Annotated in this window: 51 protein-coding genes, 1 tRNA gene and 6 pseudogenes (1 of these 58 only partly in view); 29 read left to right on the forward strand and 29 right to left on the reverse strand. The window is 61.9% G+C overall.

Going from position 1 to position 56,583, the window contains the following annotated elements:
- Positions 1–104 (reverse strand): annotated as a pseudogene (locus FJ960_RS23010) (ribonuclease Z); the annotation flags it as partial.
- Between the two features lie 292 nt (positions 105–396).
- Here FJ960_RS23010 and FJ960_RS23015 point away from each other — a divergent pair.
- The 3 genes and pseudogenes from FJ960_RS23015 (at position 397) to FJ960_RS23025 (ending at position 1,692) form a co-directional block, all read left to right on the forward strand.
- Positions 397–870: a YidB family protein gene (locus FJ960_RS23015; protein ID WP_140716989.1), complete on the forward strand. Its 474-nt coding sequence runs from the start codon at positions 397–399 to the stop codon at positions 868–870.
- A 104-nt stretch (positions 871–974) separates the two neighbouring features.
- Positions 975–1,145, forward strand: a complete 171-nt coding sequence (locus tag FJ960_RS23020; protein ID WP_246672910.1) for a DUF4112 domain-containing protein — start codon at positions 975–977, stop codon at positions 1,143–1,145.
- 168 nt (positions 1,146–1,313) lie between these two features.
- Positions 1,314–1,692, forward strand: a pseudogene (locus FJ960_RS23025) (low affinity iron permease family protein).
- 123 nt (positions 1,693–1,815) lie between these two features.
- Here the strand turns inward: FJ960_RS23025 and FJ960_RS23030 are convergent.
- Complete coding sequence (locus tag FJ960_RS23030; RefSeq protein WP_140506169.1) at positions 1,816–2,031, reverse strand: DUF3072 domain-containing protein; 216 nt, start codon at positions 2,029–2,031, stop codon at positions 1,816–1,818.
- An 868-nt stretch (positions 2,032–2,899) separates the two neighbouring features.
- The gene (locus FJ960_RS23040) at positions 2,900–3,199 is read right to left on the reverse strand and encodes a DUF1236 domain-containing protein (RefSeq protein ID WP_140506165.1); all 300 of its coding nucleotides are present in this window, start codon (positions 3,197–3,199) and stop codon (positions 2,900–2,902) included.
- Positions 3,200–3,359: 160 nt separating this feature from the next.
- Between FJ960_RS23040 and FJ960_RS30190 the strand changes: the two genes are divergently transcribed.
- The 5 genes from FJ960_RS30190 to FJ960_RS23060 all read left to right on the forward strand — a co-directional run bounded on the left by FJ960_RS30190 (position 3,360) and on the right by FJ960_RS23060 (position 6,857).
- A complete protein-coding gene (locus tag FJ960_RS30190) occupies positions 3,360–3,494 on the forward strand; it encodes a hypothetical protein (RefSeq protein WP_281405566.1) in 135 nt (44 codons plus the stop codon).
- A gap of 337 nt (positions 3,495–3,831) precedes the next feature.
- A complete protein-coding gene (locus tag FJ960_RS23045) occupies positions 3,832–4,074 on the forward strand; it encodes a hypothetical protein (protein WP_140716991.1) in 243 nt (80 codons plus the stop codon).
- Between the two features lie 147 nt (positions 4,075–4,221).
- Positions 4,222–5,148 carry an NAD(P)/FAD-dependent oxidoreductase gene (locus FJ960_RS23050; protein WP_140716993.1) on the forward strand — a complete coding sequence of 309 codons (927 nt, stop codon included), beginning with the start codon at positions 4,222–4,224 and terminating at the stop codon, positions 5,146–5,148.
- 147 nt (positions 5,149–5,295) lie between these two features.
- The gene (locus tag FJ960_RS23055; RefSeq protein ID WP_246672911.1) at positions 5,296–6,330 is read left to right on the forward strand and encodes an alpha/beta hydrolase; all 1,035 of its coding nucleotides are present in this window, start codon (positions 5,296–5,298) and stop codon (positions 6,328–6,330) included.
- On the forward strand, positions 6,327–6,857 hold the full coding sequence (locus tag FJ960_RS23060; protein WP_140506160.1) for a DUF1003 domain-containing protein: 531 nt from the start codon (positions 6,327–6,329) through the stop codon (positions 6,855–6,857). Before FJ960_RS23055 ends, FJ960_RS23060 begins: the two co-directional genes overlap by 4 nt.
- Positions 6,858–8,106: 1,249 nt before the next feature.
- Here the strand turns inward: FJ960_RS23060 and FJ960_RS23080 are convergent.
- The 4 genes and pseudogenes from FJ960_RS23080 to FJ960_RS29990 all read right to left on the reverse strand — a co-directional run bounded on the left by FJ960_RS23080 (position 8,107) and on the right by FJ960_RS29990 (position 9,696).
- A complete protein-coding gene (locus FJ960_RS23080; protein ID WP_140716999.1) occupies positions 8,107–8,367 on the reverse strand; it encodes a hypothetical protein in 261 nt (86 codons plus the stop codon).
- 68 nt (positions 8,368–8,435) lie between these two features.
- Positions 8,436–8,522, reverse strand: a pseudogene (locus tag FJ960_RS23085) (IS5/IS1182 family transposase); the annotation flags it as partial.
- 510 nt (positions 8,523–9,032) lie between these two features.
- On the reverse strand, positions 9,033–9,269 hold the full coding sequence (locus FJ960_RS23090; protein ID WP_140717001.1) for a hypothetical protein: 237 nt from the start codon (positions 9,267–9,269) through the stop codon (positions 9,033–9,035).
- Between the two features lie 19 nt (positions 9,270–9,288).
- Positions 9,289–9,696, reverse strand: coding sequence for a Crp/Fnr family transcriptional regulator (locus FJ960_RS29990; protein ID WP_348642367.1), 408 nt, complete (start codon positions 9,694–9,696; stop codon positions 9,289–9,291).
- 316 nt (positions 9,697–10,012) lie between these two features.
- Here FJ960_RS29990 and FJ960_RS23100 point away from each other — a divergent pair, with 316 nt between their 5' ends.
- The 4 genes and pseudogenes from FJ960_RS23100 to FJ960_RS23115 all read left to right on the forward strand — a co-directional run bounded on the left by FJ960_RS23100 (position 10,013) and on the right by FJ960_RS23115 (position 15,217).
- The gene (locus FJ960_RS23100; RefSeq protein WP_181174295.1) at positions 10,013–13,354 is read left to right on the forward strand and encodes a DEAD/DEAH box helicase; all 3,342 of its coding nucleotides are present in this window, start codon (positions 10,013–10,015) and stop codon (positions 13,352–13,354) included.
- Between the two features lie 240 nt (positions 13,355–13,594).
- Positions 13,595–13,984, forward strand: a pseudogene (locus FJ960_RS23105) (cupin domain-containing protein); the annotation flags it as partial.
- A pseudogene (locus FJ960_RS23110) lies at positions 13,984–14,181 on the forward strand (SDR family NAD(P)-dependent oxidoreductase); the annotation flags it as partial. The pseudogenes FJ960_RS23105 and FJ960_RS23110, both read left to right, overlap by 1 nt.
- Positions 14,182–14,827: 646 nt before the next feature.
- Positions 14,828–15,217, forward strand: a complete 390-nt coding sequence (locus tag FJ960_RS23115; RefSeq protein WP_140717005.1) for a VOC family protein — start codon at positions 14,828–14,830, stop codon at positions 15,215–15,217.
- 264 nt (positions 15,218–15,481) lie between these two features.
- Here FJ960_RS23115 and FJ960_RS23120 read toward each other — a convergent pair.
- Positions 15,482–15,558: transfer RNA gene (locus FJ960_RS23120), tRNA-Pro, on the reverse strand.
- A 199-nt stretch (positions 15,559–15,757) separates the two neighbouring features.
- Here FJ960_RS23120 and FJ960_RS23125 point away from each other — a divergent pair.
- A complete protein-coding gene (locus FJ960_RS23125) occupies positions 15,758–17,278 on the forward strand; it encodes a phosphomannomutase/phosphoglucomutase (protein ID WP_140717007.1) in 1,521 nt (506 codons plus the stop codon).
- Between the two features lies 1 nt (position 17,279).
- Here FJ960_RS23125 and FJ960_RS23130 read toward each other — a convergent pair whose 3' ends face one another.
- Complete coding sequence (locus FJ960_RS23130; protein WP_140506146.1) at positions 17,280–18,167, reverse strand: NmrA/HSCARG family protein; 888 nt, start codon at positions 18,165–18,167, stop codon at positions 17,280–17,282.
- Between the two features lie 113 nt (positions 18,168–18,280).
- Between FJ960_RS23130 and FJ960_RS23135 the strand changes: the two genes are divergently transcribed.
- Together FJ960_RS23135 and FJ960_RS23140 are read left to right on the forward strand one after the other, a co-directional pair.
- Complete coding sequence (locus FJ960_RS23135; RefSeq protein ID WP_140717009.1) at positions 18,281–19,180, forward strand: LysR family transcriptional regulator; 900 nt, start codon at positions 18,281–18,283, stop codon at positions 19,178–19,180.
- A 51-nt stretch (positions 19,181–19,231) separates the two neighbouring features.
- Positions 19,232–21,466 (forward strand): mannose-1-phosphate guanylyltransferase/mannose-6-phosphate isomerase, encoded by a 2,235-nt coding sequence (locus FJ960_RS23140; protein ID WP_140717011.1) that lies wholly within the window; start codon positions 19,232–19,234, stop codon positions 21,464–21,466.
- Positions 21,467–21,472: 6 nt separating this feature from the next.
- Here the strand turns inward: FJ960_RS23140 and betB are convergent, their stop codons facing one another.
- From betB to betI, 5 genes are all read right to left on the reverse strand, one after another.
- On the reverse strand, positions 21,473–22,936 hold the full coding sequence (betB, locus tag FJ960_RS23145) for a betaine-aldehyde dehydrogenase (RefSeq protein ID WP_140506141.1): 1,464 nt from the start codon (positions 22,934–22,936) through the stop codon (positions 21,473–21,475).
- An 86-nt stretch (positions 22,937–23,022) separates the two neighbouring features.
- Positions 23,023–24,675, reverse strand: a complete 1,653-nt coding sequence (betA, locus tag FJ960_RS23150) for a choline dehydrogenase (RefSeq protein WP_140717013.1) — start codon at positions 24,673–24,675, stop codon at positions 23,023–23,025.
- The gene (locus FJ960_RS23155; RefSeq protein ID WP_181167471.1) at positions 24,668–25,672 is read right to left on the reverse strand and encodes a threonine/serine dehydratase; all 1,005 of its coding nucleotides are present in this window, start codon (positions 25,670–25,672) and stop codon (positions 24,668–24,670) included. Before FJ960_RS23155 ends, betA begins: the two co-directional genes overlap by 8 nt.
- Positions 25,669–27,198, reverse strand: coding sequence for a choline-sulfatase (gene betC / locus FJ960_RS23160; RefSeq protein ID WP_140717017.1), 1,530 nt, complete (start codon positions 27,196–27,198; stop codon positions 25,669–25,671). Before betC ends, FJ960_RS23155 begins: the two co-directional genes overlap by 4 nt.
- A complete protein-coding gene (gene betI, locus FJ960_RS23165; RefSeq protein WP_140717019.1) occupies positions 27,195–27,785 on the reverse strand; it encodes a transcriptional regulator BetI in 591 nt (196 codons plus the stop codon). Before betI ends, betC begins: the two co-directional genes overlap by 4 nt.
- A 189-nt stretch (positions 27,786–27,974) precedes the next feature.
- On the opposite strand from betI, the gene FJ960_RS23170 reads away from it, so the two are divergent.
- From FJ960_RS23170 to greA, 3 genes are all read left to right on the forward strand, one after another.
- Positions 27,975–29,141 (forward strand): acetyl-CoA acetyltransferase, encoded by a 1,167-nt coding sequence (locus tag FJ960_RS23170; protein WP_140717021.1) that lies wholly within the window; start codon positions 27,975–27,977, stop codon positions 29,139–29,141.
- Between the two features lie 78 nt (positions 29,142–29,219).
- Positions 29,220–30,224 (forward strand): asparaginase, encoded by a 1,005-nt coding sequence (locus FJ960_RS23175; protein ID WP_140717023.1) that lies wholly within the window; start codon positions 29,220–29,222, stop codon positions 30,222–30,224.
- A gap of 246 nt (positions 30,225–30,470) precedes the next feature.
- Complete coding sequence (gene greA / locus FJ960_RS23180) at positions 30,471–30,944, forward strand: transcription elongation factor GreA (protein ID WP_140506127.1); 474 nt, start codon at positions 30,471–30,473, stop codon at positions 30,942–30,944.
- On the opposite strand, the gene FJ960_RS23185 is transcribed toward greA, so the two are convergent.
- The 4 genes from FJ960_RS23185 to FJ960_RS23200 form a co-directional block, all read right to left on the reverse strand.
- Positions 30,941–31,330: a type II toxin-antitoxin system death-on-curing family toxin gene (locus FJ960_RS23185; protein WP_140717025.1), complete on the reverse strand. Its 390-nt coding sequence runs from the start codon at positions 31,328–31,330 to the stop codon at positions 30,941–30,943. The genes greA and FJ960_RS23185 overlap by 4 nt on opposite strands.
- Positions 31,327–31,557, reverse strand: a complete 231-nt coding sequence (locus FJ960_RS23190; protein WP_140506122.1) for an AbrB/MazE/SpoVT family DNA-binding domain-containing protein — start codon at positions 31,555–31,557, stop codon at positions 31,327–31,329. The genes FJ960_RS23185 and FJ960_RS23190 overlap by 4 nt, the downstream gene beginning before the upstream one ends.
- A gap of 71 nt (positions 31,558–31,628) precedes the next feature.
- A complete protein-coding gene (gene scpA / locus FJ960_RS23195) occupies positions 31,629–33,752 on the reverse strand; it encodes a methylmalonyl-CoA mutase (RefSeq protein ID WP_140506120.1) in 2,124 nt (707 codons plus the stop codon).
- A complete protein-coding gene (locus FJ960_RS23200) occupies positions 33,749–35,191 on the reverse strand; it encodes a methylmalonyl-CoA mutase subunit beta (RefSeq protein WP_140717027.1) in 1,443 nt (480 codons plus the stop codon). Before FJ960_RS23200 ends, scpA begins: the two co-directional genes overlap by 4 nt.
- Before the next feature lie 360 nt (positions 35,192–35,551).
- On the opposite strand from FJ960_RS23200, the gene FJ960_RS23205 reads away from it, so the two are divergent.
- The gene (locus tag FJ960_RS23205; RefSeq protein ID WP_140717029.1) at positions 35,552–37,099 is read left to right on the forward strand and encodes a helicase HerA-like C-terminal domain-containing protein; all 1,548 of its coding nucleotides are present in this window, start codon (positions 35,552–35,554) and stop codon (positions 37,097–37,099) included.
- 34 nt (positions 37,100–37,133) lie between these two features.
- Here the strand turns inward: FJ960_RS23205 and FJ960_RS23210 are convergent, their stop codons facing one another.
- A complete protein-coding gene (locus tag FJ960_RS23210; RefSeq protein WP_140717031.1) occupies positions 37,134–37,958 on the reverse strand; it encodes a L,D-transpeptidase in 825 nt (274 codons plus the stop codon).
- 171 nt (positions 37,959–38,129) lie between these two features.
- Positions 38,130–38,792 carry a haloacid dehalogenase type II gene (locus FJ960_RS23215; RefSeq protein ID WP_140506112.1) on the reverse strand — a complete coding sequence of 221 codons (663 nt, stop codon included), beginning with the start codon at positions 38,790–38,792 and terminating at the stop codon, positions 38,130–38,132.
- A gap of 155 nt (positions 38,793–38,947) precedes the next feature.
- On the opposite strand from FJ960_RS23215, the gene FJ960_RS23220 reads away from it, so the two are divergent.
- The 5 genes and pseudogenes from FJ960_RS23220 (at position 38,948) to FJ960_RS23240 (ending at position 42,951) form a co-directional block, all read left to right on the forward strand.
- Complete coding sequence (locus FJ960_RS23220) at positions 38,948–39,826, forward strand: branched-chain amino acid aminotransferase (protein ID WP_140717033.1); 879 nt, start codon at positions 38,948–38,950, stop codon at positions 39,824–39,826.
- Positions 39,827–39,996: 170 nt separating this feature from the next.
- Positions 39,997–40,599 (forward strand): superoxide dismutase, encoded by a 603-nt coding sequence (locus tag FJ960_RS23225; RefSeq protein WP_027143971.1) that lies wholly within the window; start codon positions 39,997–39,999, stop codon positions 40,597–40,599.
- A gap of 161 nt (positions 40,600–40,760) precedes the next feature.
- A complete protein-coding gene (locus tag FJ960_RS23230) occupies positions 40,761–41,198 on the forward strand; it encodes a cytochrome c (RefSeq protein WP_140717035.1) in 438 nt (145 codons plus the stop codon).
- A 9-nt stretch (positions 41,199–41,207) separates the two neighbouring features.
- A complete protein-coding gene (locus tag FJ960_RS23235; protein ID WP_140717037.1) occupies positions 41,208–42,158 on the forward strand; it encodes a cytochrome c in 951 nt (316 codons plus the stop codon).
- A gap of 152 nt (positions 42,159–42,310) precedes the next feature.
- Positions 42,311–42,951: pseudogene (locus FJ960_RS23240) on the forward strand (glutathione S-transferase family protein).
- Between the two features lie 142 nt (positions 42,952–43,093).
- On the opposite strand, the gene FJ960_RS23245 reads toward FJ960_RS23240, so the two are convergent.
- The 3 genes from FJ960_RS23245 to FJ960_RS23255 form a co-directional block, all read right to left on the reverse strand.
- Complete coding sequence (locus FJ960_RS23245) at positions 43,094–43,495, reverse strand: SET domain-containing protein-lysine N-methyltransferase (RefSeq protein ID WP_140506104.1); 402 nt, start codon at positions 43,493–43,495, stop codon at positions 43,094–43,096.
- 136 nt (positions 43,496–43,631) lie between these two features.
- Positions 43,632–44,258 carry a LysE family translocator gene (locus FJ960_RS23250; protein ID WP_140717039.1) on the reverse strand — a complete coding sequence of 209 codons (627 nt, stop codon included), beginning with the start codon at positions 44,256–44,258 and terminating at the stop codon, positions 43,632–43,634.
- 19 nt (positions 44,259–44,277) lie between these two features.
- Entirely contained in the window at positions 44,278–46,377 is a 2,100-nt protein-coding gene (locus FJ960_RS23255) for a S9 family peptidase (protein WP_140717041.1), read from the reverse strand.
- A gap of 303 nt (positions 46,378–46,680) precedes the next feature.
- Here FJ960_RS23255 and FJ960_RS30300 point away from each other — a divergent pair, with 303 nt between their 5' ends.
- Both FJ960_RS30300 and FJ960_RS23265 read left to right on the forward strand, forming a co-directional pair.
- Positions 46,681–46,851 carry a hypothetical protein gene (locus FJ960_RS30300; protein ID WP_348642366.1) on the forward strand — a complete coding sequence of 57 codons (171 nt, stop codon included), beginning with the start codon at positions 46,681–46,683 and terminating at the stop codon, positions 46,849–46,851.
- A gap of 410 nt (positions 46,852–47,261) precedes the next feature.
- The gene (locus tag FJ960_RS23265; RefSeq protein ID WP_027143963.1) at positions 47,262–47,687 is read left to right on the forward strand and encodes a MucR family transcriptional regulator; all 426 of its coding nucleotides are present in this window, start codon (positions 47,262–47,264) and stop codon (positions 47,685–47,687) included.
- A 168-nt stretch (positions 47,688–47,855) separates the two neighbouring features.
- On the opposite strand, the gene FJ960_RS23270 is transcribed toward FJ960_RS23265, so the two are convergent.
- Complete coding sequence (locus tag FJ960_RS23270; RefSeq protein ID WP_140717176.1) at positions 47,856–48,284, reverse strand: SufE family protein; 429 nt, start codon at positions 48,282–48,284, stop codon at positions 47,856–47,858.
- A gap of 99 nt (positions 48,285–48,383) precedes the next feature.
- On the reverse strand, positions 48,384–48,734 hold the full coding sequence (locus FJ960_RS23275) for a DUF5330 domain-containing protein (protein WP_140717043.1): 351 nt from the start codon (positions 48,732–48,734) through the stop codon (positions 48,384–48,386).
- Positions 48,735–49,267: 533 nt separating this feature from the next.
- Here FJ960_RS23275 and FJ960_RS23280 point away from each other — a divergent pair.
- The 3 genes from FJ960_RS23280 (at position 49,268) to FJ960_RS23290 (ending at position 52,194) form a co-directional block, all read left to right on the forward strand.
- The gene (locus FJ960_RS23280) at positions 49,268–51,019 is read left to right on the forward strand and encodes a PAS domain-containing sensor histidine kinase (protein ID WP_140717045.1); all 1,752 of its coding nucleotides are present in this window, start codon (positions 49,268–49,270) and stop codon (positions 51,017–51,019) included.
- Entirely contained in the window at positions 50,994–51,776 is a 783-nt protein-coding gene (locus FJ960_RS23285; RefSeq protein WP_140506093.1) for a peptidoglycan-binding protein, read from the forward strand. Before FJ960_RS23280 ends, FJ960_RS23285 begins: the two co-directional genes overlap by 26 nt.
- A gap of 70 nt (positions 51,777–51,846) precedes the next feature.
- On the forward strand, positions 51,847–52,194 hold the full coding sequence (locus FJ960_RS23290; RefSeq protein ID WP_140717047.1) for a DUF1491 family protein: 348 nt from the start codon (positions 51,847–51,849) through the stop codon (positions 52,192–52,194).
- Here FJ960_RS23290 and FJ960_RS23295 read toward each other — a convergent pair.
- The 4 genes from FJ960_RS23295 to FJ960_RS23315 form a co-directional block, all read right to left on the reverse strand.
- Complete coding sequence (locus FJ960_RS23295; RefSeq protein WP_181174296.1) at positions 52,172–53,197, reverse strand: hypothetical protein; 1,026 nt, start codon at positions 53,195–53,197, stop codon at positions 52,172–52,174. The genes FJ960_RS23290 and FJ960_RS23295 overlap by 23 nt on opposite strands.
- 409 nt (positions 53,198–53,606) lie before the next feature.
- Positions 53,607–54,176: a DUF1254 domain-containing protein gene (locus FJ960_RS23305; RefSeq protein ID WP_027143955.1), complete on the reverse strand. Its 570-nt coding sequence runs from the start codon at positions 54,174–54,176 to the stop codon at positions 53,607–53,609.
- Positions 54,169–54,753, reverse strand: coding sequence for a DUF1214 domain-containing protein (locus tag FJ960_RS23310; protein WP_140717051.1), 585 nt, complete (start codon positions 54,751–54,753; stop codon positions 54,169–54,171). Before FJ960_RS23310 ends, FJ960_RS23305 begins: the two co-directional genes overlap by 8 nt.
- Positions 54,754–54,864: 111 nt before the next feature.
- Positions 54,865–56,583 carry the 3' portion of a penicillin-binding protein 1A gene (locus FJ960_RS23315; protein ID WP_140506084.1) on the reverse strand. 435 nt of this gene lie beyond the right edge of the window, so only the last 1,719 of its 2,154 coding nucleotides appear in the window; the start codon falls outside the window, past its right edge; it ends in the stop codon at positions 54,865–54,867.

Consider the following 56,583-nt stretch of genomic DNA (forward strand, 5'->3'; position numbering starts at 1 on the left):
ACCAGCACCCGTTGACTGCCGGCTTCAACGAGCAGCGCCGGGTGATTGCGCTCGGCCGAGGGCACGCTGGCCGAGGTGCCAAGAAACATAAGCCTGAAGGTCATGCGAGCAGTGTACCTCGCGCGCAACGACACCTGAAAGCGGGCGGGGAGCGTTCGACGGCGAAAGCATCAAACCGGCATTTCGTATCTGGCACTGGTTTTGCAGGATCAGGAGAGCTCCGAGGTCAAAGCCAGGCAACATTCAATCCATAATTTGGTGGTGCGAAACGGCTATCCCACCGTCTTGCCGCCCTCCACCCGACCGGACCTGCGCGCCCCCAAATGTTAGCTGGCCAATTGCGGAACCTTTGGCAGCGCGCGACCTTTTCCATAGTCGAGACCAGAGGAGGAACGAGTGGCAAATCTTGGAAGACTTGCGATCGCTATGCTGGGAGTCCTGGCTTATCAAAACCGCGACAAGATCGCAGAGATGATCCGTGGGGCGGGAGAGCGCGATCCAAACAATCCGCAAGGTGGGATTTTGGACCAGGTGTCCAAGGGCGTTTCCGGTACAGCGCTCGGCGATCTTCTCGACCGTTTTAGAAATGCAGGTGCAGGCGCGAAAGTGGACTCTTGGGTTGGCACCGGGCCGAACGAGCCGATCGAGCCTCACGAGGTGGAAAGGGCCATTGACGTGCAGACGCTGGAAGCTCTTTCGAGGCAGACTGGCCTTTCGCGCGAGGAGCTGATTGCGAGGATCACGAGGGATCTGCCGGATGCCATTAACCAGATGACCCCAAACGGCAACCTGCCAGCTGATCACCAAACGAATGCCTCGGGCGAGCCGACGCTGCTCGATGACGTGCCTTTCCGGCCGACGCAAAGCTAATCAGAGATGGTGGAGGCGGACTTGAAAGGGCAGTGCGCTATCGAGGAGATCGGATCGAGCGAGCAAGGCCAGCCGCCAAGCTATGGACAAGCGAGCAGCCTATTGTGGATCGTCAGACTGCGAATGCAATTGCTGAGCTCGACTTGTTGGCCGTTCTGCTTGATTCACGATGGCGCCTCCCGGCAACGCCAATTCGGTTTGGATTGGATGCCTTAGTGGGCCTAGTGCCAGTACTAGGGGATGCAGCAACCGGTCGGAACCGACCTCATCGTTGATTGTTGATCCCTCAAACACAGTGAGGTTATACGATGTTCAGCAATAATGAGACGCGCATTCTTGAGATTGGACTGTTCGCGGCTGTACCGATCTGTGTTGCTATCGCTGCGCTGGTCGCCCTCTTCACCTTGGCGCAACCTCAAGGAGTACGCGACAGGAACCCCCTCATGAATCACATCCTCTTTCTGACGGCCGACTTCCTTTCGCGCCCACCTGGCTTTTATGTCATGGTTGTAGCGATGGTGCTGTGTACCGCGCTGGTGCCATTCGGCCTGACGAATGCAGTTACCTAGCCCGTCGGTAGCGGCCATCGTGATCACCGGAGTTGTGCTCATTCAAGGCTATCGGGACACCGCCGCCCTTCATGCCAAGCTCGATGAGATCGTCGTTTCGTTGAAAGAGACCAGAAACGATGTTGTCGGGTTAGAGCACGCCGAACCCGAGGAGATCCGGGCAAAGCGAGTGATGCTCGAAGAGGAAGCGACTCAATCGAACGTGCTGCCCCTATCCCGGGACGCGTCCAAGAAGGATCGAACTCGTTCATAGCAGCGTCGCGGTGCATGGGCTAATGGCCTTCTCCGCTTTCGCGGGGCAGTCGCAATCGTCAGCGCCGTCAAAGTGACACGCTGCGCCGTCTCCAGCATTGAACGGCTAGCGCGGGAGGTTCGGTTAGAGTTTCAGCTTAGCCCTTAACGCATCGATGCGCTTGGATGCCTCGGCCTTACTAAGCCCTTGTTCGAAGCTCGCGGCGTCATCGGCCTGCTCACTCAGGGTCTTCAAGTATGAGGCTTGCGATGGCGTCATTGGATCGTCTCCACTAACCCATTCATCAGGGTCCTTGTCGATATTGGCTGAAACATCAGCATTGTCGTTTAGGTTCTGCATTTGAGGTCTCCTGTCTGAGCAGGAGAGAATGTCTCTGATCTCCTTTTGTTCCGTAAGGGAATTGTCACGAGCCGCGGTTCATCGACCCCCGTCGACAAGATTGTCAGCCCTGAGGGGCGCGCTGGATGGGCGGCGATCAATCCATGCATTCATCGACGGCGTCGGCAATTCCTACCCGCGCTTCCGCAAGCCTCATTGGCAGAGGGGTGCTCGGCCTGATTGGGGCCACGGAGACTTGCGATTTCACGCAACCAAGTCAGTTTGCCGGCATTAATATCAGGAACGCGCCGGAGGAGGTCTATGCTACACTATAGCGTGCCCCGGGAATTTGAGATCGGTGACGAGGTCACCTTGACGGGTACGGTTAGCACGATGCTGCCTAGCGGACGCGCCAAAGTAAACATTCCATCGTATGACCGACCCTATTCGGTTGACCCTCCACCTAAAACCCGCGCTGGAGATAAGGTCGTTCTTGTTGGAGACATCATCCGCATCGATCGCAAAGCCGACAAGTTGACGGTGCGGACTGACTGCGGCGGCGTGATCACCGTCGGACGCTCGGCGATTACCAGGCTGAGAAAGCACCGGTCTTCACCCCCCTGACGCTCACCGCCGGAGCGCGCCCACAATGGTCTGCGGCGCAACTCGACAGGTGGTTAACAGTGAGCGGCGCTTCTGCCGAACCGGTGAACGCGTGGTCGGCATGCTGTGAAGGCGGGATATCGGAATGGGGAGGAAGTTGACAGCATTTGCGGTCATGGTCGATGCTGTCGCCAACCTCGTCTATGCGAGACGCTCACTAAGATCGCCATTTCTGAATCGGTACAGCCCGTCGCCCCAATCAGCGACGGGCCTACCCGCACTTTGGTCAGTTATAGACCTTGATGATCTTGCGGGTGCCCGGGTCCACGAGAACTGTCCGGTTGTGGACCACGACATAGCGGTACTTGACGTTGGGAACTTCGCGAAGCTCGACGGTGTCGGGAAGCGCGGCGCCGACGCTGAGTTCGACCCCGGGGACTTCCACGGACGCGAGGGGCTGCTTGTGCACGTACTCCTGAATGACCGTGTCCTGTTCAGGCGCGATAACGACGTCCTGGGCTGCAGCGATGCCGACACCGGCAAGGAGCAGAAACGAAGCAGCGGCGGCGGTGAAATGCATTCTCATGTGACAGCCTTCCTGTGAGCTCGGGCATAATCGCCCTGGACCGAACGTGTCCGAATCCGAAACGTTCCGAGCCCGTACCTAGGTCCGATTTGCATCCCGGACTTTGGGCTTGGAATGATGCTGAAAAGGTCTGCGTTCAGCAAAATCGAGGAACCGTCACATGACCGGCGCCGTTGACCGCCGCAAATTTGGAGAAAGCGTCATGGAAAAAAGTATTGGCCAGGCACGCTGGTTGCTGGCACCGGTCTTCGCGATGGCGATTACTCTCCTGGCAATCGGCGTAGCTCTTGGATGACGAGGGCGGCCAACGGGATCCGCGCAGCTATGTCCCTTCCTGCGCCGGATAGGGCTCGCCCGCTGCTCGCAAGTGTGGCGTGCGAGCCCTCTAACCAGCACTCATCGAGGCGACCAACACGATTTCTGGAGGGTGGCTTACTTCGACCCGGAAACCGCTCCGTGCGGTTGAGCGCGGCATCGGATGAGCACGGGCCTGACTCTTTGTACGCGAACTTCGCTTGGTACATCATAGGTTAGCGACACATCGTGCGCTGTGCCGCATAAAACGCGAGGGCAGCGGGCAATGCTCCGCTGCTTGGGAGACCATCGCACTCTCGCTCGTTTGGAGACGCTTGATGCTTGACCGACCCATTCGCACGGACACCTTCTACCCCAATGATCTGGATACGCTCCGTGCGGTCTTCGACGCGATGTGCCAGGAGTTTGACGTTCTCCCGGACACCGCGGCAGCACATTTTATCGCGAGAGAGCTGATCAGGCTTTTCCAGACCGGGATGACGGAACCGGCCATGCTGATGATTGCCGTGCGCGCGCGTTGGCAGGGCGATTGGAAAACGGAAGACAGCAACGCTGCCTGACGTTGACGGTCAGGTGCGCACAATCGCTCTGAAGCCCGGATTTCTCAATAGCCGGGCCGCCAGTCAAGTTCGATCCAGACTGGCGCGTGTTCGCTTGGCTTGTCGTGTCGTGCTGGAACATCGAACAATCCAGATAGTTCACCATTAATGGAACAATCCAGGCATGACAGCCACGCCAGTCACCCGAACGCCGAGGCCGAAGATGTGCTGATCGTCGGAGGCGGGCCCGGGGGACTGACCGCGGCCCAGTATCTTGCCCGCTTCCGCCATCGCGTGCTGGTGGTCGATGCCGGCGATCCCCGTGCCGCCCTGATCCCGAGGAGCCATAATTGTCCGGGCTTTCCAGAAGGGATAAGTGGCCCCGATCTTCTGGATCGGCTCCGACGTCACGCGAGCTTGTACGGAGCAACCGTGATGCAGGGGCAAGTCTTTTCGCTGGCCTCTGGCGACGGAGGCTTTGACGCTGAGACCTCGATCGGCACAATCCGGGCGCGTAAGGTCTTCCTGTCGACCGGAATTATCGACACGACACCCGTCTTGCCTCGCATGGCGGAGGCAATTGCCGCAGGTGTCGTTCGGCTTTGCCCGGTGTGCGACGCATACGAGGTTATCGACCGGAAGATAGCGGTCGTCGGGCAGGGCGACAGAGCCTTGCACGAGGCCATTTTCCTTAGCCGATTCACGCCACACGTAACGATGCTGGGGACCCACGCATCGGACTTTTCAACCAGCACGCGCCGCGCGGCCGGCGAAAGAGGGATACTCATCCGTCACACTCTCGACAAGCTCAGCCAGGCTGCTGACGGGTGTGCGGCGATTTTGCAAGACGGAACGACATGCCGCTTCGATGCAGTCTATGCGGCATTGGGCTGCAAGGTGCGCTCCCAACTCGCCCTGGGCCTCGGCGCGAGATGTTGCGCGGAGGGCTACATCACGGTCGATGAGCACCAGCAGTCGTCCGTCGACGGCATGTACGCGATCGGTGACGTTGTAAAAGCGTTGAACCAGATAGCCGTCGCGTTTGGACAGGCTGCCATTGCCGCGTCTCATGCCCACAGAGAGCTTACCGCCTGAGCCGTTTTCAGCCGGCTACAAAGCATTGTCTTTGTCTGGCGGAACAAGCTGTCGTCCCGAAGGTTCGACACGGCGGGCAACCGAGCAAGACACTTCCTGGCAGGCATTGGCATGGCGTTCGACAGAGATGGACCGAAGCTCTCGACCGTGCTGCTTGTCGCCGCGTTGGCGGCACTTGCCGGATACAACCACGTCCGCGCCAAGCGTGCGCTTGCCGGCCGGGCGCAGGGGCGTGTGCTGGAGATTGACGGTATACGCTTGCATTTTCTCGAAGCCGGCACTGGCATGCCGCTCATTCTGTTGCATGGAAACGGATCCATGGCGCAGGATTTCAAGTCGAGTGGCATCTTCGATCAGGCGGCAAAGACCTATCGGGTGCTCGCATTTGATCGACCGGGCTTCGGGCGAAGCACACGGGCGCGGGGCCGGCGGTGGTCTGCCCGCGACCAAGCCGATCTCATACATGCCGCCGCCGGCAGGCTGGGCATCGAGAAATATCTGGTGCTTGGGCATTCGTGGGGCGCTTGGATAGCCCTCGAACTGGCGCGCAGGCATTCTCCTTCGATTGCCGGTATCGTGCTGGTTTCCGGCTATTATTATCCGCCCCCGCGGCTTGATCTTGCACTGGCCGCACTTCCGGCTTTGCCGGTCGCCGGCACAGCGTTTCGCCACACCTTGCTGCCGCCGCTTGTGAGGCTTGCCTGGCCGTGGGCGATGCAGAAGATCTTTCACCCGGCGGTTGTCGCTGCCGACTTCGCCGCTCGCGCAAAAGAGGTCGCCAGCCGCCCCTCCCAACTGCGCGCCGTGTGCTCGGAGTCGGCATCAATGCTGGCCGCGGCCCTGCTGACGAAGGCCAGCTACAGGGATATTGCCGTGCCGACCGGCATCGTGGCCGCCTCTGGAGACCGGTTGTTCGACGCGGAGCAGGAAGCACGACGCCTGCATGCGGAGGTCAGCGGGTCCCTCCTCAACGTCGTTGCGGGCGCCGGCCATATGGTTCACCAGAGCGCCCCTCAGGCGGTGGTGGCCATGGTCCACGCGATTGCAGGACTGCACTCCTCGTTTCAAGGGGCCGTCGGCCGCGACCTAGGCCAGCCGACAAGTTCGGTCTCGCCCGAGGTACCAGCCGGCGATGAGGGCCAGCAGATGATATCCCCGCCAAACCGGGCTTTAAAGAAATGAACGATCAACATCCCGCCGACATACAGTCGGTCCTTCACCAGAACATCCAGGCCCTGATCGACCACAGGCGACAGCAGGAGGAGGACCAAAGCCTTCAGGCGCGAATTGCTGGCGCCATTTCGCGCTTCGCGGGAAGTATGGCCTTTGTCTATTTGCATCTCGCAATTCTCGTCGCCTGGATTCTTGCCAACCTTGACGCGATACCCGCCATCCCAGCATGGGACCCAACTTTTGTGATCCTGGCCATGGTCGCCTCGGTCGAGGCAATCTTCCTGTCCACTTTCGTGCTGATCAACCAAAACAGAATGGCCGAACACAGCGAGCGCCGAGCGGAACTGGACCTCCAGATCAGCCTTCTCAACGAGCACGAAACCACGCGGCTCATCGAAATGGTGGCCGCCTTGACAGGCCGTCTGAATGTCTCGACGCCGGCCGATGAGGAGCTGCCGCAACTGGCCGAGAATGTCGATCCCCGGCAGGTGATGACGCAAATCCAGCAAGCTTCCGCAGATCAGGAGAAATCTTGAGCAAACAAGATGCACACGTCGAACGGGCCGCCGCCGAGACTGAAGGAGCTTACCCCGAGGAACATTTACCGCTGCTCAATGTTTGGTTGCAGGCCTACAATCCTCCCTCATTGTCTTGGCCTCAAGGCTGTCAAAGCAGCTTCGGCCCGTCTCGGTTTTGTCCGAGGCGGGCCTTCATCACTACGCTTGGATGTCGCGGTGGCGTAACGCTTCGGAGTCACCCACCGCCGATGGGTATCAGACGGAACCAAGTTGACGCCGAGGTAGCGGTGGGCGACCTGGGGATATTCCGGTGAACGATGGCGCCGTTCTGATCGTCGAAGATGAGCCGATGATACTGCTCGACCTCGAGTCAGGGTTGGAGGAGGCTTGGTTCTAGTTCGTCGGCGGTCGAAATGCTGCCGACCCGATCCCAAGGCCGCGTTCACCGACATCGCCTGGGGCCGGGACAATCGGAGGTCGCTCGGCTTGCGGAGGTCCAACCCGACCATTCCAGTTGTATATGTATGTGGCGACAGTCTTCTTTCTACCCGGATCACAACCGCCGTTTCTCAACTTTAAAATGCACAGCAAACCCCGTCGTTTTTCGTTTTTCCTCCTTCCATGAAACCTCCAGAACATTCTTTCCCGTTCAGCGTTAGGCCGCGCCGGAGAATGCTTGTTTACGATTTCTTGTTTCTTCGGCGTCGGAGCTGGCACACCGGCTTGAGGCCACGTCGGCCCTTCCGGAGGCGGGCCACGCGGGAGTTGAGATGCGATGCATAGGGACCCTATACCCCATCAGAACTTGCCGTACTGAGCCGCGTCCTGGCACGCAGCAATATCAAAAACGAAACCGAAACCGAGAGAGAACGGCTTGCATCGCGCATCCTTGCTTATTATCAAGCCGGGATTACGGACGAGAACGAACTTGAACAGCTTTCTCGGCAGCCGCTGGGAAGGTGACGACTAATCTTCCGTCTTCAGAGCTTCCGCCTCGTCTCTGAGCTTCGGCCAATCGGTCCCATGCCTGCGAAGAAGCCTTCGCGCCTGCTTGGGATCGATCTCCGTGAGCTCAACCAGGTGTTCAACCTCAAGTTCCTGGCCTTTTGCCACTCGGCCCGCTTCGTTTGCTGCTCGTTGCATTGCACTATCCGCTGCTGAGATAAACTAACGATCGCTGCAAGTTGCAGTTCCGGGGCCTCCGAGAAGAATACTCCGCCGCGACCGGGTGCCTGTCGGAATTTCCCTCGTGCGAGCAAGCATGCACTCATTCGTCGACCCTGCGGTCAAGTTCGTCGAGCAATGACCGATGTTCGCGGGGCATATCCGCATCTGTCGGCAGATCCAGCAACTGCCGAAGCTGGCGACGGCTGGCGTCCGAGGAAATCCATTGACGTATGAGACGGGCTATGGCCCTCTGTTGGGCCTTGCCGATTTCTTCCATGTTGGGAACCCAAGGCTTATCCTTGGTCGAACTCGGCGGCTCCCTGATGGTTCCCTGGCTGAATATCAAACTGCGGTTGAGCAATCGGCGACCTGGGTAAAGGACGGCTGTCTGACAGCCCTCAACTTGCTCTAGGGCGTAGTGACGATTAACTATCTGAGCCAGATAGCGATAGCGGCAAGCTTGACAAAGCCCATGAAGTTGGCGAGCAACTTGTCGTATCGTGTTGCGACGCGGCGGACACCTGCTAATGATGAGCCGCCGGGACAGGTAGAGGGCTGTATCTGCTCCGGAAGGCCCGGACCTGACGCGTTGAGCTTGCGACGGTGCTCAGCCATTAGACGGATCCTCCACCGACGGAACCTCTTTCTTGTTGGTCTGATCTGGCGAGATGAAGGTCCAGGAAGCGATTGTCATGTCTTGCTCCAAGCTGATATAGGGCCCCGTGAGCTGACAAGTCCTGCGTGCGAAGCATAGACCCAATTAATCGCTCACCGACTTTGATGCACTTACATAGATTAAAGCGCCCGCCCACTTGCGCCGATCTACTCCGTGATCAAGCCCGAACCATCTTCCCGGCTTCCCGTCCGATGGGCATGGTTAGCTTGTGGGCAGGGCCTGATCCGGCAGGCGGCAAACTAAAGCAACTTTGTTCGTGGCGCCGTTGCCACGTTCCTGTTGCAGAGATTTTCGGGAGCAACCGGATGCCGTCGCAAGGGCGCAGCCGCCGGCGTGAAAACCGTACGAATTCATCTCATCATTTTGATATCAAGTGATAGACTTAGTCGCAGGACTTTTTCCCCATTCTCATCACGCACCTCGACAAACAATTGCTGCCCGTCGATGCTTTTCAGTTCGTCTCTCGAGAGGTCGACGAGGCCCTCGAATCCGACACGGCGAACCTCTTCGATACCAGCGCACTCCACACCTATCTCATCCTGCAAGACCAGATCGCGATCACCGCTGTCAAAGAAAAATCGTGCCATCGAAGAGTTCCCGTCACCACTAATCTGCGGGGTTCTTTTGGTGCAGGTAGGTTGTGTCGAAATCTCCTGCCCTCTTGAGGCCGGCCCAGTCGCGAGCATGCACTCTCGATCCTGTGGTGGCGATGAGGCCTTCACGTCGTAGTTCCTGAAGCATTCGGTTGACGTGGACCGTTGACAAACCCAATGCATCGCCAAGTGCGGCCTGAGTTATGGGAATATCCGCAACGTGATCCTCAATGCGCCCCACCGATCGCATGCGCCATATCAGTTCGCATAAAATGTGAGCCATGCGGGTATAAGCCTCCCGTCTCCGCACATTGGTGACCCACTCCCTGTATATTGCGGCGTCGATTAGCGTCGACCGCCAGAAGGCCGTGGCGATGCGGGGGTGTTGGTCGCAAATGCTGCGCAGAGCGTCGTGTCGCATGAAGCCCACTCGGGCCGGCACTACCGAACTTTTATTCACGCCAAAAGTTCCGGCTGGCGGTGACAGTTCGGAACCGACGAGCGTCGCGCGGCATCAACGGCTCTGTTCGAATGCATGAAGCCGGGCAGGCGACTTCGAGAGGATATTGCCCCTGCCGGACACCGCCCAGCTTTACGCACGTTCCGGCAGGCGATGCGTATTGGCATCGCCGCTCGATAAACCGCACGCCCTGCCACTGCCTGCCACACTTTAATCCGCGCCAGAGGAACGGGGTCGCCCCCTTGACGTTCCCCACCGTTGGCAAGGTGAGATCTCAGTGAACAGACCTATTTCGAGGACTGAAATTATCGAACAACTCGATCATCCCTCAAACGACAGGGAGGTCGCGAGAGAACAGGGCGTCTCGCCTTCTGCGGCAATTGCGGCGGCGCTGGCCGACTCGCTGGAGGACGGTCCGAACAAGCATATTATCCATATATCCGCCTCGGAACGCAGTGCCGAAGAGATCGCTGGAGCTTTGCGTCAGTTTCTGCCAGGCGCAGACATCATCTTCCTGCCCTCCTGGGACTGCCTGCCCTACGACAGGGTATGGCCGACACGCGCCAATATGGGGCGGAGGCTTCGCGCGCTGCATGAGATCGCAGGCGAGCCCAAACGCCCGCGCGTCGTGGTTCTGTCGATCGAGACCGCTCTCCAGCGGGTGCCGCCCGCACCAGTCATTGCTGGGGGCTTCACAATTCTGGAACTCGGACAAATGTTCGACCCGCACGACTTCCGGACGAAAGCCGAGGCGGTGGGATACGCCGTCGACGAGAGGGTGGACGAACCCGGCGAGATAGCCTTTCGGGGCGACCTGATGGATATCTTCCCTGCTGGCGCCGATCACCCGGTCCGTCTTGTCCTCGGTCCAGATAGCTGCATCCGAGAACTCAAGATCTACGATCCCGTCACCCAGCTTAGCGAACATTCGCGAGAGTCGATCACTGTTGGACCGGCATCCGAGCTGATGTTCGCAACAGCTGATCATTCCGAGTTGGCACCAATGCGAACGACACCGATGGAAGAACGCCTGATCGCGTTGTATGGCAGTATGCCGTCGGTCTTCGATGTGGCATCCGGCGCCTCAATCTCCTTGCCAGAAGGGCTCGAAGGCCCGCCGCTCGACCGCTTCCTGGATCTGATCGAAGATGCACGTCGTGCCAGGCAAGAGGTTGCCGAACCCGCAACACCATTGCCTGAACAGTTTTACCTGTCGCGCGAGGAATGGGATGTCGCGGTTCGTAAACGCCGCCGCACGAGTCCTACCGTCTCGGCCACCCGAGTTCCCAAATTCGTTCGGCGGGCGCGATCCCGAGATCAGTTCGCCGAGTTTGTGGAAAGGCAGACGAGGTCGGGTGTCACTGTGGTGTTCGCCGGCGAAGCCTCTGAACTGCAGCGAGCGGATCGTCTGCTCGATCGGAGGCTTGGCCGGCGAATGGGGGAGGCGGAGGACTGGCCGCAAATCCGTTCGGCCGCAAGGGGCTCTCTTCTCAAGGCCGAATTCATTGTCGACGAAGGGTTTGTCGACGAGCAATCCCGTATCGCGCTGGTGGCTGCGACCGATCTTTTTGGCCGGGCTTTGAAGGCAAACGGCGGCGCCGCCACCAGTATGCTCGACCCCGAGTTGCGCATTGGCGACGTCGTCGTCCATGAGGATCATGGCCTGGCCATTCTGGTGGCGGTCGAACAGGTCGACTTGGCCGGCCAGCCACAGGATGTCGTCAGGCTGGAATATCATGGCGGGGCGTCGTTGCTGGTTCCGGTCGATGAATTTGGGCGGATTTGGCGCTACGGCTCGGAACCCGATGCCGTGTCGCTCGATCGCTTGAACAGCGACGGGTGGCTCAGCCGACGCAAGGCTGCGCTGCGCGACATCGACAGGCTTGCCAAGCGCTTGACGGGCCTTGCCAAAGCCAGGTCCAGCCAGCCTGCCGAGATCATGAAATGCTCGCGCGCGGATCTCGCCCGGTTTGCGGCGAAGTTTCCCTATACCGAGACTCCCGACCAGGCCGCCGCCATTCGCGATGTGCTCGACGACCTCTCGTCAGGGAGAACAATGAACCGGCTTGTCTGCGGCGACGTCGGCTTCGGCAAGACAGAGGTGGCCCTGCGTGCCTGCGCTGCCGCCGCCCTGTGCGGGAAGCAGGTTGCGGTCATAGCCCCGACAACCGTGTTGGCACGCCAGCATTATGAGACGTTCAGCCGCCGGTTTGCCGGGACAGGCCTCGATGTCGCCCACCTCTCGAGAATGGTTGGCGGGGCGGAGGCGAGAACGGTCAAAGAGCGGCTGCGGAGCGGTCGGGTCGCGGTGGTTGTGGGTACGCAAGCGCTGGCGGCCAAGAGCGTCACCTTCGCCAATCTGGGACTGCTGGTGATCGACGAGGAGCACCGGTTCGGTGTCAAGCTGAAGCAGGCGCTGCGGAACATGGCGCCCCGCCTTCATACGCTGAGCATGAGCGCCACGCCGATACCGCGCACGCTGCAATCAGCGATGTCAGGCATCCAGGAAGTCAGCGTCCTCAACTCTCCGCCTGCCAAAAGGCGTCCCGTCCGCACGATTCTGGAGCCCTTCGATCCAGCTTCGGTTAGAGCCGCCCTTTTGCGCGAATTTCGCCGGGGCGGACAGAGCTTCCTGGTGGTTCCACGCATCGAGGACATCGACCCGGTTGGCGAGCAGCTAAACAGATTGGTGCCGGAACTCGCGGTTGTGACGGCCCATGGAGAAATGAAAGGGACACGGCTGGACGAAATCATGGTCGGATTCGCTGACGGTGAAGGCGACATCCTTTTGAGCACCGACATCATCGAGAGCGGCCTCGACGTACCGCGGGCCAACACCATCCTGATCTGGCGGGCGGACAGGTTCGGTCTGGCACAATTGCACCAGCTTCGCGGCCGGGTCGGAAGGGGAGCGGCGCAGGCTATTGCCTTTCTTCTTACCGAGCCTAGCGCCGAGCTGGCCGAAGGCACAAGAGCTCGACTTTCGACCATGATTGCGCTCGATCGGCTTGGCTCCGGCCTGGCGATCAGTCAAAGAGACCTCGACCTGCGCGGGGCAGGAGACCTCTTCGGCGAAGATCAAGCCGGGCACATGAAGCTGATCGGAGCGGGGCTTTATCAGCATCTGCTGGAGCGGGCGGTCTCGCTGGCTGGGGGAGGGGCCGATCCAGACAAGCATCTTGCCGATATCAAAGGCGCCGCAAATGGGGCCTTTCCCGCAAGCTACGTCAACGAGCCCACAGTGCGCGTTGGCCTTTATGCGAGGCTGTCTCACATGACTTCCGAGACGGATCTCGACGCGTTCGGCGAAGAGCTCGAGGACCGCTTTGGAGATATGCCCGGTCCAGCAGCGGATTTACTGGAACTGACCAGGTTGCGCATAGGCGCGGCGGAACTGGGCATCAGCAAAGTCGACGTGGGACCCGAAGCCATCGCAATCACCTTCCGCAAGAAAACGGTGGCATCCGAATGGCGCTTTAAAAACGCACATAGCTTCGAGTTCCGCAACGGCCGGCTGATTTTCAGGCCGTCGATCCCGCCCCGCGGCTCAGGCGTCGATGCCGTCCGCTCCCTAGTTGGAGCCTTGCGTGCGGCCAGGTCCAGCCGGCCCAGTGCGTGATGGGTTCGCTTGGATCACCGGTTCCAGATCATGGGGAAAGTTCGGCGCTCCGACGGGCAGTTCGTCAGTTGGCGTTCTTTCCCTTTGAGTCACAACCGGAAGCATTTCAGCGACCTCGATGAGGATATCCCTCAGGAAGTGATTGATGTGGACGCCCATCAGCTGCGTGCCTGTTGTCTCCGATGGCCTTCCAACTTACTGCCGCAAGCTATGTTCCCGCCCTGAAAAGCAGGACGCGCTCTTCTCAGAGCGGGATCGAAGCCTTCGGCAAAGGGTCCGACCGACTGGTTCACAGGGACGGTCCGGATCGATGCACTTTTCAATCCGGCTGCCCCCGAGCGCGTCCAAGGCGCCAACGTGACATTTGAACCGGGCGCCCGCACCGCCTGGCACACGCACCCACTTGGACAGACCCTGGTGGTCCTGTCGGGAGTCGGACGGGTCCAGCGCTGGGGCGGTCCGATCGAGGAGATTCGGCCGGGAGACGTCGTCTGGTTTGTGCCTGGCGAGAAGCACTGGCACGGCGCTGCGCCGCAGACCGCAATGACCCACCTCGCAATGCAGGAAGTCCAGGACGGCAAGGTCGTCGACTGGATGGAGAAGGTCTCCGACGAACAATACGGCGCCTGATTGGCCCCGCCGGTAAAACCAAAGGATCCGACCATGATCAAAGAAAAGTCGTCATTCTCACTGGCGCATCGTCCGGCATCGGCGAAGCCACCGCCAGGCTGCTTGCCAGCCAGGGAGCGAAGGTCGTTCTAGGCGCCCGGCGCGTCTACAGGCTGAAGCAGATCGCTGATGAGATCGCGCAGGCTGGCGGGCAGGCCGTGACGTGAAGAATGCTCAAGCTGGATTAGCTTCGGGGCGACGATTAATGACCGCTACTAGGCCGAAGGTCGCGCTCTCATTCAACCCTTAGACCGTTTGAATCGCTCGCGCACTGCCGCCAAGCGTTTGTCCTTCGTCTGAAGATCCTCCATAGCGCCCTCCAGGTAATCGTATAGCGGAAGCAATGCCTGCGCCTTGGGCGACGATAATTTCGGCAACGCGGTCGAGAGCCCGTCCGATGCGCTCCGAAGTGATCGGACGACGAGTAGTCGAATGCGGTCTCATGATAACGTCCTCCTAAAAGGTTCACTAGTTCAGCATCTGCTTTAGGCGGATTTGCATCATGGGGGATGACGTCTTCCAAGGGGAACGATGCTATTAGGTGCCCCGAGGGCCTCTGAACGTGCTGCGACCTTCGCCACACTCACACTGTTCTTATCCGGCCGTGCCCGTAGTCCAGTGCGAGCCGCAGTTTACGTCCCCACTTTTTTGCTTCAAAGACGTAAGTCGGACGATCGGGGGCCCAACCGAAGGTGAGGGTACTTTCGCCCAAGCCGGCGAGGCCGGTGTCGGCGCTTAGTTGCGCCCAAGCCGGATGAGATTCTGCCTGCGACGCCTTATCGACGCTTACGCGAGGCCAATGTGATGCTCCTGGCTGTCCACCATGTCGCAATCATCTGCAGCGACTATGAGACGTCCAAGCAGTTCTACACGAGCAAGCTTGGTTTCGTCATTCTCGCCGAAAATTGGCGCCCCGAAAGGCGGTCTTGGAAGTGCGACTTGCGTCATGGCCTCGTCCAGATCGAGTTGTTCAGTTTCCCGGATCCGCCGAGCCGGCCCAGCAGGCCCGAGGCCTGCGGATTAAGACATATTGCATTCGTGGTCGCGTCGGTCGAGGCAACTGCCGAACTGCTTCGGTCGCGAGACGTTGACGTGGAGCCAATCCGAACAGACCCCTACACGGGGCGCTTGTTTACCTTCATCGCCGATCCGGATGGACTCCCGATCGAACTTTACGAGGCCGGCGCCGTATGAGCTGAACGAACGCGCCTCCGGCGACTGGATAGACCTTCGGGCGCTCCGCTGGCCAGGCAGTCTCGTTCCGATGCAGAAAGGTGTCTGGCTTCCTGCTGCGTTCAGCTTGCTAAGGCTATCCGGGGCGCGGCCCACCCGGAGTAGTTGCTCAGAAAACGCTTTGTACGTCTGCAGGTTGGGCCGAGGCGCCTAAATGCTCATCTGTTTCTGTGGGGATATCTGTGGGGTAGGCAATCTTCGGGATGCCTAAGTCGTTGTTTTTTCTGGTCGGAGTGGCAGGATTTGAACCTGCGACCCCCTCGTCCCGAACGAGGTGCGCTACCAGGCTGCGCTACACTCCGTGACCAGACCGCGGGCTTATAGCCGCCACACTTCGTTCCTGCAAGCGGCAATGGCAGCCCTTCTGTCGCATTTCGTCCGCTTTCGTCGGGTAGTGCCGTAAAGCCCGGATTTCCATCCGGGATAAACGCGGTTTAAAGCCTTGTGTGCTAAGCCGCTGCCTCGATAGATCGTGTTTTTGCCGCCTGGAGCTCTGCTGTCTTGCCCCCAAAAATCGTCGCCGAGGCCTGGCCCAACAGCTTCGAATTCGAAACCGCGGCACTGATCAAGGCATCCGGCTTTCGGGAATATGATGCGCGCTGGTGGTTCGGCCATCCCGGTTCGACGGTGCCGCCGGAACTCAATCTGATCGGCGTCCAGGCGCTTGGCATGGGGCTCGGCACACTGATCCGGCGTCTCGGCGCCGGACCTGATATCGTCACCGGACATGATTTCCGTTCCTATTCGCTTGGCATCAAGCTTGCGCTGGTTTCCGGGCTGATGGCTGCCGGCGCACGGGTGAAGGACATCGGCCTGGCGCTGTCGCCGATGGTCTATTTCGCGCAGTTCGCACTGGAGACGCAGTCGGTGGCCATGGTCACCGCCTCGCACAACGAAAATGGCTGGACCGGGGTCAAGATGGGAGCGGCGCGGCCGCTGACCTTCGGGCCCGAGGAGATGAGCGCGCTGAAGGCGATCGTGCTGGCCGGCGATTTCGACCTTACAGGCGGCGGCTCCTATGATTTTGTCCGCGATTTTCGCGCCACCTATCTCGACGACCTGACCGGGGACAAGCGCATCACACGAAAGCTCAAAGTGGTCGCCGCCTGCGGCAACGGCACTGCCGGCGCCTTTGCCCCGGAAGCCTTGCAGCGCATAGGCTGCGAAGTGGTCCCGCTCGATGTCGAACTCGATCACACCTTTCCGCGCTACAATCCCAATCCGGAGGACATGCGGATGCTGCATGCCATCAGGGACAAGGTGCTGGTGACAGGGGCCGATGTCGGGCTGGGTTTCGATGGCGACGGTGATCGCTGCGGTGTCGTCGACAATGAAGGCAACGAGATATTTGCCGACAAGGTCGGCGTCATGCTGGCGCGTGACATTTCCAGCCAATATCCGGGTTCGACCTTTGTCGTCGACGTTAAGTCTACCGGATTGTTCAACACCGACACGGTGCTGCACGCCAATGGCGCCGTTACCGACTACTGGAAGACCGGCCATTCCTACATCAAGCGCCGCGTTGCCGAACTCGGCGCGGTCGCCGGCTTCGAAAAGTCAGGCCACTTCTTCTTCAACCCGCCGATCGGGCGCGGCTATGACGACGGGTTGGTCACGGCAATCGCCATCTGCCAGATGCTGGACCGCAACCCGGCCAGTTCGATGGCCGATCTCTACCGTGCGCTGCCGCTGACCTTCGGCACGCCCACCATGTCTCCGCACTGCGCGGACGAGGTGAAGTACGACGTCGTCGAACGGGTGGTCTCCGATTTCCAGGCGATGAAGCGGGACGGCTCCAGTTTCGCGGGCCAGAAGATCGTGGACCTCGTCACCGTCAACGGCGTGCGCGTCGTCGCCGAGGACGGCACCTGGGGTCTGGTGCGCGCCTCGTCGAACAAGCCGGAACTGGTCGTGGTCGTCGAAAGCCCGGTCTCGTCCGAGCGTCGCCGGCAGATGTTCGATGCCGTCGACGCCGTGCTGCGCCGCAGTCCGGAAGTCGGCGCCTACAACCAGACCTTCTAGTTCAGCGTTCTGGCGCTTTGGTCGTCAGAACGCTCCAGTCGAACGCGCGCGCCCAGTCGGCAAAGCCGTGCCAGCGCACCTCCGGAAATTCCCTGTGCAAGGTGGCGATATCGACGTCGTAGCCGACGCGGTCGAACCATTCGAACATCAGCGCAGCGTCCTCGCTTTGCTGACGAGCAACCGCGATCGGTATTTCCTGATAGCGGATCGGGTGGCCGATGGCGCCGGACAGAATTGCGGCCTGTTCTTCGCCCGACAATTCGTCGCCGGCGAAATTGAAGCGCTTGCCGAACACCCGCTCTCGCCGCTCGGCCAGAGCGGCCACGAATGCGCCGATATCCGCGAGGGCGACCAGTTGAAGCACCCGCTTGGGCGGCATCGCGAAGGCATGGATGCCATGGTTGAGCGCACCGATCGACCACGGCGCGACGGCATTCTCCATGAAGGCCACCGGCGCGCTGATCGAATAGGGAATGCCGAGCTGCTCGATATACCGCTCGACCAGATATTTGCTTTCGAAATGCGGGATGCCTGTATTCTTGTCGGCGTCGGCAACGGAGGAATAGATCAGGTGTCCGACGCCGGCGGCCTTCGCAGCATCGGCGGCAAGGATCCCCAGACGGGTCTCCTCCTCGAGGCCGGCTTCATAGCTGTTGCCCATCAGGAACATGGTGTCGACGCCTTTTGCGGCGCTCACGACCGAGCCCGCGTCAGCGAGATCGCCGGCCACCACCTCGGCGCCCGCCGACGCCAGTTGCCGCGCGCCCTCGCTGTCCGGCTTGCGCGTCAGTCCCTTGACGTGATGGCCTCTAGCCAACAGGGCACGCGCAACCGCGCCACCTTGCTGGCCCGTGGCGCCGGTCACAAGAACGCTTCGTTTGCTGGTCATTTCGTCTGCTCCTTCTTCTCTGTCTGGCTTGTTTGTCCGGAGCAAAATTAAGCCCTGTCCGATTGATGCATAATTGCCTATAATTGGAAAACTTTGTTCCACTTGTGAGCACAATGATTGATCTCAATGATATCGTCGTGTTTGCTCGCGTCGTCGAAGCCGGCAGCTTCACCGCCGCCGCGCGCCTGCTCGCCATACCCAAGACGACGGTCAGCCGCCGTGTCGCCGCGCTAGAACGCGAGGTCGGCGTGCGCCTGCTGCAGCGCACGACACGCAGCCTCAACCTGACGGATGCCGGGCGCTCCTATTATGAGCAGAGCAGCCAGGGACTGCGGACTATAGAGGAAGCGAATCTGCGTCTCGCGGAGGCGAGGGCAGAACCGTCGGGCACTATCCGCATTTCAGCCCCGGTAGGTTTTGGCAGCTATTTCCTCATCCGCGCCGTGGTCGACTTTCTGGCGTTGTATCCGAAGACCAACGTCGAGCTTCGCCTCACCGACGACAAGCTCAACTTGGTCGAGGACGGTATCGACCTTGCCTTCCGCACAGGCACCCTTCAGGATTCGACGCTGATCGCCCGCAAGCTCGGCGCCACGCGCAGGCTGCTCTGCGCAAGCCCCGACTATCTAACGCGATACGGAATACCGGAAAGTCCGGCGGATCTGGCGCGCCATCGATGCGTCATCGCGGGCCCATCGGCCTCAGCTGCTCATTGGGTGCTGGATGGACCACAAGGCCAGGAGACGGTCGTGGTCGCGGGGCGCTTCGCCGCCAATGAAATGCAGGCGGTGGTTGCGGCCGCGCTCGCGGGCTTCGGCATCGCCCAATTGCCCCAGGCGATGGCCGAAGGGCTGATCGATCAGGGGCGCCTGCAGCGCGTTCTCGAGGATTACACGACACCGGCCGGCGGACTGCATGTCCTCTATCCGAGCAGCCGCCACCTTTCGCCCTTGGTAAAGGCCTTCATCGAACTGGCGGCCGGGCGGATTTCCAATCGGGCTGATACCGCTTAAAAGGCGTCTGTGCTACTCAATCGACCTTCAATTCCCGAGCGCGAGACCTGAATGACCGAGCGGATCGTCAGTTTTGTCATGAGCGGCGGCGTCGGTTCTCGGCTATGGCCGTTGTCACGTGAGGACAATCCCAAGCAGTTCCACGATCTGTCGGGCGATGGTTCCATGCTGGCCAAGACCTTGCGCCGCCTGACGGCGAGAGCGGCTGGCGAGACGCCGATCTTCCTGATTGCTTCGGAGCGTCATGCCGACCGTGTCCGTGCCGACTTGGCCGGTCTCGATCTTGCAGGTGGCGGCCCCCTGTTCGAGCCCGCGGGACGCAACACTGCCGCCGCCGTCGCACTGGCGACCCTGCGCACCTTGTCGGAATTCGGCGACAGCCTGGTGCTGGTGGTGCCCTCGGACCATGAAATAGCGACGACAGGGCAATTCTGGCAAAGCATCGAAGCGGGATCGCAGGCGGCGCGCGCCGGCCGCCTGGTGGTGTTCGGCATCAAGCCGACCCAGCCGGAAACCGGTTATGGCTATATAGAGGTATCGGCCGAGAAGGGAGGGATATTCGACGTTTCGCGCTTCGTCGAGAAGCCCGACCTTGCGACGGCCAACGACTATCTCAAGGCGGGAAATTTCTACTGGAACACCGGCATCTTCCTGTTTCGGGCCGGTGCCATGCGCGACGCCTTCGAGGCATTCCAGCCCGATATCTGGCACGCCGCCGAAGCGGCCTACAAGGCGGCGACATCGGACCTGTCCGGCCTTTATATGCCGCTGGAGCTTTACGCGGCGATCCCGTCGAACTCGATCGACTATGCCATCATGGAGCGGGCAAAAGACATAGCCATGGTGCCGGCCGGTTTCCGCTGGAACGATCTCGGCTCCTGGCAATCGCTCCTCGATGTCGGTCCCGCCGACGGCCGGGGCAATGTCGTCGTCGGTGATGTCGTCGCCATCGATTGCGAGAATTCCTATATCCGCAGCGATGGCCGCCTGCTGTCGGCGATCGGCATGAAGGACGTTGCCATCGTCTCGACCGCCGATGCCACTTTCGTTGCCCCGGTCAGTCACAGCCAGCACGTCAAAAAGATCGTCGAGCAACTCGAAAAATCGGGACGGCTGGAAACCAGATTTACGCCCGCGCATGACCGCGTCATCCAAAGCGGCGCCTGGCGGCGACGGGTGCATCACTGGCTGTTCCACGAGACCTTGCCGTTGTGGTCGACATCAGGCGTCGACGAGCGCCATGGCGGCTTCCACGAGGCGCTGGGTTTCGACGCCAAGCCGCTCATCAAACCCAAGCGCATGCGCACCCAGGCCAGGCAGATCTACGCTTTCGCGGTTGCCAAGGAGCACGGCTGGACCGGCCCGGCCGACCGGCTGATCGCGCATGGCATCGACTTCATGGCGGGGCACGGGCGCACCGAACGGGGCGGTTGGGTGCGCACGCTGAATGTCGATGGCTCCGTCGCCGACCCGGTCGAGGATGCCTACGATCATTCCTGCATCCTGCTGGCATTGGCGCACGCGCATATGTCGGGCAATCCCGATGCCTTGCGGCTCGGCGAAGAGACCTTCGCCTTCCTCGATGCGCATCTGGAGGACAGCCGCATGACCGGCTTCCTCGAGACATCTGGCGGGACGGGCGAGCGGCGCTCCAACCCGCACATGCATCTACTCGAAGCTTTCCTGGCCTGGCATCAGGCGACCGGCGAGCGCGCGCATCTGCGTCGTGCGGCGCGCATCATCGACCTCTTCCGCAGCCATTTCTTCGACCCTGAGAGCTGGACGCTCGGCGAGTATTTCGATGCCGAATGGAAACCGGTCTCCGGAGAGAAGGGAACCTGGACCGAACCCGGCCACCACTTCGAATGGGCATCGCTGCTGGTCGATTTCGCCGGTCGCAGCGGCCAGGCCGAACTAAGCGTCTTTGCCCGAAAACTCTATGCCTCGGCGATCGCCAACGGCCTTAACCGTGCCACCGGCCTTGCCTATGGGGCAGTCTCGCGGCAGGGCCTGCCGCTCGACCTGATATCGCGCAGCTGGCCGCAGGCCGAGGCGCTCAAGGCGGCGATCGCGCTGGATGGCTCGGGCGGTCCTGATCTGAAGCCGGAGATCGAGGCGCGCGTCGGCCGACTGTTCCGCTGGCACATCGACCCGGCCCCGCTCGGTCTGTGGATCGATCGCATCGATGAGCGCGGCCGCTCGCTGGCGTCGGACGTGCCGGCGAGCATCTTCTATCACCTGGTCTGTGCGCTGACCCAGTATCTGGATCGCACGGTGGACAAGTAGGCAGGATCAGTACGGACTGGCGACGTCCCCGGTCTCGACATAGATCGACTTCAGCTGCGAATAGAGCGCCAGCGCCGCCAGCGAGTTCTCGCGGCCGATGCCGGACTGCTTGACGCCCCCGAAGGGGATTTCCACCGGCGTCAGATTGTAGGCGTTGATCCAGCAGGTTCCGGCCTGCAACTCGGCGATGACGCGGTGGGCGCGCGGCAGGTCGCGTGTGAAAACGCCCGCGGCAAGGCCGAACTCGGTGCCGTTGGCGCGGTCGATCACCTCGTCCTCACTGTTGAATTTCAGCACGCTCATGACCGGGCCGAAAATCTCCTCGCGGGCGATCCGCATCGTGTCGGTGACGCCGGTGAACACCGTCGGCTCGACGAAGAAGCCGCCCTGGAAGCCCTGCAGCGACGGCACATTGCCGCCACAGGCCAGCGTCGCCCCATCCTTCTTGCCGGCCGCGACATAGCCGACGACCTTCTCGTGCTGTGCCTTGGAGACCAGTGGCCCCATCTGCGTTTCCGGATCGAGCGGATCGCCGATGCGAATTTTCTTGGTCCGTTCGACCAGCCGCTCGACAAACCGATCGTGAATGCCGCTCTGGACGAAGACGCGCGTGCCATTGGAACAGATCTGGCCGGTCGAATAGAAGTTGCCGAGCATGGCGCCGCCAATGGCATTTTCGAGATCGGCATCGTCGAAGACGATCAGCGGCGACTTGCCGCCGAGTTCCATCGTCGCGTGCTTCATCTTGGAGCCGGCCAGCGACAGCACCTTTCGCCCGGTCGGCACCGAGCCGGTCACCGAGACCTTGGCGACGACATCATGGCCAACAAGCCCGGCGCCGACATCACCATAGCCTTGCACGACGTTGAAGAGCCCGTCGGGCAGGCCGGCCTCCGAGTAGATCTCGGCCAGCGCCAGTGCCGAAAGCGGCGTGTTTTCCGATGGCTTGAATACCATGGCGTTGCCCATGGCGAGCGCCGGCGCTGATTTCCAGCCGGCGATCTGGATCGGATAGTTCCATGCGCCGATGCCGACGCAGACGCCAAGCGCCTCGCGGCGCGTGTAGGCGAAGGGTCCGCCGAGGTCGACCGCTTCGCCGTTGAAGACGGCGACCGCGCCGGCGAAATATTCGAGGCAATCGGCTGCCGAAGGGGCGTCCGCCACCAGCGTCTCCTGGATCGCCTTCCCAGTGTCGAGCGTCTCGATGCGGGCAAGATCGGCGTTGCGGGCGCGCAAAATGTCGGCGGCACGGCGCAGAATGCGGCCACGCTCGACCGGCTTAAGCCGCGCCCAGGCAGGCTGTGCGGCGCGTGCGGCCTCAATAGCTAGTTCCAGCACGTTCGGCGTCGCCGAACGCAGCATGGCGATCGTCTCGCCTGTCGCGGGATAGATCACCGGCAGCGGCGCGCCGCCGTCGTCCTCGATATAGCGTCCGTTGACATAGTGCGAAGCCGTGGGCTGGGCGCGCATGGGAGGTCTCCAAATCATTTCGGCCCCACGCGTCGGCTATTGGGCGGGCGGCTGTCGGGCGGCTCACTCTATTGGCGGATCATGGCCTATCTGTCAGAGGCCTGCCAGCGCGGATTGATCCATGGTTCCTGGTTGGACGGCGCGAGCGGCGTACGGCCAAGGATGTGATCGGACGCCTTCTCTCCGGTCATGATCGATGGCGCGTTGAGGTTGCCGTTGGTCACGCGCGGGAAGATCGAGGAGTCGGCGACCCGCAATCCGTCGACGCCGATGACCCGGCATTCCGGATCGACGACGCTCGATTGATCATCGACGCGGCCCATTCGGCAGGTGCCGCAGGGGTGATAGGCGCTTTCGGCGTGGTCGCGAATGAACACGTCGAGATCGTCATCCGACTGCACATGGCTGCCCGGCGAGAGTTCCTGTCCGCGATAGGCATCGAAGGCCGACTGGCCGAAGATTTCGCGGGTCAGGCGGATGCAGTGGCGGAACTCCGCCCAGTCGTCCGGATGCGACATGTAGTTGAAGCGGATGACCGGCTTCGCTTTTGGGTCCGGCGAGCGCAGCGTCACCGAGCCGCGCGACTTCGAGCGCATTGGCCCGACATGCGCCTGGAACCCGTGCGACTTCGCCGCCGCCTTGCCGTCGTAGCGAACCGCCGCCGGGATGAAGTGATACTGGATGTCGGGATAGTCGACGCCAGCCTGTGAGCGCACGAAGGCGGCGGCCTCGAAATGATTGGTGGCGCCCAGGCCCGACTTGAAAAACAGCCACTGCGCCCCGATCATCGCCTTGGAGAACGGGTTCAGCACTGAATTCAGCGTGATCGGTCTGGTCGATTCCTGCTGGATATAGAGCTCCAGATGGTCCTGCAGGTTGCCGCCGACGCCGGGCCGGTCTGCCACGACGGCAATGCCGTTTTCGCGCAAATGCCCGGCCGGGCCGATGCCGGACAGCATCAGGATCTTTGGCGAATTGATCGACGATGCCGCGACGATCACTTCGCGTCGCGCCTTAACGACCTGAATCTGTTTGTGAGCTTCGATCTCGACGCCGATGGCGCGTTGATTCTCGATGATCACCCGGCGCGCGAAACCCTTGACCAGACTCACGTTTTTGCGCCTGAGCGCCGGCTTCAGATAGGCTGATGCCGCCGACCAGCGGCGGCCGCCCAGAATGGTCTGCTCCATCGGGCCGAAGCCTTCCTGCTTGGCGCCATTGTAGTCGTGGGTCAGTTCAAACCCTGCCTGGCGGCCCGCTTCGACGAAGGCGCCATAGAGCGGATTGCGGCGCGAGCCGCGCTGCACATGCAGCGGCCCACCGTGCCCGCGCCAGCCATCCTCGCCACCGTCCGAATCCTCCATGCGCTTGAAGTAGGGGAGCACGTCAGCAAAACCCCAGCCGGCGGCGCCCTGTTCTGCCCAATGGTCGAAGTCACGGGCGTGGCCGCGCACATAGACCATGCCGTTGATCGAGGACGAGCCGCCGATCACCTTACCGCGCGGCGTCGCCAGCACGCGGCCGCCCAGATGCGGCTCCGGCTCACTGGCGAACCCCCAGTCGTAGAGGCTCATGTTGAGCGGGATCGACAGCGCCGACGGCATCTGGATCAGAGGTCCGAGATCGGTGCCGCCGAATTCGATGACGATGACCGAATGCTTGCCGTCTTCAGACAGGCGATAGGCCATGGCCGAGCCGGCGGAGCCGGAGCCGATGATGACGAAATCCGCTTCAAGCATGGTTCATATGCGCCATAAAATCGGCGAGCGAAACGTTGCCGCCGGTAGCCATTACAAGGACGGTCTTTCCCGCCACATCCACTTTGCCGCCGAGCAGTGCCGCCAGCGAGGCCGCACCCGACGGTTCCAGCACCAGCTTCATCCGCTCGAAAGCGATCCGCATGGCGCGCCGCACCGACTGGTCGTCGACGGTGATGCCGCGGACACCCGCGGTCTTGACCGCGGCGAACGGCGCGTCGCCTGGCCGGCGCGACATCAGCCCGTCGCAGATCGACTTTGGTCCGATCGCCATGGTCTCGATGCTGCCATGCGCCAGCGAGGAACCCATGCCGTTGAACCCTTCGGGCTCGACGCCGATGATCCCGGTCGCCGGCGACAGATAGTGGAAGGCGAGCGAAACGCCGCCGATCAGCCCACCGCCGCCGACCGAGCAGAACAACAGGTCGGCGCTGGCGTCCTTGGCCGATAGCTGGTCGAGCGCTTCAAGGCCGGCACCCGCCTGGCCGGCGACGATCTCCGGATCGTCGAAAGGATGCAGAAGGGCCAGATCTTCGGTCTCCGCGATCTCGCGCGCCTTTGCGGCCGCGACTTCCTCGCGAGCCCGATCGTCATGATCGGTCAGTACGACGCGCGCGCCATAGCCTGCGGTGGCGTCCCGCTTGGCAGCCGGCGCATCGATAGGCATGACAATGGTGACCGGAATGCCGAGCGCCTGGCCGGCCGCGGCCAGCCCTTGCGCGAAATTGCCGGAGGAATAGGCGACGACGCCCTTCTTCGCCTCATCGGGCGAAAGCCGCTTCAGCCGCCAATAGGCGCCGCGAACCTTGAAGGATCCGGCCCATTGCAGCGATTCCGGCTTGATGAAGATCCGGGCCGCGCCGGTTTCCCTGGCCAGCGCCGTCGATTCCAGCAGTGGCGTGACCTGTGTCGCCTGGGAGGTGACGGCATAAGCCTGTCTGAGATGGTCGAGGGAGGGGACGAGAAGGTCTGCCATCATTCGCCTCGCGGATACCTTTTGCTCTCCTCGAGATTGTCGAGGTTCATGTGATTGCGCATGTAGCGCTCGGACGCCTTCTGCAGCGGCTGGAAATCCCAGGGGTAATAGGCGCCGTTGCGCAGCGCCGGATAGACGACCCAGCGGCGTGCCTGGCTCTCGCGCACGGCGGCGTCGAAGCCGGCCATGTCCCAACGCACCCGCACCTTTTCCATGAATGCCGCCACAAGACCCGCATTGGCCGGGTCGTCGGCCAGATTGTCCCGCTCGAGCGGATCGGTTTCGAGATCGAACAATTGCGGCGGATCGAGTTCGCAATGAACGAATTTGTATCTGCCGTCGCGGATTGCCACCAACGGCGCATAGGAGCCTTCCGCGGCATACTCGATCAATACCGGTGCCGTGCGCTGCCCGCCCTTGGTGAGCGGCAGCAGCGACTGGCCATCGGTCCACGGCGCGATCGCCCCGATATCGATGCCGGCGAGGTCACAAAGCGTTGGTGCCACGTCGAGATTGGAGACCGGCGCCTCGATCAGGCCGGCACGAATGCCCTTGCCGGCAATCATCAACGGCACCCGCGCCGAGCCTTCGAAGAAGCTCATCTTGAACCACAGGCCTCGCTCGCCGAGCATGTCGCCGTGATCCGAACAGAACAGGATTATCGTGTCGTCGAGCATGCGCGTTCGCGTGAGAACGTCCAGGAGCTCGCCGACCTTGTCGTCGACATAGGAGATGTTGGCGAAATAGCCGCGCCGCGAACGACGCACCTGCTCGGGCGTGATCTCGAAAGAGGGATAGTCGCTGGCGTGGTACAGCCGCTGGGAATGCGTATCCTGCTCGTCATGCGCGATGAACCCGGTTTCCGGGTCCAGCGCCTGGCAATGCTCATAGAGATCCCAATACTGCTTGCGCGCGACATAGGGATCGTGCGGGTGCGACAGCGAGACGGTGAGGCACCATGGCCGATGGCCCGCATCGTCCTGTTCGCGTGAAAGCTGATAGAGCTTCTGCGACGCGAGGAACACGACCTCGTCGTCATACTCCATCTGGTTGGTGGTTTCCGCAACGCCGGCGCCGGTCACCGAACCCAGATTGTGATACCACCACTCGATGCGCTCGCCGGGTTTGCGGTAGTCCGGCGTCCAGCCGAAATCCGCCGGATAGATGTCGGTGGTCAGCCGCTCCTCGAAACCGTGCAACTGATCCGGTCCGACGAAATGCATCTTGCCCGACAGGCAGGTGTAGTAGCCGGCGGCACGCAGATGATGGGCGAAGGTCGGGATCGACGAGGCGAACTCGGCCGCATTGTCATAGACCCCGGTGCGCGATGGCAACTGGCCGCTCATGAACGACGCACGGCCCGGTGCGCAGAGCGGCGAGGCGGTGTAGTTCTTGGCAAAGCGCGCCGAACGAGCGGCCAGCGCTTTCAGATGCGGCGTGTGCAGGAATTCCGCCGGCCCATCCGGGAAAAAGGTCCCGTTGAGCTGGTCGACCATGACGATCAGGAAATTAGGTCGCTTCGCTGTCACTGTTTGTGCCGTCCGCCAAGTTTGGTTTCGAGATAATCCTCGACCAGCCCGATCGCGGTCGCGGCGTCGGGCACGCCGTCCTTCAGCGCCCGCCTGATGTAGAGCCCGTCGATCATCGCAGCCGTCGCTTCCGCGGCGCGGTCGGCTTCGGTCCTGGGCAGGATACCGGTCAATCCGCTCATCAGGTTCGAATGCAGCCGCCGGGCGTAGATTCTGAGCAGCCGGCGAAGCGACGACGATTGCTGCGCGTCGACATAGAAGGCGAGCCATGCGGCGATGGTCTCCGCCTGGAACTGGATGTCCGAAAAATTGACCGCGACCACGGCCGAGACGCGCTCGCGCGGGGAAGTGGTGGATTGGAGCGCGCGGCGCATGTCGGTGGTCAGTTCAGCCAGGATGTGCCGCATCGTCGCGAACAGCAGCTCATCCTTGGCGCCGAAATAGTGATGGGCAAGAGCCGATGACACACCGGCGCGGCCGGCAATCTCCGACATGGTCACGTCAAGCGAGCCGCGCTGACCGATCGCCGAGATCGTCGCGTCGATGAGCGCCTTACGGCGCAATGGCTCCATTCCGACTTTTGGCATGTGGTTCCCGATTTCGTGCGGAGATTATTTTTTATTGACGCATCAATCAATAAAAAAATCGACGCTGACGCGACCTGCACCAAGCGATTGTTGCGTTGCGGCCCCTTCACGGCTCGGGGAGGAATGTTTATATTTGAACAATAAACGGCGAAGCTTTGGACGAGGCTGGCGCCAAGGATGGAGACCGCCATGACCGCATGCATCGTTGGCTGGGCGCATTCGCGTTTCGGCAAGCTTGAGGGCGAGACGCTCGAAAATCTGATCGTTAAGGTCGCGACGGACGCGCTCGATCATGCCGGCATCGGCCCGGACGAGGTCGACGAGATCGTGCTTGGCCATTTCAACGCCGGCTTTTCGGCGCAGGATTTTACGGCAAGCCTGGTGCTTCAGGCCGATGACCGGCTGCGTTTCAAGCCGGCGACACGGGTCGAGAATGCTTGCGCTACCGGCTCGGCGGCGGTCAGGCAAGGCATCCGCGCCATCGACGCAAACGCTGCCCGGGTCGTTCTGGTGGTCGGCGCCGAGCAGATGACGACCACGCCCGGGCTAGAGATCGGCAAGAACCTGCTCAAGGCGTCCTATCTGCCCGAGGACGGCGACACGCCGGCCGGTTTTGCGGGCGTCTTCGGCAAGATCGCGCAGGCCTATTTCCAGCGCTATGGCGATCAGTCGGATGCGCTCGCCATGATCGCCGCCAAGAACCACAAGAACGGCGTCGACAATCCCTATGCCCAGATGCGCAAGGATTTCGGCTATGAATTCTGCCGGCAGGAGAGCGAAAAGAATCCCTTTGTCGCTGGTCCGCTGAAGCGCACCGACTGTTCGCTGGTTTCCGACGGCGCCGCCGCCCTTATCCTTGCCGACACGGCGACGGCGCTGAAGATGCGCCGCGCCGTCGCCTTCCGTGCCAACGAGCATGTGCAGGATTTCCTGCCGATGTCGAAGCGCGACATCCTGACGTTCGAAGGTTGCGAACAGGCCTGGACCCGTGCACTGAAGAACGCCGGCGTGACACTCGACGATCTCTCCTTCGTCGAAACGCATGACTGCTTCACCATCGCCGAATTGATCGAGTATGAGGCGATGGGGCTGGCCAAGCCGGGTGAGGGCGCCAAATTGGCGCTGGATGGCACAACGGCAAAAGACGGCCGCCTGCCGGTCAATCCCTCCGGCGGCCTAAAGGCCAAGGGCCATCCGATCGGCGCCACCGGCGTCTCCATGCATGTCTTGACCGCCATGCAGCTTGTCGGCGAAGCCGGCGGCATCCAGGTGCCGGGCGCGAAACTCGGCGGTATCTTCAACATGGGCGGTGCGGCCGTCGCCAACTACGTTTCCATTCTCGACCGGATCAGATAGACCGCCCGTATTACAGCGCCGCGCGCCGTTTGGGGCGCGCAAACGACGCTGTAACACTTTGATTTTGCGGGAGGTGACATGACAAATCCGGTTCTGATCGAGGTTTTGCGCGGCGCCATTGTCGAGAGCGCCCATCGGGGCGCGGTCGCTGTCTTCGATGCCGATGGCAAGCCGGTCCTGGAGATCGGCGACACGTCGAAGCCGGTCTTTCCGCGTTCCGCCGTTAAGGCGATCCAGGGCCTGCCGCTTGTCGAAACGGGTGCCGCCGACGCCTATGGCTTCGGCGACCGCGAACTGGCGCTGGCCTGTGCCTCCCATTCCGGCGAGCCGGCGCATGTCGAATTGGCGCGGTCCATGCTGGCCAGGGCTGGGCTGGACGGGTCGGCGCTCGAATGCGGGACCCACTGGCCTTCGAACCATGACGCGGAGATTGCGCTCGCGCGTGCCGGCGGTTCACCAAATGCGCTGCATAATAATTGTTCCGGCAAGCATTCCGGCTTCCTCTGCACCTGCGTCCATTCAGACATCGCCCATCGCGGCTATGTGAGGCCGGATCACGCCTTGCAGGAAATGGTGCGCGACGCCATGCAGGCAGTCACCGGCGCTGTCCACAGCCCCGACGAACGCGCGATCGACGGCTGCTCGATCCCGACCTATGCGGTACCGCTCAGGAGTTTCGCGCTCGGCTTTGCCCGCATGGCCACGGCCCACGGCTTTGGCCCGGCGCGGGCGAAGGCCGCGAAGCGCCTGCTCTCCGCCTGCATGGCGGAGCCGTTCTTCGTCGCGGGCACCGGCCGTGCGGACCTGTTGCTGATGGAAGCCGCTCCCGGGCGAATTTTTGCGAAAGGCGGAGCCGAGGGCGTCCACTGTGCCGCAATTCCGCAACTCGGCCTCGGTATCGCGGTCAAATGCGATGACGGTGCCGGGCGCGCCGGCGACGCGATCGCAGCCGCTGTACTCGCTAGGCTGCTGCGGGCGGATGAAGCCTTGGCGGCGAAGCTGCTCGAACTGGCGAACGCGCCTGTCGAAAGCCGGATTGGCGCCAAGGTCGGGGCGCTGAAGCCGACGCCGGCGCTGAATTGAAGGCAGCAATCAGCTGACGCGGGTCGCGCTCGACGGTCAGGTGCGCATAGCCGCTGCTGCCGGTCTGGATGAGGTCAGACGTCACCGGCTCGGCCCAGCGTCGGCCCACAACCGCCCCGTTCGGCGCGCCATACGCTGACGACGATGCCGGTGCCTGCCTTGCGGGAATCATACCGGACGCTCGACGCGCCTCATCTCCGGCGGCAACGGCTTGCCGAGCAGCCACTCGGCGCCTAAGTTCAGGGAATGAGCAGAGCTTTTACCCGCGAAGAAGACAGCGAAAACGCCATCGCTGGCGTTGGCGAGCGGCCGATCAGCACGCATCGTAACCTGGTGACGGAGCGCGGCCTGGCGCAGATCGAGGACAATCTGGCCGATCTGCGCGATATCATGGCGAAAGCGGAGCGGAAAGCCGACCGCGAGCGCATTGCGATCGTGTCGCGCGACCTGCGCTACTGGACCGCGCGGCGCGAGAGTGCCGAGCTTTCCGTGCCGGAGCCCGGCAGCGATGTTATCCGCTTCGGCATGGGTGTCACGCTGGAAAGTGACGACGGCAAGAAGGTGCACTGGAAGATCGTCGGCGAGGACGAAGCCAATCCAGCCAAGGGCAGCATCTCGCATGTCTCGCCGATGGCGGTGGCCTTGTTTGGCAAGAAGGTCGGCGACGTCGCCAGCGTCAACGGCAAGGAGTGGGAGATCGTCAAGCTCTCGGAGAGTTAGTCTTCAAGCTTGACGACATGGTCGCGGAAGAATGCGGCGGCACCCGCTTCGTCGATCTCACCGGCAGCGACCATCATCACCAATTGGATGATCTCCTCCTGTTCGGCTTCGATGCTTAATCCGTTGAAATAGAGAAACAAGTCGGCCGCAGCGAAAGCCGTGCGCTTGTTGCCATCAACGAACGGACGGTTCTTCGCGATGCCGAAGAGAAGATAGGCGGCGGCGAGTTCACTTAGATCTGGCTCGCCGTATGCTTCTTTCTGCTGCGAACGTGCGAGCACCGATTCCAGCAGGCCTTCATCGCGGATGCCCGATGCGCCGCCGTGAAGACGCAATTGCTCGGCATGCATCGCCTGCACGAACTCTCGCGAATGATGTGCGGTCATTTTGCGAGCGCGCGATAGGCAACCTCGTATTTCTTCATCCGCTCGCGCGCTACCTTCATCTTGCGCTCGAATTCTTCGGCAGAATCTTCCAATCGGCGCAAGCGAAGCTCTTGACCTTCCTGGACGACGACCACGTTGTCGCCTGTCTTGAGATTCAATCGATCGAGAAGCTCTTTCGGCAGAATCAGGCCGTCCGAATTACCGATCTTGCGAATTGTGGTGTTCATGATGAAACATCCTGTTGCAACGCTGATTATAACGCAGCGTACTCGATGTTGCAACAGAAATTATAACAGCATCAGCCTGCCGCCAGCAGCCGATCCAGCAGCCGCTCCGCCGCTTCCGGAATGACCGTGCCCGGCGGGAAGATTTCCGCAGCACCTGCTTGCAGCACCGCGTCATAGTCCTGCGGTGGGATAACGCCGCCGGCCACGATCAGCATGTCGCCGCGGCCGAGTTTCTTCAGCGTGTCGCGCAATTCGGGGATCAGCGTCAGGTGACCCGCTGCCAGCGATGAGGCGCCGATGACGTGGACGTCATGCTGGATCGCCAGCTTCGCGATCTCTTCCGGTGTCTGGAACATGGCGCCGACGGTGACGTCGAAGCCGAGATCGGCGAAGGCCGTGGCGATCACCTTCTGCCCGCGGTCGTGGCCGTCCTGTCCCATCTTGGCCACGAGAATGCGCGGCTTGCCGCCGTTTTTCTTTTCGAAGGCATCCAGCTTGACCTGTAGCCGGTTGACCACCGGATTGTCGCCAAGCGCCTTGCGGTAGACACCGGAAATGGTCTGCACCGTGGCCACATGGCGGCCATAAGCCCTTTCCAAGGCGAACGAGATTTCACCGACAGTGGCATTGGCGCGCGCGGCGCGGATGGCGAACTCCAGCAGATTGTCCTCGCCTTGGGCGGCACGGGTCAGCGCATCGAGCGCGTTTTCGACCGCGGCGACGTCACGCGTGCCTTTCAGCCGTTGCAGCTTCGAGAGTTGCCGGGCCCTGACCTCGGCATTGTCGATCTTCAGCACGTCGACCTCGATATCGGTCCCGGGGCGATGCGCATTGACGCCGACCAGCATCTGCTCGCCGGAATCGATACGCGCCTGCGTACGCGCCGCGGCTTCCTCGATGCGCAGCTTGGGTATGCCCTTTTCGATCGCCGCCGCCATGCCACCGAGAGCCTCGACCTCCTCGATATGGGCGAGCGCACGCGCCGCCAGGTCATGTGTCAGCCGCTCGAGATAGGCCGAACCGCCCCACGGATCGATGATCCGCGTGGTGCCGGATTCTTTCTGCAGGATGAGTTGCGTGTTGCGGGCGATGCGCGCCGAATGATCAGTCGGCAGCGCCATTGCTTCATCGAAGGAATTGGTGTGCAGCGACTGGGTATGCCCTTGGGTCGCGGCCATCCCTTCGATCATGGTGCGGATGATGTTGTTGTAGGGATCCTGCGCCGTCAGCGACCAGCCGGAGGTCTGGCAATGGGTGCGCAGGGACAGCGACCGTTCGTCCTTCGGCGCGAAATTCTTTTTCATCAGGGTCGCCCACAACAGGCGGGCGGCCCTGAGCTTGGCCACTTCCATGAAGAAGTTCATGCCGATCGCCCAGAAGAAGGAAAGGCGCGGCGCGAAACGGTCAATGTCGAGCCCTGCCGCGACGCCGGCGCGGGCGTATTCGATGCCGTCGGCGATCGTATAGGCGAGCTCCAGGTCGGCGGTCGCGCCGGCCTCCTGCATGTGATAGCCGGAGATCGATATCGAATTGAACTTCGGCATGTTCTTCGAGGTGTAGGAGAAGATGTCCGAGACGATCCGCATCGAGGGCTTCGGCGGATAGATGTAGGTGTTGCGGACCATGAATTCCTTCAGGATGTCGTTCTGAATGGTCCCCGCCAGATCCTTCTGCGCGACGCCTTGTTCTTCCGCCGCCACGATGTAGAGCGCCATGATCGGCAGCACCGCGCCATTCATCGTCATCGACACGGTCATGTCGCCGAGCGGAATGCCGTCGAACAACTGCCGCATGTCGAGGATGGAATCGATGGCCACACCCGCCATGCCGACATCGCCGGCCACGCGCGGATGGTCTGAATCATAGCCGCGATGCGTGGCCAGATCGAAGGCAACCGAAAGACCTTTCTGGCCGGCGGCAAGGTTGCGCCGGTAAAAGGCATTGGACTCTTCGGCGGTCGAAAAGCCTGCATATTGCCGGATCGTCCAGGGCTGCTGGACATACATGGTCGGGTAGGGGCCGCGCACGAACGGCGCCAGGCCTGGATAGGTATCGAGATGCGGCAATCCCTTGAGGTCGCCCTGACTGTACAACTGCTTGACGACAAGACCTTCCGGCGTCGTCCGCTGTCCCTTGACCTCGACCGGTGCGCGGCGCGGCGGCACCCAGCCGATCTGACTGAAATCCGGAATCAAGAAGCGGCCCCGATGGATTGCTCGATGCGAACCGGCGACAGTGCCTCGCACAGCACGACACCCTCGGTGAAGGCAGGTCGCCGCTCTGCGTCCAGCGTTTCGACCGGACGCTCGCTTTTCAAGGGATGAAGCGTGGCGCCGACAATGGCCCGCTCGCCTGACTTGAAGGCAATGCCGCGCTGGGCGGCGGCAGTGCGGACGCGCTGCTGGATATATCCGTCCCGAAGGCTGGACAGCACGCCACCCTCTGCCTCGATCGCCTGCAACTCCGCCCACGCTGCTTCGCAAAGATCTGACGTCAGCGCTTCGACCGCGCCGGAGCCATGGGCGGGATCTGTGACATGATCGACATGGCTTTCATTGGCCATGATCAGTTGCGCATTACGCGCGACGCGGCGGGCAAAAGCCGCCGGCAGGCCGTGCGCGATCGTATGCGGCAGGATTGAGATCGAATCGGCGCCTCCCGCCGCCGCGGCGAAGCAGCCGATCGTCGTGCGCAGGATGTTGTTTTCGGGGTCCAATGCCGTCATCATGCGAAATGATGTCTCGGCATGGATATTGGCCGTGGAATTGGGGATCGAGCAGGCCTCCTGCACCCGTGCCCACAGCCTGCGCAGGGCCCGCACTTTGGCCATAGACAGGAACTGGTCCTGGTCGACGCTGAGCGCGAAACCGATATGAGGCGCGGCATAGACGAGCGGCTGCCGCGCCTTCTCGAACATCCTCAGATACGAAACCGCCGAAGCGAGCATGATGCCGAGTTCCTGCGCTTCCGTGGCGCCGGCATTGTGAAAGACGCGACCGTCCGCCTCCAGAAGCACACCGGGGACGCCCATCGAGAAGAAATGCGCCAGCGATTGCGGCATCGATTCCTGCAGCGCCTCGATCGACATGCGCAGTCGTCCGGTGCCGGCGAGGATAGCCGCCGGATCGATGCCGAAGGAAAGGTTGAGCTTTGCCGGATCGGAGCGGCGCTTGCTCAGGAACGCCACCAGCCAGTCGGCCATGGGGCGGCTCCACGGGTGGGTATCGATGCGGATCTGGACCCGGTTGAGGGGTACGCCCTCTAGTACCGTCTCCAGTGCCTGCGCCGTCCTCGGCAGGCCGTAGCCGAACGCGTTCGGAGCACCCTCGAAGACGAGCGACAGTCCCGTCGCGCCCTGCGCGATATCTTCCAGGACCTGGGTCTTGGCGCGATCGACATCGGGGTCGTCGACGCGCTGGCTGACGATCCAGGGCAATTGAGGATTGGCGCGCACGATCGGTTCCGTTCCGGTCGCGCGATCATAGAGCGGCTCGACGCGGATGTTGTCGTCGGTGTGCGAGACCAGCTTTTCCTCAAAGGATGCGCCGGCCAACGCCTTTTCCGCCAAGGCCAGCCATTGCTGACGCTGCGCATCCATGGGCTCAACATCCCTGGTCAAGGCTCCGGCGCCCATTCATCGTCCTCGTTCTATGTGGCCGCACCAGCCCGGGCAGCCCAGTCTACGGTCCCCGGACGGTTATCGCAATGCGCATCCAAGGCCTGAATCCCACCACCAGATATTCGATCCACCTGATATAGGTTGGCTTGCGTGGACCGACCATGGACGATTGCCAAACACCGTCGAAATTCGCAAGTTCCAAAATCCGCTCCTGGCGATTGGTCCGGGTTTGGACGATTGGCCCTGATTGGACGATAGCCCTGATTGGATGATTGGCCTCGCTTTGGACAATTGTCATTGTCGCTATGCAACGGCCTCACTATACCTTCGGACAAAGGCTGGCCTTAGACACATCACTTTGCGGAGAACCGACATATGGCTGACGATACCAGTATTTTCATCGGCGCCAGCCGCAAGCCCGACGACAGCTATCAGCGCGCCGAAAATCTGCTGCTGCAATACGGCAACCGCCACGGCCTGGTGACCGGCGCCACCGGTACCGGCAAGACTGTCAGCTTGCAGATCCTGGCCGAAGGTTTTTCGAATGCCGGCGTGCCGGTATTCTGCGCCGACATCAAGGGCGACCTTTCCGGCATCGCCATGATGGGCACCGCCCAGGATTTCCTTGTCAAGCGGGCAGAACAGGTCAGGCTTGACCCTTACGACTTTCAGGAATTTCCGGTCATCTTCTGGGATCTGTTCGGCGAGCAGGGCCACCCCATCCGCGCGACCATTTCGGAAATGGGACCGCTGCTCCTGTCGCGGCTGATGAACCTGACCGACGCTCAGGAAGGCATCATGAACATCGCCTTCCGCATCGCCGATGAGGAAGGGCTGCTGCTGCTCGACATGAAAGACCTGCAGGCGCTGCTCGCCAACATCGCCGAGCGCGCCGAAGAGATCAGCGCCCGTTACGGCAACGTCACCAAGCCGTCAGTAGGGGCCATTCAGCGCACGCTGCTGGTGCTGGAGCAGCAGGGCGCGGCGAATTTCTTCGGCGAGCCGGCTTTGCGGATCGCCGACATCATGCGCACCACGCGTGACGGTCGCGGTGCCATCAGCGTGCTCGCCGCCGACAAGCTGATGATGAATCCGCGCCTCTACGCGACGTTCCTGCTTTGGCTGATGTCGGAGCTGTTCGAGGAACTACCCGAAGTCGGCGACCCCGACAAGCCGAAGCTGGTGTTCTTCTTCGACGAGGCGCACCTCTTATTCGACGAGGCGCCGAAGGTGCTGATCGACCGGGTCGAGCAAGTGGTCCGCCTGATCCGCTCCAAGGGCGTCGGCGTCTATTTCGTCACGCAGAACCCTTTGGATATCCCCGAAAAGGTCCTGGCCCAACTCGGCAACCGCGTGCAGCACGCGCTGCGCGCCTACACGCCGCGGGAGCAGCAGGCGGTGAGGACGGCGGCCGAAACTTTCCGGCCCAATCCGGACTTCGACTGCGCCACCGCCATCACCCAGCTCGCCACCGGCGAGGCGCTGGTTTCGACGCTGGAGGCCAAGGGCATTCCGTCCATGGTCCAGCGCACGCTGATCCGTCCGCCGTCATCGCGGCTTGGACCCATCACCCCCGCCGAGCGGCAGAAGCTGATCGGGGAAAGCCCGGTCACCGGCCAGTACGACCAGGTCATCGACCGCGAGTCAGCTTTCGAGATGCTGCAGAAGAAGGCCAAGGAGGCGCAGGACGCCGAGGCGCAGGCGCAGCAGGCAGGCACCGGCGGCTCGCGCTGGACCATTCCAGGCTTCGGCAATGACGATCCCGCACCGCAGTCCGGCGGCAGGCGCGCGCCTGCGCCGCGCCCGTCCAACCGCCAGACGGTGGCGGAAGCCGCAATCAAGTCGGTCGTGCGCTCGGTCGGCTCTTCGGTCGGCCGTGCGATCGTGCGCGGAATATTGGGCAGCCTGTCGCGGGGGCGGTAGAATCGGGCAGCGGCGTTGCCGCTGTCCTGTGAGCTCAGAAAATCGCGTCCGTCACCGCTTTGACTGGTCCGAGCAGGACCGATCCATCCGGCACGCCGGCGTCGATCGGGATTGCCTTGTGGTTGGCCGTCGCCACCATCGGCTGGCGGGCGTCGCTGGTCACGATGACCGGCGTCTTGGAGGGCACGCGATCGTAAAGGTCGATAATGTCCTGGTTCATCAGGCGCACGCAGCCCGACGACACCGATTTGCCGATCGAGCGCCACTCCGGCGAGCCGTGCAGGCGATAGAGCGTGTCCACATTGCCCTGGAAGAGATAGAGCGCGCGCGCGCCGAGCGGGTTCTTCAAGCCGCCGGGCATGCCGCCATTGTCGGCGCTATACTGCTTCAATTCCGGCTGGCGGGCGACCATCTCATCCGGCGGCGTCCATTTCGGCCATTTCTGCTTCCATTGGACGACGGCGTCGCCCGACCACTCGAAGCCGGCGCGGCCGAGACCGACGCCATAACGGATGGCCTGGCCGCCCGGGCGAACCAGATAGAGGAAATGGCCTGTCGTATCGACGACGATGGTTCCCGGCTTCTGGCCGGTCGGGTCGGGCACGATCTGGCGCAGGAACTGCGGATCGATCCTGTCGACCGGGATGGCCGGCAGATCGAAGCCGCCATCGCTGACCGCCGCGTACATCGACGCATAGTCGGCAAGCGGAGGCTCGACATAGGGTGGTGGCGGCGGCTCGGCCGGCCCGGGGCCGGTGGTGGCGCATGCCGAAACCGCGATCGAGGCGGCGCCCAGGGCTGCGGCGTTGAGGAAGCCGCGACGGCTCAGGCGATAGGATTCGATTTCGGTTATGGACATGGCTGCCTTCTTTAAGACTCAAATCGCAACAAAGCGTCAACACGCCGACATCCGCTGCGGGTGCCTGACAACACCTGAGGCGATAGGCGGTTCCGATTCTGGCCCGAACGTGGACAAACAAAGGCGAAGCTGTGACTGCGCCGCCACTGTGGCGTTGGGGCCACAGGTCCGCTAGCCACCGGATACGAGGGCCTCCAGCGACGGCAGGATCAGGGCCGGCGGCAAGTCCCGGTATTCCTCCGGCTGGTTGGAGCGGTTGATCCAAACCGTGCGGAAGCCGAATTTGGTGGCGCCCGCTATGTCCCAGCGATTGGAAGACTGGAAGGAGATCGCGCCGGGATAGAGCCGCCAATCCGTGGCGACCATGTCGTAGACCGCCGGATCGGTCTTGAAGCGACGCACCGCATCGACCGAATAGATGTTGTCCAGGACCTGGTCGAGTGCCGCGGACTTGACCGCCGCCTCCAGCATTTCGGGCGAGCCATTAGAGAGGATCGCCAGCCTGGCGCCCGAGGCCTTGAGCGCCTTCAGCACGGCCGGCACTTCGGGATAACAGTCCAGCCTCCAATAGGCCTCCAGCAGCTTTGCCTTGAGACTGGGATCGGCCGAAGGGACCTTGCGCAAGGCGAAGTCCAGCGCCTGTTCCGTCAACTGCCAGAAGTCGGCGTAGGCGCCCATCAACGTGCGCACCCAGGAGTATTCAAGCTGCTTGGCGCGCCAGATTTCGGACAGGAGCTGGCCGTCGGGGCCGATCGCGCCTGCATGGCGGCGCACGGCCGCATGCACGTCGAATAGCGTGCCATAGGCGTCGAAAACATAGGCGGCGTATTGCATGGCAACAGTTTTGAGGCGAGGCGGGACAAGGTGCAAGCCTTGATTGCATCGCACCCGTCGCTGGCCTCAACAAAACTCCCCAATGCTGGTTGACGGCAGCGGCCAAAGCATCATCCAATGTTGTCACACAAGATCGACCGGAACAGGAAAACGCGATGACACTGGCGGCGGCGGCGCAATCCGCGACATGGACTTTCGTCGATGGCGATTGGTACGAAGGCAATGTCGCCATTCTGGGGCCGCGCAGCCACGCCATGTGGCTCGGCACCAGCGTGTTTGACGGGGCTCGCTGGTTCGAGGGCGTGGCGCCCGATCTCGAACTTCATGCCGCACGCGTCAATGCCTCGGCGATCGCGCTCGGCCTCGCGCCAAACATGACGCCCGAGCAGATCGTCGGGCTGACCTGGGACGGATTGAAGAAATTCGACGGCAAGACGGCGGTCTACATCAGGCCGATGTACTGGGCCGAGCATGGCGGCTACATGGGCGTCCCGGCCGATTCCGCCTCGACCCGTTTCTGCCTCTGCCTCTATGAATCGCCCATGATCTCGCCGACCGGCTTTTCCGTGACCGTATCGCCGTTCCGGCGCCCGACCATCGAAACCATGCCGACCAACGCCAAGGCCGGCTGCCTCTATCCCAACAACGGTCGCGCCATCCTCGAGGCCAAGGCGCGCGGCTTCGACAATGCGCTTGTGCTCGATATGCTGGGCAATGTCGCGGAGACCGGAAGCTCGAATATCTTCCTGGTCAAGGACGGCCATGTGCTGACGCCGGCGCCCAACGGAACCTTCCTGTCCGGCATTACCCGCTCGCGCACGATGACGCTGCTCGGCGACTATGGGTTCAGGACGACCGAAAAGACGCTGTCGGTGCGGGATTTCCTCGAAGCCGACGAAATCTTCTCGACCGGCAACCACTCCAAGGTGGTGCCGGTCACCCGCGTCGAGGACCGCGACCTGCAACCCGGCCCGGTGGCCAAGAAGGCACGCGAACTCTATTGGGATTGGGCGCATTCGACGTCAGCTGGCTGAGGTCCGGCCTTTTTGTCGCTGCGCGGTTGGCCCCAGGAAAAGCGTGTGACAGTTTTCGGGAACCCGCTTAGAAAGGGAACCGGCGCTTCATTTCCGGAGTTGCTCCAGCTCAATCCCGACCTATCTTACTCCGGTATCCACACCGGATTTTCCACGAGGGAGTACTACCCATGGCTTTCGAATTGCCCGCTCTGCCCTACGACTATGAGGCCCTGCAGCCCTATATGTCGAAAGAGACGCTGGAGTATCACCACGACAAGCATCACAAGGCCTATGTCGACAACGGCAACAAGCTCGCCGCCGAAGCCGGCCTCGGCGATCTTTCGGTCGAAGAGGCGGTCAAGCAGTCGTTCGGCAAGAACGCCGGCCTCTTCAACAATGCCGCCCAGCATTACAACCACATCCATTTCTGGAAATGGATGAAGAAGGGCGGCGGCGGCAACAAGCTGCCTGGCGCGCTGCAGAAGGCTTTCGACAGCGATCTCGGCGGCTACGACAAATTCAAGGCTGATTTCATCGCCGCTGGCACGACGCAGTTCGGTTCGGGATGGGCCTGGGTTTCGGTCAAGGACGGCAAGCTGGCGATCTCGAAGACGCCGAACGGCGAAAACCCGCTGGTTCATGGCGCATCGCCAATCCTCGGTGTCGACGTCTGGGAACACTCCTACTACATCGACTACCGCAACGCCCGGCCGAAATACCTCGAGGCCTTCGTCGACAGCCTGATCAATTGGGATCACGTGCTCGAGCTCTACGAAAAGGCAAATGCCTGATCGATCTTCCGAAAAGGCCCGGCACCCCCGGGCCTTTTCTTTTAAGTCGAAGCCCCACCGCAGCCAGAGTCGTCCAAATTCATGCGGAGAGAAGGGAATATTCCTCCTCCCACACCCGTTAACGTCCTGTCCTGAAATGCCTTCATCACGGAGCCAAATGAATGAGAAAGCTTGTCATCGCCATCTCTATGCTCGCACTCGCCGCGTCGGCGGCTTTTGCCGATCCCGTCCTCGGCCGGCAGGCACTGATGAAGGAACGCGGAAAGATCGTCGGCGGCCTGTCGAAAGTGGTCAAGGGCGAGGAACCTTTTGATGCCGCCGCGGTGCTGACGCAGTTGCAGGCATTGCAGGCAAATGCCGAGAAATTCGACGTAGAGGCCTTGTTCCCGAAGGGCAGCGATTCCGGCGACACCACGGCGGCGCCAAAGATCTGGGAAGACATGGCCGGCTTCAAAACGGCCGAGGATAAGTATCTTGCCGACGTCAAGGCCTCGGTCGCGGCGGCTCCGGCCGACGTCGACGCGCTGAAGACACAGATCGGCACCATCGGCTCGGACTGTGGCACCTGCCACCAGAGCTACAGGGTCAAGAAGGGCTGATCGCCTGATATGGCATGGCTGAAGAAGCTCGTCGGCGCGGCCCTCGTTCTGGGCGTCGCCGGCGCGGCCGCCGGGTGGCTGCTGTCGGCACCCGTCAGGCTTGATGCGACCGCTCTGGCGCAACTCGGCCCAGGCGATGTTGTCCGGGGCAAGCGCATTTTCTATGCCGGCGGCTGCACCTCATGCCATGCGAAGCCTGGGTCGCGGGGCGATGCGCGGCTTCAACTCGTGGGCGGGCTTGAACTCAAGACGCCGTTCGGCACCTTCGTGCCTCCCAATATTTCGCAAGATCCCAATGATGGCATCGGCGCATGGTCGGTCGGGGATCTCGCCAATGCCATGCTGAAGGGTGTTTCGCCCACGGGTGAGCATTTCTATCCGGCCTTTCCCTACGCCTCCTACGCGCGCATGAAGCCGTCTGATGTCGCCGACCTCTACGCTTTCCTGAAGACGCTTCCCGCCGTCGCCGGCAAGGCGCCAGGCAATTCGCTGGCGTTCCCTTTCAACATCCGGCGAGGCATTGGCCTGTGGAAGCGCCTCTATCTCAGCGACCAGCCTGTCATTCCCCTGCCTGATGGCACGCCGGGACTCGCGATGGCAGGCCGCTACCTGGTCGAAGGACCGGGTCATTGCGGCGAATGCCATACGCCGCGCGACTTGGCTGGCGGCACCAGGAAGGGCCAATGGCTGGCCGGCGCCGTCGCCGCCGAGGGTTCGGGCATCGTGCCAAACCTTACTTCGGGCGAGGGGGGTATCGGCAGCTGGTCCGCATCCGACATCGCAAACTACCTGGAAACCGGGTTCACGCCGGATTTCGATTCCGTCGGCGGCGCCATGGTCGATGTGCAGCGCAACATGGCCGAACTGACGGCGGACGACCGCGCGGCGATTGCCGCCTATCTCAAAGCGATACCGCCGCACCCCAACGGCTATCCGGCTCGCAAGAAAAGCACGAAATAGGTCGGGAATCCATAAAGTAGGAAGGGCCCGCATCTGTAGGATGACGAATATGCGCCAAGCCCTGAGTGCATTATGGGCCATTGATAGTCCGTTGCGCGACTGGCTTACCTCTGCGAGATAGTACATCCAGCCCAATCCAGGGACGCTTAACTATGCTCGCCGTCTATGGCGAAGGTCGTGGCTTCCGTGTTGTTTGGCTGCTCGAGGAATTAGGATTGGCTTATCGGCTGCGCCCGGTCGATCTGCTCGCAGTCGAGAATGATCGCGGCTTTCTCGCGATCAACCCCGCCGGCTTCATTCCCGCACTGCAGGACGGCGAGACGATCATGGTCGAATCGATCGCGATTCTTGAGTACCTGCTCGCCCGCCACGAGTCAGATTCGCTTGCCGTCGCCCCGCACGATCTCGCTTTCGCCTCCTATCTGCAATTTTTTCACTTAGGCGAGGCCGGGCTCGCCGGCCGATGATCGCCGTCTTAGTCGGTCGCGAACTGGCGCCCGAAGCCGAACGAGATGCCCGGGTTGCCCGCTGGGCATTGGAGACCTTCGAGAGCCGGCTGGGGTTGGTTATCCGCCGCCTCGCGGACTGCCCCTATCTCGCCGGCGAGCGGTTCACTGCTGCCGATATCTCGGTGAGCTACGCCCTCCTGCTCGGCCTGCGAACTGGTAACTATGTCCCCGGGTCTATCGAGCGGGACTATCTCGCTCGCACGACGGCACGCCCCGCCTACGCCCGAGCAATGGAAAGCTGTCAGGCCACCAAGGCGTGGGCGGCGAGATCATCGGGATTGTAGTGCTCGCTTCATCGAAGCGGCCAAGCGCCTGGTTGAGCAGTCGCGAAAAGTTCCTCATGGGGGTCTACCAATTAGGGGGCCTCCTCGCATGGTTCAGCTGGCTTCAATCCGGCCGTGGCTCCACGCTTACGAGTCTACGTGCCTAATCTTCGGACTGCAGGTGACGATCGCCGAGGAAATCGAAGCCCGTCTCAAAGAAATGATTGTAGTTGCAGGTCATTTCCTCGCCCGGGGCGATGTCGCGCAAGGCGTAGGTTTCCTCGGGTGACGAGACATCGCAATTCGGCTCGTCGTCATGGTTCATGTAACGGGCGTCGTCGGCTTCGAAGACGATATAGGCCGGATCGCGCCGGTCGGGGTAGGAATAGCGGTCGAGATAGTTCTTTACCGGCCCGGTCTCGCCCTCATAGGTCTCGACGTCGATGATCCGGTCGAACCGGGGGTCGAGCTTCCAGACCAGCGTGCCCTTGGCAATGTGGTTCTTGGCAAACACACCGATGCCCTGGATCGGCGATTTGTCGAGATAGACGTCGACGAGCAGCATAATGGACCCTTGTGCGAATGTGGGCTTCATGCCCGGGAAAATCGTGCTTGGGTAGCGCGCGACCGTTGCAATTGCGAGCGGAAATCAGCTGGGCGGAATTCAAAAAATATGATCGGCAGACGTGAGTCGCCTGGCTTCAGCGCTGTTGCAAGGCCAGGCGGACACCCAGGGCGCAATAGATGCCGCCGACAACCTTGCCCTGCCATTTCAGCACTGTCGGATTTTGGCGCAGGAAACCGCCCAGCGGCCCTGCGCTCACGGCAAACACGACCGTGCTGAAAAGCCCCAGCATGACGAAGATGATCCCCAATACGGCTAACTGAACCATCGCCGATCCGTTTTCGGGCCGCACGAACTGAGGCAGGAAAGCGAGGAAGAAAAGCGCGGTCTTGGGGTTGAGCACCTCGGTCAGCACGGCCTGTCGAAACGCCTTTCCGGCAGAGATCGCGAGCGCGCCGGCGGTCGGATCGATCGGCGCTTTCTCGATGATGGCGCGAATGCCGAGGTAAACGAGGTAGGCCGCGCCGATATACTTTATGATGCTGAACAGCGTCGCCGAAGTGGCGATGATCGCCGAGATGCCGACCATCGCCATCACGGTATGAAACACATCGCCGGCCGCGATCCCGGCGCCGGTGGCGATCCCGACCCTGGTTCCCGAACTCGTTGCGCGCGCGATCGTCAACAGTGTGGCCGGACCTGGAATGAAGACAAAACCGAACACAACCGCGATATAGGCTATCAATGTGGACAGATCGATCACCGCGGCGTTCCTCCGTAAGCTATGCCTTGTCCGTTACCTTCAGCGTGAAGGCATAAGTATAGGCGATCTCCTCCAGGCGCGAAAACCGACCGGAGGCACCGGCATGGCCGGAATCCATGTTGATTTTGAACAGCACCGGATTGGCGCCCCTCTTGCGGTCACGCAGCCGCGCCACCCACTTGGCCGGCTCCCAATAGGTGACGCGCGGATCGGTAAGGCCGGCGAGCGCCAGGATCGGCGGGTAGTCGAGTGCTGCGATATTGTCGTATGGCGAATAGGCGGCGATCGTCCGGTAATCGTCGGCCGACTCAATCGGATTGCCCCATTCCGGCCATTCCGGCGGGGTCAGCGGCAGCGTCGCGTCGAGCATGGTGGTAAGCACATCGACGAACGGAACCTCGGCCACGATGCCGCCGAAGCAATCCGGCGCCATGTTGGCGATGGCGCCCATCAGCATGCCGCCGGCCGAGCCGCCCTGCGCGACGATGCGGTCATGCGCGGTATAGCGCTCGGCCACGAGATGGCGGGCGCACGCGATGAAATCGGTGAAGGTGTTCATCTTGTGCGCCCGCTTGCCGTCATCGTACCAGCCATAGCCCTTGTCCTTGCCGCCGCGGACATGGGCAATGGCAAAGACGAGGCCACGATCGACCAGCGAGAACCAGTTGGTATTGAAGGCGGCCGGAACGGCAATGCCGTAGGAACCATAGCCGTAGAGCAGGCAAGGCGCGGAGCCGTCCAGCGGCGTGTCGCGGTGATGCAGAAGCGAGATCGGCACCAATTCACCATCGGCCGCGGGCGCCATCAGCCGCCTCGTGACGTATTGATGCGGGTTATGGCCGGACGGCACTTCCTGGGTCTTGAGCAGCACACGCTCACGGGTGCGCATGTTGTAATCGAACATCTGCGACGGCGTCGTCATCGACGAGTAGGAAAAGCGCATCATCTCGGTGTCGTATTCCAGGGCCCCTGAAAGGCCGAGCGAGAAGGCTTCCTCATCGAAGAAAATCAGATGCTCTTCGCCGCTGGCACGGTCACGCACGACGATACGCGGCAGGCCTTCCTTGCGCTCGAGCCGGACCATGTGGTCCTTGAAGCCGATCACCGACAGGATCAGCCGGCCCGGTTCATGCGGCACCAGTTCCTGCCAGTTGGCGCGGACCGGATCGCTTGCCGGCGCCGTCATGATCTTGAAGTCCTTGGCACCATCCGCATTGGTCAGGATGAAGAATATGTCGCCGCCTTCCTCAAGTTCATATTGAAGGCCGGTCTCGCGCGCCGAAACCAGCTTGGGTTCGGCAAACGGATCGCTGGCGCTCAACAGGCGGTATTCCGAAGTCTCGTGATCGTTGATGCCGATCATGATCCATTGATTGTTGCGGGTTCCGTCGACGTCCATGAAGAAGCCGGGGTCGGTTTCCTCGTAGATCAGGCGGTCTCTTTCGGGGTTCTGTCCAAGTGCGTGGAACAGAACCTTGGACGGCCGGTGGTTTGGATCGAGACGCGTGTAGAAGAACCCGTCATTGCCCGCGTCCCAGACGCCCGAACCGCCGGTGGCGGGAATCTGGTCCGCCAGTTCCTTACCATCGGCAAGGTCGCGCACACGCAGCGTGTAGAATTCGGAACCCTTGTCGTCGAAGGCCCACAGGAGCTTGCGATGATCGGCCGAATGTTCGACGCCGCCAAGCCGGAAATAGGCCTTGCCCTCGGCCTCGGCGTCACCGTCGAGCAGGATCTGCTCGGGCCCGCCGTCGCGCGGCATGCGGAAATAGCGCGGCTGCTCGCCGCCGAGCTTGAAGGAAGAGCCATAGGCGTAAGGCCCGTCCTTCATAGGAACGGATGAATCGTCTTCCTTGATGCGGCCCTTCATTTCCTTGAAGAGCTGCTTTTGCAAATCTGACGTGTCGGCCATCAGCTTCGACTGGTAGGCATTTTCGGCTTCGAGTTCGGCGCGGATTCCAGGATCGAGCAAGGAGGGATCCCTGAACATCTCCTGCCAGTTATCCGCCCGCAGCCAGGCATATTCGTCGGTTCGCGTGATGCCGTGATGCGTGTCCGAGACTGGCCGCTTCTCCGGGGAAGGGGCGCTGACGATTGGAAATCGGGAAGTCCTGGTCATTGCGTCTCGCTCTGGAAATATCTTGATGACGAATGAACACACCGATCAGGGCGGGTTCAAGAGCAGTTGCGTAGAGGTGGTGTGGGCCCATGAGGTGGCCGGGAGGAGGGAAGATGACTATTCGGTCTCGTATTGCTGCGGCCTTCGCCGTTGCTTCGCTAACTCTGGTCTTTGCCGGCCAGTCTCATGCGACCGTATTCGCGGCTTGGCAAGTGGCCAATGTGCCGTTCGGCGACACGCTCAATGTGCGCGTCGGGAACATCCCAGAAACAGGCCGCCTACCCGAACGGGGCCGTCCTGCAGATGACCGGGAGATGCATCGGCGGCATAAACCTGCTCGATGTCGCCAATCAACCGGCATGGAAACAGCAGCAGACGGTTCGCTATCGCTGGTGCGAAATCTGGCATGACCCTGCCAAGAACGGCGTCTTCGTCACCGGCTGGGCCTATGGCGGATACATCGCGCCGTTTTGACCGGGGAATGGCCTGATTGATGGCGGGATGGTTTGGCAACCTATGGTTTCGTGGACAGGTGTAAACAACCAAGCTTGTCGGTGTGGTCGCCAAGCAAACCGGAGCATTGAAACTTGTTTTGTGAGTTATCGCGAATGTAACGATTAGCTGACCCGACGTCAGCCTTTGTCCGTTTGGCGACCGAAATATCGAAAAATTACATGGTGCACGAAAGATTGAAGCTGATCGCGCAATAGTTGACCAACATTCGTAAATATAATGCAGAGAGCGAATTGACTTACTTGACGTGTGGTCGCATTGATGTCCCTGTGACGCGAATCGTCGCAGCTCTATCTGCGCAAAATTCGTGCAATGCCCTGTTTGTAAAAAGGGGCACAGATCGACGTAACTCTTGTTGGGGCCTGAAGACCATGGATATTGTCGAAACACCTTCCAGAAACAATGATGCGCTGATCGAGCTTACCGCCGATGTGGTGGCTGCCTATGTCAGCAACAATCCCGTGCCGGTCGGCGAACTGCCGAACCTGATATCCGATGTCCACGCCGCTCTCGGGCGTGTGGGCGGAACCGTCGAACAGCCGCCTGCCGACAAGCAGAAGCCGGCTGTCAACCCGAAACGCTCGGTTCATGACGACTACATTGTCTGTCTTGAAGACGGCAAGAAGTTCAAGTCGCTCAAGCGTCACCTGATGACCCACTACGATCTGACGCCCGATCAGTATCGCGAAAAGTGGAACCTGGACCCAAGCTATCCGATGGTTGCCCCGAACTACGCGGCGGCCCGTTCGCAGCTTGCCAAGAAGATGGGCCTTGGCCGCAAGCGCAAGGCGCGGTAGTCGCGGCTTGCCGGATTAGAACTGAAATCAAACGGCGCCTTCGGGCGCCGTTTGATTTTGCGGGCGAGTGCAATTCCAGGAAAAGTGTGAACCGGTTTCCCGGGAAAAGCGCGTAGCGCTTTCCCTAGGGAATTGCGTCAAAACAAGGAAGATCGGGGCAGAAGCCTGTCAGGCGGTCTGCGCGAGCGCCATCTCGGCATCGCGTTTGATGCGCTTGACCATCGAGCGAAGCCCGTTGGCGCGCTGGGGTGACAGGTGTTCGTCGAGGCCGAGTGCCTTCAGCGTCGCTTCAGCGTCGGTTTTCTGGATTTCGCTGGCCGTCTTTCCGGAAAACAGCGCCAGCATGATCGCGACCAGTCCGCGCACGATATGGGCGTCTGAATCGCCCGTGAAGGTGATGACGGGATCGGCGCCCGGACCCCGTTCGGTGGTCAGCCAGACTTGGCTGACGCAACCTGGCACCTTGTTGCCGGCGTTGCGCTCAGCATCGGGAAAGGGAGGCAGCGCTTCGCCAAGCTCGATGACGTAACGATAGCGGTCCTCCCATTCCTCGAGGAACGAGAAGTCGTCGCGGATCGTCTGGATCGTGGTCGTCATGACCCGGATATAGTCACGCGATGGCGCCGCGTCACGGAAAAACAAGAACACCGCGGACGTCGAGAGGGCAGACGGTCCGCGGTGCGCCGTCGAGACGGCCTAATTCTTTATCGGCAGGTTGACCGTTTGGGGCAGGACGATTTCTTCCGGCACGCTGCCCGTCAGTGTCGAGACGTCGGGGCCGGCGGACTTGTCGTCCAGCATGGCGGCCGCGATCTTGGCGGTCTCCTTGGCGCGTGCGGTGATGGTGTGCATCGCCGATTTCCCGGTTTCGCAGACATCGGGCTTGCGTTCGCAGATACCGGCGATGTCGCCGACGGCGTCCCGCGCCGCGAACAGGGCCTGGATCGGCCCGACGCTTTGCTGGCCCGTTTCATCGGACCCGACACCCAGCGGCAGCGCCAGCAGCACCAGTGAAAACCAGAAAGCCATTCTTATCAGGAAGAACATGCCTTGCCTCTCGTCGTGACCGGATCATGCATCATAGGGCACGACCTCTTTTATGGGCAGGATGTTGGCACACAGGCACAAAGGACGGCTTGCATGATCGCCGAGAATTTTCCTCAAATTTTAGGCAAATTCGAGACGAAGCGTTTTGTTGTCGATTTGTTTCATATCGGGACGATTCTCGTTACCATTCGATAACCATCTATCTGGTTGTTTCTACCGGATTTTTCGCAAATGGACGCGATCCCGTTCCTGCCTCTGGGCCGCTGATGACGGGCATTCGCGAATAACCCTCCGTTTACTATGGCTGCATTTGCCGGGGCTTTCGGCGGCCGTCATCCCGATATTTGCCGCAGGGCCGGCCTTGGTCGGCCCTGCCTTATCCATTCCTTAAACGCTGGATGCGAGTTTCAAAGCCACCCAAGACGATCTGCAAAAGCAGAGCTGTTCACGACGAGTGCGAGTGCGTTGAGTTGATGCCGATCGAGGCCAGATACGCTGAATTGCCTGGCGCAATGGCGGCCGGTTGTGAACGCATGGTTCATCCCAGCGTTCTCGGGCGCAGCGACCGCGAGCGCCAGCGCCGTTTCATCGGCGTGATGCTGGCCGCGCCGTTCTTTGCAGCGGGTGCCGCGGTCACGCTGGTTACGTCGGGCATGGGGGCTGCGGTGACCATGGCCGCCATTTTCGCGGCCTTCGGTCTGTGCTGGTTCGTCGCCCTGCTGGTAGCAGCGACCGGCAAGATGGCCGCCGCCGGGCCGATCGCCCTGGCGATGGCGGCGATAGCCCTTGGCGGTCTCATCGGTGCCGCCGGCGGATTGAGTTCACCTGTCGCCATGCTTGCCTTGGCGCTGCCATTCGAAGCCTGGTGGATCGGCACCTCGCGGCGTGCTGCTGTGTGGGGGGGTGCCTCGGCCGTCATCGCCATCGCCCTTCAGTCCCTGTCGGCCACCTTCCTTCCATTCGCGGACGCGCACATCGCCGCCTGGCACTGGCTGGTGCCATTGGCGTGGGCGCTGACCCTCCTCCCGCGCATTTCGGCTTTTCGCGGCACCGCCGGCGCGGCCGCTACGCTCGATGCAGGTGACGGATTGGAAGACATCATCGACGCGGTGGTCTTTCGGGTCACCCGCCACGGCGAAGTCGTGGAGGCGTCCGCCAAGGCGCGTACGCTTCTGAAATTGCCACCTGAATTGTTGTCCGGAACGGGCCTCTTCGACCGCGTCCACCTGTCGGACCGTGTCTCCTATCTCAGCGCCCTGGCCGACATGCGTGACGGCGCACTGTCGCGCCGCCTCGAATTGCGCATCAGACTGCCCCAGAGTGGCAACGGCGCCCACAACGGAAATGGTTTGGTGGCCGACAACTACCAGCCATTCGCGCTCGAACTGGTGCGCGGCGAGGAACAAAGCGACGTTTTCACGCTTGTCCTGCGCAAGAACGACGAGACCGCGCGGTTGCGCGAAGAACTGGCGCAAGCCAATGAGACGGCGGCCGCCGCCGAAGTGGCCAAGGGCCGCTTCCTCGCAGTGGTGAGCCATGAACTGCGTACACCCTTGAATGCCATCATCGGCTTCTCCGACATGCTGCTGCACGAGATGTTCGGCGCCTTCAAGGATCCGCGCCAGAAGGAATATGTCGGCCTCGTGCGGGATTCGGGCCAGCATCTGCTGGCAGTCGTGACATCCATACTCGACGTCTCGAGGATCGAATCGGGTGTCTACGCCACCGAGCCGGAGCCGTTCCGGTTCATGGAAGCCGTGGACATGTGCCAGTCGATGATGCGGCTGCAGGCGCAGGCCAAGAACATCGACCTGCAGACGCAGATCGCCCCTGACGCGGGCGATATCAATGCCGATCGCCGCGCGGTACAGCAGATGCTCATCAACCTCGTTTCCAACGCGATCAAGTTCACGCCCGACGGCGGCGATGTCGTCGTCGGCGCCAAGCGGATCGGCTCACGTCTGCATTTCTGGGTCAGGGACACCGGCATCGGCATCGCCGAGGAGGATTTCGCCAATCTCGGCAAACCCTTCATGCAGATCCAGAACGACTATACCCGCCGTTTCGAGGGTACGGGTCTTGGCCTTTCCCTGGTGAAGGGGCTGGTGGCCTTGCATGATGGCACCATGTCGATCGAAAGCATGCCGGGCGAGGGCACCACGGTGACCATCAGCCTGCCGGTCAGCGGGCCGAAGGGACGCCCCGCCAACTCGACCGGAGTGCTGACGATGCCGGTGACGAGGGCGAAAGGGGACGGAAATGGCTCGCTCCGCAAAACAGGCTAAGGCGGTCAAACGCCGCAGCAACGCCTTGCAGGACGGCGCCATCGCCGTTGGCGGCATGATTTCGCGCAATCCCGTCCTGGTGGGAGGATCGACCGCATTCCTGGTGACGCTGTTCTACGTCTCGGCCAACGCGCTGTGGTATCAGCCTTTCCCGCACGCCGGGGCGTTTTTCGCCACGCGTCATTTCCAGGGCTTTCCGCACGCCGCCGCCGACGAGCCGGAGACGACAATCAACATTGTGCGGTCCAATGCCGCGCCCGCCCCGATTAAGGGCGATCCGGTGGTCGAGCAGGTGCAAGGCATATTGAAGGACCTCGATTTCTATTCCGGCACCGTCGACGGCATTTCCGGCCCCAACACGCGCAAGGCCATACAGGCCTATCAGCAGAAGGTCGGGCTGAACGCCTCGGGCGAGATCGATGCGCTGCTGCTGGATCAACTGGGTGCAACGCCGAAGACGGCCGCCGTGCCCAAGCCGCAGCCTCGTCCCGACATTGCGCCGGCCGCTGTTCCCGTGTCCTTGCAGACGAATGAGGCACAGACGAATGCCGCTTTGCAGGGGCCTGATCCCCGCATCGTCAAGATCCAGGCTGGACTCAAGGCCTTCGGCAATGACGACATGCAACTGGATGGCGTCGTCGGTGCACGCACGAAGGCGGCGATCAAGGAGTTCCAGACGCTGTTCGGGTTGCCGCAGACCGGCGAACCCGACGAGATCGTCTACGTCAAGATGCGCGAGATCGGCCTGACCAACTGACAGCCGAAACGACGGCTCGCCCTGCATCGGAAATTTCGATAGAGAGCCCGCATGTTGTCGGGAGTCTTCGATGCGCGTAACCGCTGATCTGTGGGTGTCGGCCCTGTTGCGCCGGGTTTTCGGCGCTGGCGGATTTGCCGCCGTGGTCAATCGCGGCGCGACAGAGGCCGGGGCTGTGTTCATCCTGGCGCGGGGCAGGATGGGTGAAACGGCTCTCTACGGGCCGGCGCCGCAGACAAGCTACGATTCGGCCAAGCCCGAAGATCGTTTTTTCAGCCTTCTGGCCGCCGGCGATGATGCGTCCGTGCTGGATGCGAGACTTGAGCGCGAGAAAAAATTCGATCCCGACATTTGGGTGGTCGAGATCGAGGCCGGGAATGTTCCCGTCGAGGAGCTTATTTCCGTGAAGACACCCTGAGGCCGGGGGCGTCGGCTTCGTCGCTGTTGGAGGCCTCGCGGCTGTCGCCGTTTGTCGGCGAAGCATCGCGAGCTGCCCTGGACGGGGTTTTGGCTTTCCATCCCCGCACTTTGTCCAGGGCCGTATCGCGGTGCAGCAGGCGGTAACGGTCGAGATAGGTGCGGATGGCCTGCGGATGCGGGAACAGGCCGGGATAGACGGCAACCGTGATCAGGAATGCCCGGTCCTCGCTGAAATCGAGCGAACGCAGCGCCGCAAGCAGCGGCGCATAATTCTGGTTGGCGGTCAGCGATTGCGCGATCGAAAAATCAATGTTGAGGGCATCGGCAAGCGCGGTCTGGAAGAACGCGGCGTTACCCGTCAATGCCGTCTCGCGCAGTCTGACATAGGTATCCGCACCTGGGAACGCATCGACCTTCGCCGCCAAGGCTTCGTCGCCGGTGTGCATCATGGAGCGCAGCCTGCGCCGCGCGTTCTCGGCGGCAACGCCGGGCGTCTGCTGAGTTTCCGCGCTGTCCGCCATCGCTTGCGTCTTCACGGCAGGGCTTTGCGCCGGGGCTGCTTCCGGAACCCGCGTCCGCACCAGGGTTGGTCTTTCCAGCGCCCTGATCAGATCGGCGATGGTCGGGTTCAGGTCCTTGCGCCGCGCGATGGCGCGCGCATGCGGCAGCCCGTGCCGGCCAATCAGCGCGATCAGGTCGATATCGCTGACCGCGCGTGAGCGGATGAGCAGCGGAGCGGCAATGTCGACCGGTTCCTCGCAAAGGCGCCGCACCAGGGCCGCGGGTGCATATTCGCATTCGGAAAGGGCGGCTGCCACGTAGCGCCGCGATTCGACGGATACGCTGTCGAACAGCGGCAGCGTCAGATCTTCGAGCTGGCCGATCTCGCGGCGTGACGGTCGGGTCAGCGAGCAGAACGCCGACACGGCGGCGCGGAACAGCCTCTCAGCTTTTCCCGATTCCGTCCTTATCGCGATTTGCCTGAAGTCCGAAGATGACACGAAGGATACGCCTGACACCAGATACACACTCGACCTCGCGGCACCTGGACTATGTCGGGTTCGCGATTGCCTCGGTCAGAACTCTCTGACCCGGGAACAAAGATCAATTTAGCGGCGATCCGTTAGCGCTCCGTTAACCCTCTGCCGGCCTTAATGATATTTGGAGGCGTTGCGTTGTGCTCCGGGGAAACCGAGAGGAATGCGCGAACCATGGGCATGGTACTGTCTTTCGTGCCGCGTGCGGCACCGACCAATCGAGCAAAGCAAACCACCGAAATACCGGCGGCCGTAATCATATTTCCCGGCATCCGCTATGAGCGGTCCAGCACCGGCGAAGCGCGGCCCGCGGGGCCAGACAAGCCGGGATCGCCACGGCCGCCCGTGCCGCACCACTGAGCTTGCTGAAGCCCTAGAAATCCTGCAACTCGCAGGAACTCTGATCGAGAAAGCGCGACACGATCGGCTTCCAGCTCTCGTCCGGCACGAAGCTGCGGATGACGAAGATGCCTTCGTCGATGGGCGCTTCGACGAAAATCGCTCCCTGGAGGTCTTCAGGCAGGTCCTTGCGCACGTCGATCATCTGCGCCGGCGTCAGCACGACCGCATCCAGCTTGCCACCGGTCGCCGTGTGGTCGTTGAAGGAATAGATGTTGTGACCGCTGCGGTCATAGACGGACACCGACCAGAAGGGGACGTCGCCCGGCGCCTTGATCCGGACCATTCCTTCCTCGAGGTCGAAGCGGCAGGCCGTGGCATAGAACAGCGGGTCGACCGATTTCACCACCGGCGCGCCGCCGGCTTCGGCATCGAGCCGGTTCATCCTGTAGAGATCGGATGCCATGGAAAGACGCGACCAGGCGTCACGTTCGGAAAAATCCGGCACCAGAAGCAGGACGATAATGTGGACAATGCCGGCGCCGACGAGGCCGAGCAGGACGGCGTGCAGAAGCCTGCGCAGGGCGGCATGCAAACTACGCATCGCAGCCCGCCCTCACGATCCTGGGCAGCGAAACGTCGGACAGGCCGGTGCTGCTGGCGATCGGCGTGTCGTAGAAGGTCAGGACGAAATACATCTTCCCGGAACCGTCGGTCAGAAGCCAGTTGCCCGGCATCGGGTGATGGCCGACGGAGATGATCACGGAATTGTCCGGTTGGCGCAGCACCCCGTAGGACTGAAGTGCCGCAAGCCGGGATTTGCCTGTCTCGACGACGCCGAGCGATCGATCGGCGGCATAAAGCGTCCAGAATCGGGCTGTCGGAAATCCACCCTCGACCCTGTAGGCGCATTCCCGCTTGAGCTGGTCGCCGGCGGCGTCGTTTTCCGCCACGAAGGACAGGCCTTCGGCGCGGCCGAGCGCCAGCACCCCCTCGCGCGCCACGCGCGCCTTGGAATAGGGGTCCGCGGCCGGTGTGCCGATGTCGGGGAAGGCGGTCCACTGGCCGATCCTGATTGCGCCGACCCCGTCCTGGATCTTCAGCGCATACCAGACGCTGGCGCCGCCCCCGCCAATGGCTATGGCAAGTGAAATCAGCATCAGGAGGGCATTCTTGAGCATGAAGGGCCGGGTGCGCGAAGGATTGCAGTTCGGGGATATCGCGGCGCGGGGTCTTGTGGCAAGCCGGCGTGATGGATTTGCCTGCCGACCCGGCTCGCGCCGGGGCGGATGTCACAGGGCCGAAAGCGTTTCGGGTGGAGTGGGGGCGTCGAGTTTGGGCGCCGTCTGGAACAGCTGGCTCATGTCCCTCAGCGTCTGCGTGGTTCGGCTGGACAGCACCGGCGGCCGCTCGGCGGCGGTATCGGCCGCTGCCTGCTCCTCGGTCTTCTTCTGCGCCTCGGCGGCCTTGGCCGCGATCTCCTCGTCGACGAAGGGTTTGTCGATGCCGGGGATCGGCTTCAGGTCGATGTTCTGGTGCGCGTAGACCATCATCCGCTGCCATACCATCGCCGGCAGCGAGCCGCCGGTCATGTTCTTGGTCGGTGTGAAATCGTCATTGCCCAGCCACACTGCCGCCGTGTAGTTGCCGGTGAAGCCGACGAACCAGGCATCGCGGTAGGACTGCGTCGTGCCGGTCTTGCCGGCGACGACGATGTTGGGAATTTGCGCCCGCCGCGCCGTGCCCATCACCGGCACGGCCGTCAGCATGGTGTTCATGGATTTCAGGGCCTGCTCGGACAGCACGCGGTGCGGCGGCGGCGCGTCCTTGGTCCAGTCGTAAACCACGTCGCCGGTACGCGTGACGAGCTGGGTGATGCCGTGCCGGGAGCCGACGAAGCCGTTCTGGGCGAACACGCTGTAGCCCGTCGCCTGGTCCATCACGGTCATGCCCGAGGTGCCGAGCACCATCGTCTTGTGCCCTTCGAGCGGCGATTCCACGCCAAACGATTCCGCCAATGCCTTGATCGGCGCGATGCCGAGATGGTCTTTGGCCAGCCGCACCGGCACGGTGTTGATCGACTTGGCCATCGCCATGATCAGGGTGATGTTGCCCGCCGATTCGCCGCTGTAGTTATGCGGTGACCAGTTGCCCCAGCTGATCGGCCCGCCAGAAATGATCGAGTTCGGCGTGAAACCGTGTTCCATCGCCGTGGCGTAGACATAGGGCTTGAACGACGAGCCGGTCTGGCGCAGCGCTTTGGTGGCGCGGTTGAACTGGCTGGCGCCGTAGTCACGGCCGCCGACGATCGCTCGCACCGCACCATTGGTCTCTATGACCACCACGGCACCTTCGGTGACGTTGTATTCCTTGCCGAACTGGCGCAGGTGGAACTCGACGGATTCCTCCGCCGCTTTCTGGATGTTGGCGTCGAAGGTGGTGTGAGCGACCAGCGAGTGCTGGCCGGGCTTGGCGATCTTCTTGACCTCGTCGAAGGCCCAGTCGAGGAAATAGTCGGGACTTTTCTGTTCGCCGCGATCGACGACATCGGCCGGATGCAGTCTTGCCTGCAGCACCTGGCCTTCGGTCATGAAACCGGAATCGACAAGGTTGGACAGCACCACATTGGCGCGAGCGCGCGCCGCCGGCAGGTTGATGTGCGGCGCGTATTTGGTCGGCGCCTTGAACAGGCCGGCGAGCATCGCCGCCTCGGCAAGGTTCAGGTCCTTGACGCTCTTGCCGAAATAGAAATCCGCCGCCGCCTCGATGCCGAACGTGCCGCCGCCCATATAGGCGCGGTCGAGATAGAGCTGCAGGATTTCTTTCTTCGACAGATTGGCCTCCAGCCACAGCGACAGGAAGGCTTCCTTGATCTTGCGCTCGAACGTGCGCTCGTTGGTCAGGAACAGGTTCTTGGCCAGCTGCTGGGTGATGCTGGAGCCGCCCTGGACGACCGAGTTTGCCCGCACATTCTCGAAGATCGCGCGCGACAGGCCGAGCACGTCGATACC

Source organism: Mesorhizobium sp. B2-3-11 (genome assembly GCF_006442215.1).
GTDB classification, from domain to species: Bacteria; Pseudomonadota; Alphaproteobacteria; order Rhizobiales; family Rhizobiaceae; genus Mesorhizobium; species Mesorhizobium salmacidum.

What these genes read in the sequence shown, in the direction of transcription:
- FJ960_RS23220 (WP_140717033.1), top strand. Translation starts at nt 38,948, where the DNA reads ATGACACTGGCGGCGGCGGCGCAATCCGCGACATGGACTTTCGTCGAT.
- FJ960_RS23155 (WP_181167471.1), bottom strand. Translation starts at nt 25,672, where the DNA reads ATGATGGCAGACCTTCTCGTCCCCTCCCTCGACCATCTCAGACAGGCT.
- FJ960_RS23140 (WP_140717011.1), top strand. Translation starts at nt 19,232, where the DNA reads ATGACCGAGCGGATCGTCAGTTTTGTCATGAGCGGCGGCGTCGGTTCT.
- FJ960_RS23030 (WP_140506169.1), bottom strand. Translation starts at nt 2,031, where the DNA reads ATGCAGAACCTAAACGACAATGCTGATGTTTCAGCCAATATCGACAAG.
- FJ960_RS23285 (WP_140506093.1), top strand. Translation starts at nt 50,994, where the DNA reads ATGGCTCGCTCCGCAAAACAGGCTAAGGCGGTCAAACGCCGCAGCAAC.
- FJ960_RS23215 (WP_140506112.1), bottom strand. Translation starts at nt 38,792, where the DNA reads ATGCAATACGCCGCCTATGTTTTCGACGCCTATGGCACGCTATTCGAC.
- FJ960_RS23185 (WP_140717025.1), bottom strand. Translation starts at nt 31,330, where the DNA reads ATGACCGCACATCATTCGCGAGAGTTCGTGCAGGCGATGCATGCCGAG.
- FJ960_RS23290 (WP_140717047.1), top strand. Translation starts at nt 51,847, where the DNA reads ATGCGCGTAACCGCTGATCTGTGGGTGTCGGCCCTGTTGCGCCGGGTT.
- FJ960_RS23170 (WP_140717021.1), top strand. Translation starts at nt 27,975, where the DNA reads ATGACCGCATGCATCGTTGGCTGGGCGCATTCGCGTTTCGGCAAGCTT.
- FJ960_RS23265 (WP_027143963.1), top strand. Translation starts at nt 47,262, where the DNA reads ATGGATATTGTCGAAACACCTTCCAGAAACAATGATGCGCTGATCGAG.
- FJ960_RS23040 (WP_140506165.1), bottom strand. Translation starts at nt 3,199, where the DNA reads ATGAGAATGCATTTCACCGCCGCCGCTGCTTCGTTTCTGCTCCTTGCC.
- FJ960_RS30190 (WP_281405566.1), top strand. Translation starts at nt 3,360, where the DNA reads ATGACCGGCGCCGTTGACCGCCGCAAATTTGGAGAAAGCGTCATGGAA.
- FJ960_RS23275 (WP_140717043.1), bottom strand. Translation starts at nt 48,734, where the DNA reads ATGTTCTTCCTGATAAGAATGGCTTTCTGGTTTTCACTGGTGCTGCTG.
- FJ960_RS23305 (WP_027143955.1), bottom strand. Translation starts at nt 54,176, where the DNA reads ATGCGTAGTTTGCATGCCGCCCTGCGCAGGCTTCTGCACGCCGTCCTG.
- FJ960_RS23135 (WP_140717009.1), top strand. Translation starts at nt 18,281, where the DNA reads ATGATTGATCTCAATGATATCGTCGTGTTTGCTCGCGTCGTCGAAGCC.
- betI (WP_140717019.1), bottom strand. Translation starts at nt 27,785, where the DNA reads ATGCCAAAAGTCGGAATGGAGCCATTGCGCCGTAAGGCGCTCATCGAC.
- FJ960_RS23255 (WP_140717041.1), bottom strand. Translation starts at nt 46,377, where the DNA reads ATGACCAGGACTTCCCGATTTCCAATCGTCAGCGCCCCTTCCCCGGAG.
- FJ960_RS23115 (WP_140717005.1), top strand. Translation starts at nt 14,828, where the DNA reads ATGCTCCTGGCTGTCCACCATGTCGCAATCATCTGCAGCGACTATGAG.
- betA (WP_140717013.1), bottom strand. Translation starts at nt 24,675, where the DNA reads ATGCTTGAAGCGGATTTCGTCATCATCGGCTCCGGCTCCGCCGGCTCG.
- FJ960_RS23130 (WP_140506146.1), bottom strand. Translation starts at nt 18,167, where the DNA reads ATGACCAGCAAACGAAGCGTTCTTGTGACCGGCGCCACGGGCCAGCAA.
- FJ960_RS23175 (WP_140717023.1), top strand. Translation starts at nt 29,220, where the DNA reads ATGACAAATCCGGTTCTGATCGAGGTTTTGCGCGGCGCCATTGTCGAG.
- FJ960_RS23225 (WP_027143971.1), top strand. Translation starts at nt 39,997, where the DNA reads ATGGCTTTCGAATTGCCCGCTCTGCCCTACGACTATGAGGCCCTGCAG.
- FJ960_RS23280 (WP_140717045.1), top strand. Translation starts at nt 49,268, where the DNA reads ATGGTTCATCCCAGCGTTCTCGGGCGCAGCGACCGCGAGCGCCAGCGC.
- FJ960_RS29990 (WP_348642367.1), bottom strand. Translation starts at nt 9,696, where the DNA reads ATGCGACACGACGCTCTGCGCAGCATTTGCGACCAACACCCCCGCATC.
- betB (WP_140506141.1), bottom strand. Translation starts at nt 22,936, where the DNA reads ATGCGCGCCCAGCCCACGGCTTCGCACTATGTCAACGGACGCTATATC.
- FJ960_RS23200 (WP_140717027.1), bottom strand. Translation starts at nt 35,191, where the DNA reads ATGGGCGCCGGAGCCTTGACCAGGGATGTTGAGCCCATGGATGCGCAG.
- FJ960_RS23310 (WP_140717051.1), bottom strand. Translation starts at nt 54,753, where the DNA reads ATGCTCAAGAATGCCCTCCTGATGCTGATTTCACTTGCCATAGCCATT.
- FJ960_RS23270 (WP_140717176.1), bottom strand. Translation starts at nt 48,284, where the DNA reads ATGACGACCACGATCCAGACGATCCGCGACGACTTCTCGTTCCTCGAG.
- greA (WP_140506127.1), top strand. Translation starts at nt 30,471, where the DNA reads ATGAGCAGAGCTTTTACCCGCGAAGAAGACAGCGAAAACGCCATCGCT.
- FJ960_RS23090 (WP_140717001.1), bottom strand. Translation starts at nt 9,269, where the DNA reads ATGGCACGATTTTTCTTTGACAGCGGTGATCGCGATCTGGTCTTGCAG.
- FJ960_RS23245 (WP_140506104.1), bottom strand. Translation starts at nt 43,495, where the DNA reads ATGCTGCTCGTCGACGTCTATCTCGACAAATCGCCGATCCAGGGCATC.
- FJ960_RS23050 (WP_140716993.1), top strand. Translation starts at nt 4,222, where the DNA reads ATGGAACAATCCAGGCATGACAGCCACGCCAGTCACCCGAACGCCGAG.
- FJ960_RS23045 (WP_140716991.1), top strand. Translation starts at nt 3,832, where the DNA reads ATGCTTGACCGACCCATTCGCACGGACACCTTCTACCCCAATGATCTG.
- FJ960_RS23060 (WP_140506160.1), top strand. Translation starts at nt 6,327, where the DNA reads ATGAACGATCAACATCCCGCCGACATACAGTCGGTCCTTCACCAGAAC.
- FJ960_RS23205 (WP_140717029.1), top strand. Translation starts at nt 35,552, where the DNA reads ATGGCTGACGATACCAGTATTTTCATCGGCGCCAGCCGCAAGCCCGAC.
- FJ960_RS30300 (WP_348642366.1), top strand. Translation starts at nt 46,681, where the DNA reads ATGACCGGGAGATGCATCGGCGGCATAAACCTGCTCGATGTCGCCAAT.
- FJ960_RS23235 (WP_140717037.1), top strand. Translation starts at nt 41,208, where the DNA reads ATGGCATGGCTGAAGAAGCTCGTCGGCGCGGCCCTCGTTCTGGGCGTC.
- FJ960_RS23230 (WP_140717035.1), top strand. Translation starts at nt 40,761, where the DNA reads ATGAGAAAGCTTGTCATCGCCATCTCTATGCTCGCACTCGCCGCGTCG.
- FJ960_RS23190 (WP_140506122.1), bottom strand. Translation starts at nt 31,557, where the DNA reads ATGAACACCACAATTCGCAAGATCGGTAATTCGGACGGCCTGATTCTG.
- FJ960_RS23210 (WP_140717031.1), bottom strand. Translation starts at nt 37,958, where the DNA reads ATGTCCATAACCGAAATCGAATCCTATCGCCTGAGCCGTCGCGGCTTC.